The sequence below is a fragment of the Halanaerobium saccharolyticum genome (assembly GCF_003053565.1).
Taxonomy (GTDB): Bacteria; Bacillota; Halanaerobiia; order Halanaerobiales; family Halanaerobiaceae; genus Halanaerobium; species Halanaerobium saccharolyticum_B.
On sequence record NZ_QAXS01000001.1, the window covers coordinates 57,672 to 115,342 of the forward strand.

Annotated in this window: 51 protein-coding genes, 3 tRNA genes, 1 other RNA gene and 1 other annotated feature (2 of these 56 cut by a window edge); of the genes, 54 read left to right on the plus strand and 1 reads right to left on the minus strand. The window is 36.2% G+C overall.

Annotated elements, in window-relative coordinates; translation table 11 throughout:
• The 36 genes from C8C76_RS00250 to C8C76_RS00435 all read left to right on the plus strand — a co-directional run.
• Positions 1-581, plus strand: the 3' portion of a protein-coding gene (locus C8C76_RS00250) for a putative bifunctional diguanylate cyclase/phosphodiesterase (protein ID WP_108137514.1). The gene continues 214 nt to the left of window position 1, outside the view; 581 of the gene's 795 nt are visible here — the last part of the coding sequence; the start codon falls outside the window, past its left edge; the stop codon is at positions 579-581.
• Between the two features lie 184 nt (positions 582-765).
• Positions 766-1,641, plus strand: coding sequence for an AraC family transcriptional regulator (locus C8C76_RS00255; protein ID WP_108137516.1), 876 nt, complete (start codon positions 766-768; stop codon positions 1,639-1,641).
• A 785-nt stretch (positions 1,642-2,426) separates the two neighbouring features.
• Positions 2,427-3,374: a tyrosine-type recombinase/integrase gene (locus C8C76_RS00265; protein ID WP_108137518.1), complete on the plus strand. Its 948-nt coding sequence runs from the start codon at positions 2,427-2,429 to the stop codon at positions 3,372-3,374.
• Positions 3,375-3,552: 178 nt separating this feature from the next.
• Entirely contained in the window at positions 3,553-6,249 is a 2,697-nt protein-coding gene (locus tag C8C76_RS00270) for a hypothetical protein (protein ID WP_108137520.1), read from the plus strand.
• Positions 6,250-6,400: 151 nt separating this feature from the next.
• Positions 6,401-7,527 (plus strand): IS3 family transposase gene (locus C8C76_RS00275; RefSeq protein ID WP_108137522.1). Its coding sequence is split into 2 segments (ribosomal slippage): positions 6,401-6,653 and positions 6,653-7,527, totalling 1,128 coding nucleotides; the frame shifts between segments, so codons are not numbered across the junction.
• A gap of 39 nt (positions 7,528-7,566) precedes the next feature.
• Complete coding sequence (locus tag C8C76_RS00280; protein WP_108137524.1) at positions 7,567-8,445, plus strand: hypothetical protein; 879 nt, start codon at positions 7,567-7,569, stop codon at positions 8,443-8,445.
• 695 nt (positions 8,446-9,140) lie between these two features.
• Positions 9,141-9,878, plus strand: coding sequence for a hypothetical protein (locus C8C76_RS00290; RefSeq protein WP_108137528.1), 738 nt, complete (start codon positions 9,141-9,143; stop codon positions 9,876-9,878).
• Positions 9,879-10,046: 168 nt separating this feature from the next.
• Positions 10,047-11,984, plus strand: a complete 1,938-nt coding sequence (locus C8C76_RS00295) for an ATP-dependent nuclease (RefSeq protein WP_108137530.1) — start codon at positions 10,047-10,049, stop codon at positions 11,982-11,984.
• Positions 11,985-12,446: 462 nt separating this feature from the next.
• Positions 12,447-12,749, plus strand: coding sequence for a hypothetical protein (locus C8C76_RS00300; protein WP_108137532.1), 303 nt, complete (start codon positions 12,447-12,449; stop codon positions 12,747-12,749).
• 125 nt (positions 12,750-12,874) lie between these two features.
• Positions 12,875-14,971 carry a type I restriction-modification system subunit M gene (locus tag C8C76_RS00305; RefSeq protein WP_108137534.1) on the plus strand — a complete coding sequence of 699 codons (2,097 nt, stop codon included), beginning with the start codon at positions 12,875-12,877 and terminating at the stop codon, positions 14,969-14,971.
• A 5-nt stretch (positions 14,972-14,976) separates the two neighbouring features.
• A complete protein-coding gene (locus C8C76_RS00310; RefSeq protein ID WP_108137535.1) occupies positions 14,977-16,452 on the plus strand; it encodes a restriction endonuclease subunit S in 1,476 nt (491 codons plus the stop codon).
• The gene (locus tag C8C76_RS00315; RefSeq protein WP_108137537.1) at positions 16,394-19,378 is read left to right on the plus strand and encodes a type I restriction endonuclease subunit R; all 2,985 of its coding nucleotides are present in this window, start codon (positions 16,394-16,396) and stop codon (positions 19,376-19,378) included. The genes C8C76_RS00310 and C8C76_RS00315 overlap by 59 nt, the downstream gene beginning before the upstream one ends.
• An 84-nt stretch (positions 19,379-19,462) precedes the next feature.
• Positions 19,463-21,373 carry a DEAD/DEAH box helicase gene (locus tag C8C76_RS00320; RefSeq protein ID WP_108137539.1) on the plus strand — a complete coding sequence of 637 codons (1,911 nt, stop codon included), beginning with the start codon at positions 19,463-19,465 and terminating at the stop codon, positions 21,371-21,373.
• On the plus strand, positions 21,357-21,686 hold the full coding sequence (locus tag C8C76_RS00325) for a hypothetical protein (protein ID WP_108137541.1): 330 nt from the start codon (positions 21,357-21,359) through the stop codon (positions 21,684-21,686). Before C8C76_RS00320 ends, C8C76_RS00325 begins: the two co-directional genes overlap by 17 nt.
• Before the next feature lie 324 nt (positions 21,687-22,010).
• Positions 22,011-22,087: transfer RNA gene (locus C8C76_RS00330), tRNA-Arg, on the plus strand.
• Between the two features lie 40 nt (positions 22,088-22,127).
• The gene (gene tadA, locus C8C76_RS00335; RefSeq protein ID WP_108137543.1) at positions 22,128-22,592 is read left to right on the plus strand and encodes a tRNA adenosine(34) deaminase TadA; all 465 of its coding nucleotides are present in this window, start codon (positions 22,128-22,130) and stop codon (positions 22,590-22,592) included.
• Positions 22,579-22,671, plus strand: a tRNA-Ser gene (locus C8C76_RS00340). The genes tadA and C8C76_RS00340 overlap by 14 nt, the downstream gene beginning before the upstream one ends.
• 124 nt (positions 22,672-22,795) lie before the next feature.
• A tRNA-Ser gene (locus C8C76_RS00345) sits at positions 22,796-22,887 on the plus strand.
• A gap of 32 nt (positions 22,888-22,919) precedes the next feature.
• Positions 22,920-23,186, plus strand: an RNA gene (gene ffs / locus C8C76_RS00350) — signal recognition particle sRNA large type.
• Positions 23,187-23,252: 66 nt separating this feature from the next.
• Positions 23,253-25,337 (plus strand): DNA polymerase III subunit gamma/tau, encoded by a 2,085-nt coding sequence (dnaX, locus tag C8C76_RS00355; protein WP_108137545.1) that lies wholly within the window; start codon positions 23,253-23,255, stop codon positions 25,335-25,337.
• Between the two features lies 1 nt (position 25,338).
• Complete coding sequence (locus tag C8C76_RS00360) at positions 25,339-25,647, plus strand: YbaB/EbfC family nucleoid-associated protein (protein ID WP_108137547.1); 309 nt, start codon at positions 25,339-25,341, stop codon at positions 25,645-25,647.
• The gene (gene recR / locus C8C76_RS00365) at positions 25,647-26,246 is read left to right on the plus strand and encodes a recombination mediator RecR (RefSeq protein ID WP_108137549.1); all 600 of its coding nucleotides are present in this window, start codon (positions 25,647-25,649) and stop codon (positions 26,244-26,246) included. Before C8C76_RS00360 ends, recR begins: the two co-directional genes overlap by 1 nt.
• Positions 26,247-26,615: 369 nt before the next feature.
• The gene (gene guaB, locus C8C76_RS00370) at positions 26,616-28,079 is read left to right on the plus strand and encodes an IMP dehydrogenase (RefSeq protein ID WP_108137551.1); all 1,464 of its coding nucleotides are present in this window, start codon (positions 26,616-26,618) and stop codon (positions 28,077-28,079) included.
• A gap of 268 nt (positions 28,080-28,347) precedes the next feature.
• Positions 28,348-29,400 carry a thioredoxin-disulfide reductase gene (trxB, locus tag C8C76_RS00375; RefSeq protein ID WP_108137553.1) on the plus strand — a complete coding sequence of 351 codons (1,053 nt, stop codon included), beginning with the start codon at positions 28,348-28,350 and terminating at the stop codon, positions 29,398-29,400.
• 226 nt (positions 29,401-29,626) lie between these two features.
• A complete protein-coding gene (gene tmk, locus C8C76_RS00380; protein ID WP_108137555.1) occupies positions 29,627-30,253 on the plus strand; it encodes a dTMP kinase in 627 nt (208 codons plus the stop codon).
• Positions 30,253-30,612, plus strand: coding sequence for a cyclic-di-AMP receptor (locus C8C76_RS00385; protein WP_108137557.1), 360 nt, complete (start codon positions 30,253-30,255; stop codon positions 30,610-30,612). The genes tmk and C8C76_RS00385 overlap by 1 nt, the downstream gene beginning before the upstream one ends.
• Positions 30,613-30,711: 99 nt before the next feature.
• Complete coding sequence (holB, locus tag C8C76_RS00390; protein WP_108137559.1) at positions 30,712-31,701, plus strand: DNA polymerase III subunit delta'; 990 nt, start codon at positions 30,712-30,714, stop codon at positions 31,699-31,701.
• Positions 31,702-31,722: 21 nt separating this feature from the next.
• Positions 31,723-32,529, plus strand: coding sequence for a PSP1 domain-containing protein (locus tag C8C76_RS00395; protein WP_108137561.1), 807 nt, complete (start codon positions 31,723-31,725; stop codon positions 32,527-32,529).
• A 20-nt stretch (positions 32,530-32,549) separates the two neighbouring features.
• On the plus strand, positions 32,550-32,876 hold the full coding sequence (locus tag C8C76_RS00400) for an initiation-control protein YabA (RefSeq protein WP_076544139.1): 327 nt from the start codon (positions 32,550-32,552) through the stop codon (positions 32,874-32,876).
• 3 nt (positions 32,877-32,879) lie between these two features.
• Positions 32,880-33,602, plus strand: a complete 723-nt coding sequence (locus C8C76_RS00405; protein WP_108137563.1) for a tRNA1(Val) (adenine(37)-N6)-methyltransferase — start codon at positions 32,880-32,882, stop codon at positions 33,600-33,602.
• A gap of 34 nt (positions 33,603-33,636) precedes the next feature.
• On the plus strand, positions 33,637-34,506 hold the full coding sequence (rsmI, locus tag C8C76_RS00410) for a 16S rRNA (cytidine(1402)-2'-O)-methyltransferase (protein WP_108137565.1): 870 nt from the start codon (positions 33,637-33,639) through the stop codon (positions 34,504-34,506).
• A 70-nt stretch (positions 34,507-34,576) separates the two neighbouring features.
• The gene (metG, locus tag C8C76_RS00415; RefSeq protein WP_108137568.1) at positions 34,577-36,538 is read left to right on the plus strand and encodes a methionine--tRNA ligase; all 1,962 of its coding nucleotides are present in this window, start codon (positions 34,577-34,579) and stop codon (positions 36,536-36,538) included.
• A gap of 24 nt (positions 36,539-36,562) precedes the next feature.
• Positions 36,563-37,219 carry a redox-sensing transcriptional repressor Rex gene (locus C8C76_RS00420; protein ID WP_108137570.1) on the plus strand — a complete coding sequence of 219 codons (657 nt, stop codon included), beginning with the start codon at positions 36,563-36,565 and terminating at the stop codon, positions 37,217-37,219.
• 3 nt (positions 37,220-37,222) lie between these two features.
• Positions 37,223-38,041 carry an MBL fold metallo-hydrolase gene (locus C8C76_RS00425; RefSeq protein ID WP_108137572.1) on the plus strand — a complete coding sequence of 273 codons (819 nt, stop codon included), beginning with the start codon at positions 37,223-37,225 and terminating at the stop codon, positions 38,039-38,041.
• Positions 38,041-38,523 (plus strand): 23S rRNA (pseudouridine(1915)-N(3))-methyltransferase RlmH, encoded by a 483-nt coding sequence (rlmH, locus tag C8C76_RS00430; protein WP_108137574.1) that lies wholly within the window; start codon positions 38,041-38,043, stop codon positions 38,521-38,523. The genes C8C76_RS00425 and rlmH overlap by 1 nt, the downstream gene beginning before the upstream one ends.
• 92 nt (positions 38,524-38,615) lie before the next feature.
• Positions 38,616-39,374, plus strand: a complete 759-nt coding sequence (locus tag C8C76_RS00435; protein WP_108137576.1) for an SDR family oxidoreductase — start codon at positions 38,616-38,618, stop codon at positions 39,372-39,374.
• Positions 39,375-39,469: 95 nt separating this feature from the next.
• Here C8C76_RS00435 and rpsD read toward each other — a convergent pair whose 3' ends face one another.
• Positions 39,470-40,066 (minus strand): 30S ribosomal protein S4, encoded by a 597-nt coding sequence (rpsD, locus tag C8C76_RS00440; RefSeq protein ID WP_108137578.1) that lies wholly within the window; start codon positions 40,064-40,066, stop codon positions 39,470-39,472.
• 282 nt (positions 40,067-40,348) lie between these two features.
• Between rpsD and C8C76_RS00445 the strand changes: the two genes are divergently transcribed.
• The 18 genes from C8C76_RS00445 to C8C76_RS00525 form a co-directional block, all read left to right on the plus strand.
• Complete coding sequence (locus tag C8C76_RS00445; RefSeq protein WP_108137579.1) at positions 40,349-40,984, plus strand: class I SAM-dependent methyltransferase; 636 nt, start codon at positions 40,349-40,351, stop codon at positions 40,982-40,984.
• Between the two features lie 14 nt (positions 40,985-40,998).
• On the plus strand, positions 40,999-41,472 hold the full coding sequence (locus C8C76_RS00450; protein ID WP_258222388.1) for a hypothetical protein: 474 nt from the start codon (positions 40,999-41,001) through the stop codon (positions 41,470-41,472).
• 225 nt (positions 41,473-41,697) lie between these two features.
• Complete coding sequence (locus C8C76_RS00455; RefSeq protein WP_108137825.1) at positions 41,698-42,216, plus strand: transcription repressor NadR; 519 nt, start codon at positions 41,698-41,700, stop codon at positions 42,214-42,216.
• Positions 42,217-42,283: 67 nt separating this feature from the next.
• Positions 42,284-42,484 (plus strand): hypothetical protein, encoded by a 201-nt coding sequence (locus C8C76_RS00460; protein WP_108137581.1) that lies wholly within the window; start codon positions 42,284-42,286, stop codon positions 42,482-42,484.
• Positions 42,484-43,971, plus strand: coding sequence for a sodium:solute symporter family protein (locus tag C8C76_RS00465; RefSeq protein WP_108137583.1), 1,488 nt, complete (start codon positions 42,484-42,486; stop codon positions 43,969-43,971). The genes C8C76_RS00460 and C8C76_RS00465 overlap by 1 nt, the downstream gene beginning before the upstream one ends.
• A gap of 140 nt (positions 43,972-44,111) precedes the next feature.
• Positions 44,112-44,360, plus strand: a binding site (T-box leader).
• Positions 44,361-44,523: 163 nt separating this feature from the next.
• Complete coding sequence (gene pheA / locus C8C76_RS00470; RefSeq protein WP_108137585.1) at positions 44,524-45,390, plus strand: prephenate dehydratase; 867 nt, start codon at positions 44,524-44,526, stop codon at positions 45,388-45,390.
• 205 nt (positions 45,391-45,595) lie between these two features.
• Positions 45,596-45,841 (plus strand): hypothetical protein, encoded by a 246-nt coding sequence (locus C8C76_RS15015; protein ID WP_146161844.1) that lies wholly within the window; start codon positions 45,596-45,598, stop codon positions 45,839-45,841.
• Between the two features lie 35 nt (positions 45,842-45,876).
• Positions 45,877-46,926, plus strand: a complete 1,050-nt coding sequence (gene aroF / locus C8C76_RS00475; protein ID WP_108137587.1) for a 3-deoxy-7-phosphoheptulonate synthase — start codon at positions 45,877-45,879, stop codon at positions 46,924-46,926.
• Positions 46,919-47,935 (plus strand): prephenate dehydrogenase, encoded by a 1,017-nt coding sequence (locus C8C76_RS00480; protein ID WP_108137827.1) that lies wholly within the window; start codon positions 46,919-46,921, stop codon positions 47,933-47,935. Before aroF (C8C76_RS00475) ends, C8C76_RS00480 begins: the two co-directional genes overlap by 8 nt.
• A 96-nt stretch (positions 47,936-48,031) precedes the next feature.
• Positions 48,032-49,324 carry a 3-phosphoshikimate 1-carboxyvinyltransferase gene (gene aroA, locus C8C76_RS00485; protein WP_108137596.1) on the plus strand — a complete coding sequence of 431 codons (1,293 nt, stop codon included), beginning with the start codon at positions 48,032-48,034 and terminating at the stop codon, positions 49,322-49,324.
• On the plus strand, positions 49,321-50,433 hold the full coding sequence (gene hisC / locus C8C76_RS00490) for a histidinol-phosphate transaminase (RefSeq protein ID WP_108137598.1): 1,113 nt from the start codon (positions 49,321-49,323) through the stop codon (positions 50,431-50,433). The genes aroA and hisC overlap by 4 nt, the downstream gene beginning before the upstream one ends.
• Before the next feature lies 1 nt (position 50,434).
• A complete protein-coding gene (aroF, locus tag C8C76_RS00495) occupies positions 50,435-51,487 on the plus strand; it encodes a 3-deoxy-7-phosphoheptulonate synthase (protein ID WP_108137600.1) in 1,053 nt (350 codons plus the stop codon).
• Positions 51,488-51,567: 80 nt separating this feature from the next.
• Entirely contained in the window at positions 51,568-52,767 is a 1,200-nt protein-coding gene (gene aroC / locus C8C76_RS00500; protein ID WP_108137602.1) for a chorismate synthase, read from the plus strand.
• A gap of 140 nt (positions 52,768-52,907) precedes the next feature.
• A complete protein-coding gene (locus tag C8C76_RS00505; protein WP_108137603.1) occupies positions 52,908-53,666 on the plus strand; it encodes a SurA N-terminal domain-containing protein in 759 nt (252 codons plus the stop codon).
• Between the two features lie 225 nt (positions 53,667-53,891).
• The gene (locus tag C8C76_RS00510; RefSeq protein ID WP_108137605.1) at positions 53,892-54,641 is read left to right on the plus strand and encodes a SurA N-terminal domain-containing protein; all 750 of its coding nucleotides are present in this window, start codon (positions 53,892-53,894) and stop codon (positions 54,639-54,641) included.
• A gap of 188 nt (positions 54,642-54,829) precedes the next feature.
• Positions 54,830-55,519 (plus strand): response regulator transcription factor, encoded by a 690-nt coding sequence (locus tag C8C76_RS00515; protein WP_108137607.1) that lies wholly within the window; start codon positions 54,830-54,832, stop codon positions 55,517-55,519.
• Positions 55,494-57,275, plus strand: a complete 1,782-nt coding sequence (locus tag C8C76_RS00520; protein ID WP_108137609.1) for a HAMP domain-containing sensor histidine kinase — start codon at positions 55,494-55,496, stop codon at positions 57,273-57,275. The genes C8C76_RS00515 and C8C76_RS00520 overlap by 26 nt, the downstream gene beginning before the upstream one ends.
• 90 nt (positions 57,276-57,365) lie before the next feature.
• Positions 57,366-57,671, plus strand: the 5' portion of a protein-coding gene (locus C8C76_RS00525; RefSeq protein ID WP_108137611.1) for an aminopeptidase. 1,095 nt of this gene lie beyond the right edge of the window; the window shows 306 of its 1,401 coding nt (coding positions 1-306); it begins with the start codon at positions 57,366-57,368; its stop codon lies beyond the right edge, outside the window.

Consider the following 57,671-nt stretch of genomic DNA (forward strand, 5'->3'; position numbering starts at 1 on the left):
TAATTATATCACTGAGTCGACTAATTCTTAAAAAAGCAGCTAAATTTTCTGCTGATCTGGAAAAAGCTGGATTTGGAGAAGTTAAAATATCAGTTAATATGTCAGGACTGGATATTATACAGGAAGATTTCACAAATAAGGTTATAGAAATAATAAATAATGCTGGTATAAAAGCTGAGAATATTAAAATTGAAATTACGGAATCTGTTTTATTAAATAATTTTGAGATTATTAATTCGAAACTGGCAAAATTAAAAGAGGCAGGCATCACAACTGCTCTGGATGACTTTGGTACAGGCTATTCTTCTTTCTATAGATTAACAGAGTTAAATATTGACCTGATAAAAATTGATAAGTACTTTATTAACAAAATAACTAAAGGAACAGAAAATAATATTGTTGCTGCAGCGATTATTGATTTAAGCCACAGCCTGGGTTTGACTGTGGTTGCAGAAGGTGTGGAAACTGAATCTCAGAGAGATTATTTAATAGAAAAGAAATGTGATTATATACAGGGCTATTTATTCAGCAGACCACTGCCTGAAAAAGAGGCTGTTTCACTTTTGAAATCAGCGGATTGACTTGAGAACAAAGGAAGAATTAAAAAGAGAATAAGTGGCTAGATTAATGTTTGAGAAAATAATAATTGAAAAACTAAATAAATTTTTATTTAGCACCTCCCTACATAATTGTGCACAAAATGTAGGGTTTTTTTAAAAACAAACTGTTATAATATTGATATAAATTGATAAGGGAGGTTTTTTGATGGATTCGTTGACTAAGTTGAACGAAGCTTTAAATCATCTTGAAAAAAATTTAACAAATGAGATTGACTTTGAGAAGCTTGCTGAAATTGCTGTCTGTTCTGAATATCATTTTAAAAGGATGTTTTCTTATATAGCCGGGATTACTTTATCACAGTATATACGAAATCGAAGGCTGACCTTAGCAGCATTCGAGCTGCAGAGTAACAGACAGGTTAAAATAATTGATTTGGCTCTTAAATATGGATATAGCTCACCAGATTCGTTTACAAGAGCTTTTAAGGGCTTTCATGGTTTAACACCAACAGCAGCCAGGGATAAAAATCAATCATTAAAAGCTTTTCCACCAATGACCTTCCAGTTATCAATTAAAGGAGGAGATTTAATGAATTATCGAATAGTAGAAAAAGAAGAGTTCAATATTATTGGGATTATGAAAAGAGTTCCTATAGTTTTTGAAGGAGCAAATTCAGCAATTGATGCAATGTGGCAGAGTTTAGATCAGGAAACAATTAACAGATTAAAACAGCTTTCCGATATCGAGCCAGCAGGAATTATTAGTGCATCCACCAATTTTTCAGAAGGGAGGATGGAAGAAGAAGGGGAACTTGATCATTATATTGGAACAGCGACTACCCAAAATTGTCCAGATGATTTAGCAAAATTGGAGGTTTCAGCTGGAAGTTGGGCGGTTTTCGAAGCTATTGGTCCTTTTCCAGAGACTCTTCAGAATGTCTGGGGACGTATTTATTCTGAATGGTTTCCTGGTTCAGAATATGAGCTGGCAGAAGGTCCTGAAATATTATGGAATGAAAGTAAAGATACTGAAGCAGAGGAATTTAGAAGTGAAATTTGGATTCCAGTCAAAAAAAGATAGAATTTAATCTAACCGGTTGAGGTGATGTGCTTCAGCCGGCTTTATTTATAAGTAGAAAATGAAAGGTAAAAGCCAGTGAAATTAAAGGATAAAACGGAATATGCAGAAGAAATATTTGATCATTAATTTCTGAGTAAGATAACTATCAATAAATGCAAATTTAATAACTTAAGTTTTCGAAATATCAGATTAAAGTAATTAACATATTAATAGAGGACAAAAACTTGACTTTTCAACCAGAATAATATAGCTTAAAAAGTACGGAAGGTTTTGCAGGGTCAGAAGTGTTAATACCTAAAAGATCAGATGCTTTTCAAATTTTCATACTGGAAATTTCACTTAAATAACACTAGATATTTTCTATAAATGGTCTTTTTTACTGTCGTCAAGACAGCTTACTAACTAACTTAAATAGCTCACAAAGGCTGTCAGATCAATGAATATAATTTTTTCTCAAAAAATCCTTGACGATAATAAGAGTAACTGTTATAATATTTATTGTTGCTTAAGAAAAGTTTTAACTGTGCGCCCGTAGCTCAACTGGATAGAGCGTCTGACTACGGATCAGAAGGCTAGGGGTTCGACTCCTCTCGGGAGACCTTTTTGGGAATATAATTCTGAGAAAACCCCGATATGAAGGGGATAAGCCCGTGTAAAAACTTTATAATTATAAGCTAGTGAAAGGCTTGTATTGTTATTTTTTTATAACAATCAGTCGTTCACTTTTTTTGTTTATAATAGTATTTTTTATGCGGAATTATTTTCTTTAAAAGGGGGAGCAAACTATGATCAAAATTGATGTTAAGCAGCCTGATTTAGAAGAGATTTTAGCTGATTTTTTAGAAGAGAAGAGGTCTAAGAGATTATCGCCTGCGACTATTGATTATTATGAAAATAATATTCATAATTTTATCGTTTTTACAAAAACTAAGAATAAAAATATTAGCCATAAAGATGTAAATAAAAAGCTAATAAATGAATATTTAGTTTGGTTGGATAGAAAATATAATTATAATACCACCAGTGCTAATACTGCTTTGAGAGCTATCCGTGTTTTTGTTTATTATATGATTGAAAGAAATGATTTGAATATTGAACCTTTTAAGATATTATTATTACCAGATAATAAGCGAAAAAAGAAAGAAATTTACAGCACGAATGAACTTTCTAAGCTGCTGGAAAAGCCCAATATTAAAAAGACTAGATTTTCTACTTATAGAAATTGGGTTATAATTAACTTTTTTCTTACTGCTGGTGCTAGAATAAAAACTACAGTAAATATTCAGAATCAAGATATTGATTTGGCCAATCAGAAAATTACTCTTTTTAATTATAAAACCCATCATACTTATCAAGTAAGCTTTTATGGAAAATTCAAAAAGATCATAGAGGAATATATGGGCATAAGAAAAGGTGCTCCTGAAGACTATTTGTTTTCTACAGAGTACGGAGAAAAACTGTCTAGAGCAGGTCTCAGGTCCGCTATAGTGCGATATAATAATAGAAGAGGAGTAGATAGAAGCAATATTCATGCCTTCCGCCACACTTTTGCCAGCTTGTGGATTAAAAATGGTGGTGATCCCTATAGATTGATGGATTTATTAGATCATCAGAGTATGGAAATTACAAAGCAGTATGTTCACCAATTTTCCGATGATGAGTCTATGAAAAATTATAATCCGCTTGAAAGTTTGGTAGATGATGATAAAGAATATATCAATTTGAATAAATAAGTTCTGTCACTCACGAGAAATCTATCTTGATTTGTAAGTATTATTTAGGCTGCTTATGAATTAGGATAGGTTTTTAATTTTATTCATAATAAAGGAATATTAATTTGATTATGGAAATGTATAATTAGAAAATCAACTATTGTTAAGGTTTCAAAATTGATATATGGAAGTGATTAATATGATGGATTGGTTTATTTCTTTTATAAAACAACTAAATGTTAATTTAGCATATTTAACAACTGTTACAGCTTTATCAGGAACTATAGTGGCTATTGCAATTCCACTAAGTATTGATATAATTGCTAGAATTTCTGCTAGATTTGAGTCAAGTATAATTGCCAAAAAATTTAATAGTGAAAAATCAATAGTTTTTTTAAAGATTATAAGCTTTTTACTGCTATTTTCTTCTTCTGCTATTCTATTTTTATATGATGAAAATTTAAACTCATTTAATTGGAATTTAATAATTTTTATTCACTTCATTATTTCTATTATTTCAATAGTCTTTTTGCTGATATTTTTTAAAAAGATAGTATCTTATATTAAAGACAACAGGTATATATTGAATAAATTATTTAATAATGCAAATAAAGCTATAAATTATAAAGGAAACTATGATGAACAAAAAGATATTTTTATAGAATCTGTAGAAGGAATAGGAGATGTTTTGGTACATATTACACAATATAAGAAGAATAAGTTGATCAAAAATAATTTAAGAAAATTTAGTGATTTGATAATTAATTACACTGATTTGGTGCAAATAGATCAAAGTGTATTTGAGAAGATTACGTTTGAAAAGTGGTATTTAGAAAAATATTATTCTCAAGATGAAGAGAATAGAAATTCTTTAAATTTCATTTCTCCTCATAGAAGAATGATAAGTTTTAGAACGACAATAAATCAATTTCTTAGAATTTACAATGCCTCTTCAAATAAGGAAAATGAAGACATAATTGTCTTTGTAATTAATAATTTAAGCGATATTTTATTAAAATTAGTTACCAAAGAAAATACAGGTTTGTTAACAAAAAATATTTTAATTAAGTTTAATGATATTTTAAGAAAAAATATTAATAAAGATTATGAATCCACATATTTTTTAGCCACAAAATGGTATACTAAGTCAATTTATAGTGTTACTATTGAAGAAAGTGTTTTTAATTTTGACTACTTGGAATTATTTAATAAATATTTAAAAGCAAACCTGAGAATTATCATAAAGAATGAAAAATTTAAATTATTTAACTCTTTCATTAGTGATTTAGATTTAATCCATTTAAATCGTTATAGAAAGACAATAGCAAGCTATAGTAACATTTTACTATTAAATGATAAACAAATTTATGTCGATAAAAATATACAAATGTTAACAAAAAAATTAGATAAAAAATTAAATAAGCTTTATAATAACGAGTCGCTTGATGAGTGGATTAAAGAATTTGATAAATTGAAAAATATAATAGAAAAGAATCTTCCTGATGAAAAACTAAATGATTTGTGGGAAGAAGAAAAAAAAGTAATTAATTTTGTTTTGGACAAATATAAATATAATAATTTATTACAAATAACTTGTTACATAGGTGCTTACTGTATTTTTAAGAAAAAATATAATTATATTAAGTATATGTGGAATTATCATCAACCCCAAGATGCGAGTCATATAAATGCAGGACATGATTTTATTCCTAATTCTTTCACTGAGATTCTGGATTTAATCGTAAGAGGCAATTTGTTTTATAATAATTTTTGGGAGGGTAATCATGGTAGTAAGCATTATTATGAAATTTATCTAATACTATTATTTATGAAAACAATTCAAAAAAATGAAGATACTAAAATTTCATTATCAAATTACAATGCCAGAGAATTAAATAATTTAAAATATAGAATAACTGCTTTAAAAAATAAAAAAATAAAAGAAAAAGAGCTTATTAATAATATAGGATTTGATATTGAAGAAGCAAAATTTATAGCCAATAATGAATTATCAATTAAACTAGATATTATTATAGAAAAGTGTGAAATGAAAATAGAAAAAATACTTATGGGAAGTGAAAAAAGCCGTAAGAAATTAACTGAATTTAAAGAAAAATTTATAGAGTCATTTTATAAAAATTCAATTGTTAGGAATTGGTTAGAACAAATCAATGTTGTTAATTTTGAATATGGCGAATTCGATGATGAATATTTTGAATTCAATCCAGTCTTAGTAGATAGGTCAACATTTATAGATGACTGGTATATAGATTCCACGGCAGTTCCTGCTAATTGGGCTATTAATTTTTCTCAGTATGAAAATAATCATTTTATAAATAAAATTTTGTCTTTAGAAATAGAGACTAAGAATATTGATGAAAGCGAATATTTTAATCAAATTGAGAAATCAGTAAAGAAGCTTATTGATAAGTCTTCTGAAGATGTAATTTTGATTTCAATAGGTGGTAATAATATTCATAGACTTTTTAGTGAAAATGAAAAATTTATTAATATAGCTCAAGATAAAAATAAAGCTATGCTAACAGGTTATTATAAAATTGAAGATTATAAAATACCTATATATTACTATTCCCAAGGGGGATTTCATAAAAAAATTAATAAAACTATAATTATAAATAAAAATGAACTACCTAATATAAAACAAACTCTTTCTAGTCAGGAAACAATAAAAGATATATTTGAATTTTCTATATCAGAACTTGATCAAGATAGAATTGATGAGATAATTACAAAAGAACCAAAGTATTTAGATACTGTTAAAAATAAAACTAAGTATTTAAGTAAAAAAGTAGAATTGAGAATAAGAGAAAAATTTGAATTTAATGATACTCAAAATATTAATAATGGATATAAAATTATTTTAGATAAAGATTAAAAATATTTTAATACATTTTTGACCCGTTCTGGATTATAAGATAAAATGAACACCGAAGAGCTTATAACCATTTAAAAGAGGTGTGGATAGGGTATAATTAATTAAACAGTTTTTTCTCGGACATGATATAATAAGATAATAACAAACTAAAATGGAGGAAAATATCATGCCTACTAAATATCCTGAAGAAATCAAAAGAAAAGTTGTTGCTCTGGCCAATAATGGTAAAAATCAAACTGAAATACTCAATGAATATGGAATGGCAAGGTCCACACTTCATAAATGGATAAAAGACTATAATAACTCAGGTTCATTCAGCGCTAAAGATAATAGATCTGATAAAGAAATAGAAATAATTAAGCTACGTAAAGAAAATAAGCAGCTAAAAATGGAGAATGATATTTTAAAGCAAGCGGCGCTGATAATGGGACGAAAATAGCAGTTATCAAGGCAAACAGGGATAAATACAGTATCAGCGCCATGTGCAGAGCACTCAATATATCAAGGGGTATGGTTTACTATACCCCTAAGAAAAAACAGGTTAATATTGAACTGGAAAGTGAAATAATTTCTATTCACAAAAAAAGCAGAAATCACTATGGAACCAGAAAAATCAAAAGAAAATTAGCCAAAAAAGGCTATCAGGTATCCAGACGCAGAATTAGTAAAATTATGAAGAAATATGATTTGATTTCCACCTATACTAAAAAGCAATATAAAGTTCATTCTTCCAGCTATAATGAAGATAAAATAGCCAATGTTGTAAACAGAGAATTTGATAAAGAAGAAGCTCTGGATGTTGTTGTTAGTGATCTAACCTATGTTAATGTAAATGGCAAGTGGAACTATATCTGCCTGATAATCGACCTCTTTAACCGTGAGTTTGTAGGTTATGCAGCAGGTAAAAAGAAAAATGCTGAATTAGTAACTGAGGCCTTTAAAAGTATTAAAAGACCATTGGATCAGATTAATATTTTACATACTGACAGAGGTAATGAATTCAAAAATAAAGCTATCGATGATATTTTAGACAGCTTCGATATTGAGCGTTCTTTAAGCAATAAAGGCTGTCCTTATGACAATGCAGTGGCAGAAGCAGCCTTTAAAGTAGTTAAGACTGAATTCGCTTATGATAGAATCTTCAAAAGCTTTGAAGAGCTGGAATATGAGCTATTTGACTATGTTAACTGGTATAACAACCACAGAATCCACGGGTCGTTAGATTACCTAACACCTGTTGAATATAGATATTTAATGTTCGATAAAAAATTGTTGTAAAAAGGGTTGACAATCCAAAGCTTATTTGGAGGTTATAGAGTGAAACAAAATAGTGTGAAGCAAAGTAGTATAAATGCATTAAAAAGTTTAAAATCTACTTTTCAAGCTGCTTATAATTTAGTTCCTGCATTAATTATTTCAGCAATTTTTCTTACGTTTGGAGTAGTAACTGTAATAATTAAATTTGGTTTATACATGGCTTTTAGTTTACTAATCATGATATTAGTGTCAATTATAGTGTATTTAAAAACAAGAGATTATGGTGAAGCTGCTTTATCATTGGTTGTAGGTATGCTAACTGTTTTTACAGTTAATTGGAATACAACTAAACTTATTATTTTAGCTAGTAGTTGGGTTGGATTTTCATTAATTTCAGTTGTTATTTCAAGTATAAATATTGCATCAAAGAGTGAGTCGTTATATATATACAATGCTTCTTTTATGTCTTATTATTCTAAACATACATCAGATGAGTTATATGATTTATTACAGGAAGAAGCTAAAAAAGCAAATATTTCAACATTTGGACCAATAGAAATTGCAGAAATTATACAAATATTAGTTTATAAAAAAGTTAAGTTAGAAGATATCAAAGAAGCATTAGAAAAAATAAATATATTAACTAATATTATTCAAGTTCCATCAGATCAAACAACTAACTTTTATGTAGATTTTTGTGAAATGTTTGATATACCAATTGGTAATGTATCTGATACGTTTTTGGATTACATATACAATACTTTTCGAGATGTACCAGTTTCTCCAAAAGAATTTATTGATTATTTTAATAAAAGTAAAAGAATAGTCTTTATGAACAGTGTAGATTCTTATGAATATATAGATAGTTTAAAAAAGGGTATTGACTTAAAGATGAATTTGAAAGATATAAATGAGTTTATTAAAAATGATATTAATTAATAAGTGTATATTGTCTGTACTTCAGATAAAATGGGATTGACGTTAGGCTTAAGAGCAAGTCTACCCCTCGGGACATGATTTTTGTCAAAAAGCTTGCAATAATAGCAGCAAGAAATATAATGGCAAGATTTCGGACATGCCTAAGGTCACAGGTGCTTCGGAAATCCTAGTAACGTTATATTAAATTTAGAAAAATAAACTAAATCTTTTTTAGAATTTTAATTATCATTTTAACATAAATTTATGTCAAAATTAAAAAATATTTATGATCTGAAGCTGGCAAACAAAATTCCAGAGTTGGGTAGCAATACTGTTAATTTACTACATCCAATCAATGTAGATTTATTTAAGGTTTTTTTATTACTAGTCATTTTAAACTGGATGAAGTCAAATTTAATAGAGTTAAAAGTAAGGGAGAGGATAATGATAAGTGAAATAAGCTCTCTTTTTTATTTATTATTCAATACAGTATGGCAAATTGTTGTAGAAAAATTAACAGTTTGTCTGCCCGCTTGAGATTATAAGTAATTACTTGAAAATTTGAACTCCATATAACATGAGATTAAAGATTTCGCTCCATATAAATTCGTTTGGGAAGGGCAGACGCCCTAAGCCTCATAAATTTCTCAAACCCCAGTAACGTTAAGTGAAATTGCAAGCTAGATTTAGATTATAGGGATAGGGAGATGATAGTATTGAATAAAAATAAATTGAAGAATTATTTAAATCAAACTAAAGCATTAGAAGATTCTTTAAAGTTCATTTATGAAAAAGACAAAAATAATATGTGGAGCTTTGGTAGTTATAAAACATTTATGAGAAAATATAATACATTAGCTAAATTTGTAGCAAAAGAATTAACCGATGTTAGTTCACTTGACTACTTTGATACTGAAAATATAAAAAGTTCTGCTGATACTATTCCTATAGTACAAAAAAATTATTTTGATTCTATATTAGCAAATGTTACTATTTTAAAGTCTTTGCTAGAAAATGAATTAAATATTAGAAATGATGAAATAGAGGACTTAAAAAACTTTTTACAAAACAAACTTAGGAGAGCAATTTTTGATAAACCAGATAATGAATATCAAATACAGGATGCTGTTGAACAATTACTTATTGGAAGGGGACTTTCAAAAGGTTTAGATTATGATAGAGAAACTGGAAGAGTTAAAGTTTCAGTTAAAGAAGTGATACCTGACTTTATATTTTCTAGATTAAACTTAGCATTAGAATTAAAATTTTGTAAAAACAAAAACAAAAGCAAAAGATTGGTAGATGAGATAAATGCTGATATACAGTCATATAAAAAGAAATATAATAATCTGATATTTTTAATATATGATTTAGGGAATATAAGAGATGAAGTTGAGTTCAAGAATGATCTAGACAATAAAGATAATACATCAGTTATTATTGTTAAACACTAATAAATATTATATAAAACATTGTAACTTCGCCTAAAATGAGATTGTTGTCATGACTCCTGTCATAAAGCTTGTATGATAAACAATCACGGATACGAACCATGTCCTGAGGGAATCAGATACGAGAGCAAATCCCAGAAGAGTTATTTGCTATGCTAAGAGGAGGATATCATGAAAATAGAAAATATAATTATTAAAAATTATCGTTCTTTAAAGAGTATTGAAATTAATCCACAAGGTATATTGGCACTTGTTGGACAAAATAATAGTGGGAAATCTAATATTCTTAAAGCTTTACAATTGTTTTTTGAATCATCCACAAAATATGTTGATGATGAATGTTTCTATGATCATAAAACTTCAAATCCTATTAAAATATTAATTTCATTTTCTAATTTAACGCCTTGGGAAATTGATCAATTTAAACCATGGATGAATGATAAAAAACTAATTATTGAAAAAGAAGTAGTAAAACAAAGTGAAGGAAGTTACACTTTCAATAACTACGCAATATTAAAAGTTCCAGAAATTGAATGGTTGCAAAAGAATAAAATTAATGGTAAATCTATTACAAAATGGTGGAAAAATAAAGAAGAACTTAAAACTAATGAGTTAAATTTTATTGATTATATTGGTACGACTAAACCAAATGTTGGTGATTGGAAAGAAGCAGCAAAAGACTTTATAAAAGATCATGATGAAGAAATTAAGTGGAAAGAAGTTAAGGTAAGTAATCCTAAAGGTTACTCTGGAGTACTAAAAGGTTCATTGCCAGAATTTATATACATACCTGCAGTTAGAGATATAACTGATGAAACTAAGGTTGCAAAAACTAATCCGTTTGGACAATTAATAAATTCGGTTTTAGAAAAAATATCTGAAGAAAGAAAAAAATTAATATCTACCAAATTATCAGAAATTGAAAGTATATTAAATAGAGGCGAAAATGATGAAAGAATAGAAGAGATTAAAAGTATTGAAACTAAATTAAATAAACTTCTTGATGAAATAATGGATTGTGACGTTGAGATAGAAATGGATATGCCCAAAATAAATGATGTATTTGGTGGAGCAAAATTATATGCAAATGATGGTATTAGAACTGCCATCGAAACAAAAGGACACGGTCTACAAAGAGCAATGATCTTTACAATTTTAAGAGCATATTCTGAATTTGCGAACTTGCAAACGGCTGGTGAAAAAGCATCTGAAAAAAGTGTTTTATTTGCAATTGAAGAGCCAGAATTATATTTGCATCCACAAGCTCAAAGAACTCTTATGTCAGTAATCAGAGAAATTGCAAGTGGCAAAGATCAGGTTATATATACTACTCATTCAAGTTTATTTGTTAATATTAGTTTTTTTGATGAAATTTGTATAATGCGTAAAAAAACAAAACAAAGAAAAACTTTTAGTAATCCTACCCAACTTCTTATTAAACAATTAAAAGATGATTTAAAAGTAAGAAAAGGAGTTTCTGCTAGTGAAATAGGTATACGTGAACAATATTCTCATGTATTTAATCCTATGATCAATGAAGGATTTTTTGCTAATAAAGTAGTTATTGTTGAAGGTCCTTCAGAACAATATTTGTTACCAATTGTGGCAGATACTGTAGACTATAATTTAGATAAGAATAATGTCTCTGTAATTCATGCTGATGGTAAGGGACAAATGGATCGTCTTTTAAGAATATTTAATGGGTTTAAAATACCAACTTTTTTATGGTTTGATGGTGATAAGAATAATAATGATAGTGCAACAAAAGAAAAGACTCTAGAGTTATTAAAATTAGTAGATAATGAAAAAAGTAGTATTGATGAAGTTGAAACAGAAATTGAAGCAACCCATGCAGTTCTAGAAGATAATCTTGAAAAAACTATACAAAAAGAAATAACTTACTTTAATTATGACTCATTAATTGATGAAGCAACTGAATCATTAGGACCAACGGGAAAGCCTTTGAAAAATAGATTTATAGCAACAAAATTAAAAGAAGCTGTCGAATCAGGTCAATCACCTCATGACATTATACCAGATACTATTATTAACATTTTAGAAAGTATTAAAGAATTGAAATATGAAAACTCAATTTTAGAAGAACTATAGATTTGTGAATCCGCACAGAGTATAACATGTGATTTAAAATTTTGCTGACCTCCAATAAAAACCCAGGAATATTCGAGGAGATACATTTTTCAATACTATATAAGTTGGATGTATATTAGTTATGAATGATAATATTTCGTAGAAATCTTATGCTAAGAGACAGTTTCTTCTTCATCCCGAAAAAAAGCTTTTTATTGGCATATAAACTTATTCTAAGTAATAGTCTAGTATCTTATATTGGTTTTTTATAAAACAAGATAAAAGGTTTTTCTCGTGACTGAAGTAACTAGAAACCATTTCATGTTTGATGATCTGTAAAAAACCTGGGCACTATATTTAAAGAACTTAATTGCGGGCTTTGTTACAAATAATTTAATTTTATTGTTATGGTTGATTTTGAAAGTTATCAATGGGAATATACATACTATTATTATTAATAATCTTTACTAGGAGTTGAGATAAATGAGCATAAATTATCAAGTTGGAAATCATTATACAGCAAAGTCATATAGAGAAAGTGGCTTTAATTTCCCAGAAGATGAATATAAATTGAAGATAATTAGAGAAGGTTTTCCAAAAGATTTTGTTAATGATGAAGATGAGTTAGTTATTGCAGAAGAACAATGGCTGGAAGGATTAGAGGGCAGTGATCAATACAAGACAGACTTAGATGGTAACTGGTATTATTTTGAGTTTCCCATTAATGATGAGGGAATTGATTATATGTGGATTCCTGAATCAGTAGTCATAGAAGTTTTTGAGTGATTTAATTATCTATGACAATACGTTGTTAGTCCTTAAAGCTAGAATAATTATAGCAAACTAATCTAAAATGATTTAGTTATAGAAATAAATTAAATGTTAATTTTAAACGGGAGGCAATTAATATAATGAACAATTTTGGAGAAAAAGTAAATTTCATTTGGAATATAGCAAATTTATTAAGGGGTCCATACAAGCCAGAAAAATATGGAGACATAATATTACCTCTTTCAGTTCTAAGACGCTTTGACTGCATTTTAGAACCGACTAAAGACAAAGTTTTAGAGAAAGCAAAGGAAGTAGATATCCCTGAACTGTTGAATGCAGCAGCAGGATTTAAATTTCACAACAAAAGTAAATATGATTTTGAAAAACTGCTTGATGATCCAGATAATATAGCAGAAAATTTAAGAGCATATATCAGAGGTTTTAGTGCTAACATTAGAGAGATTATGGAAAACTTTGATTTTGATAAAGAGATAACTAAACTTAACTCAAATAATCTGCTCTTTCTCGTGGTTAAAGAGTTTAATAAATTAGATTTACATCCTGAGAAAGTATCCAATCAGGAAATGGGTTACATATTTGAAGAATTAATTAGAAGATTTTCTGAAAATGCTGAAGCTGGTGATCACTATACACCACGAGAAGTAATAGAATTAATGGTCAATATTATTTTTAATGGTGAAGAAGATGAGCTGACTAATCCAGGTAATATTTCTACTATAGGAGATTTTGCTTGCGGAACTGGTGGTATGCTTTCAGTAGCTGAGAACTACATTCACGAGATGAATCCTAATGCTGAGGTTGCCTTATATGGTCAGGAGATTAATGATCAGTCCTATGCTATCTGTAAAGCAGATATGTTGATTAAAGGTGAAGGAGAAAATGCTGATAACATTGCTTTAGGAAACTCTTTAACCAATGATTTACATAAAGGTTTACGGGTTAGATATGGTTTAATGAATCCTCCCTTCGGTGTCAGCTGGAGAAAAGACAGCAAGGAAGTAAAAAAAGAGCACAAGAATCAGGGCTTTGATGGTAGATTTGGTGCTGGTACACCAAGAACTTCTGATGGATCTCTTCTCTTCCTGCAGCACATGCTTTCTAAGATGAAGACTGATAAAAAAGGTAGTAGAATGGCTATTATCTTTAATGGTTCTCCTCTCTTTACTGGTGATGCCAATAGCGGTGAGAGTGAAATCAGACGCTGGATAATAGAGAATGATTTATTGGAGGGTATTATTGCTCTGCCAGAAGAATTATTTTACAACACTGGGATCGCTACTTATATCTGGGTTTTATCCAACAGAAAAAATGATGATTTAGAAAAAGGACCAGTTAGAAAAGATAAGATTCAGCTGGTTGATGCCACTAGTTTTTATAAAAAAATGAGAAAATCTTTGGGTGCCAAAAGAAACAAAATTTCTAAGCAGCAGATAAATAGAATAACTGAAATCTATGGTGCTTTCCAGGAAAATGAATACTCTAAAATATTTAATAAAGAGGAATTTGGTTATCTTAAAGTTCGAATTGAAAGACCACTTAAATTAAACTTCAAAATTACTGAAGAGAGAATTGAAAATATTTATGCTGAAAATACTTTCTCCAAATTATTTGATGAAGAAAAATATAAAAAGCTGAAGAAATTATCTGAAGCACCTGAGTTTAAGTCTAAGGATAAAAAGAAACTTGAAAAACTTGAAGAAGGAAAGAAATTACAGGAGAAAATTTTAAATAGATTGAGAGAACATACTGATCAGAAAAAAGTCTGGAAAAACAGAAAAGAATTTAAAGAAGTACTGAAAGATATTTTAGGTGATTTAGATTTAAAGCGGTCCTTAATGAAAGCTGTAAGAAATGGACTTGCCAAAAGAGATGAAAATGCTGATTACTGCAAAAAGCGAGGTAAGATAGAATCAGATACAGATCTTCGTGATTATGAGAGAATTCCCTTCAGTCATAAAGTAGAAGAATATAAACAGGATTATTCTGATTTTGTGGAGAAAGAAAAAGATAATATTACAGCTTATTTTGAAAATGAAGTTAAGCCACATGTGCCAGAAGCCTGGGTTGATTACTCTTATACCAGAGTTGGGTATGAGATTCCTTTTACCAGATATTTTTACGAGTTTGAAGAGTTAGAGCCTTCTCATGAGATTAAAGAAGATATAGAAAAGCTGGAAGCAGAAATCAATGAGATTATGCAGAAAGTTTTAGGGTAGTGGTTATGATGAGAGAATATAAGAGATATGATGAGTATAAGGATAGTGGTGTTGAATGGATAGGTACGATTCCTAATGAGTGGGATGTTGAAAGATTTAGAACCTTAACCAAGAATATTCAAAATGGAAAATGGGGAGAAGAAGCTCAAAACAATAGTGATGATATATATTGTGTAAGAGTTGCTGATTATAATAGAGAGAAAAATATAGTTGAAGATCAAGAATTCACCATTAGGAATTTAGATAAATCAAGTAGAGAAGAACTATTATTAGAAAAAGATGATTTATTACTTGAAAAATCTGGTGGTGGTGATAAACAACCTGTTGGATTTGTTGCACAATATAAATCTGAAAAACCAGCCATTTATGCTAATTTCATGGCTAAGATAGAACCAAGAAAAGAATATATAAAAACTGATTATTTAAAGTATGTGAATGTTTCTGTTTATCAAAAAAGAGAAATTTTAAAAGTTATTAATCAAACAACAGGAATTCAAAATTTAGATACAAAAAGATATTTAGAAATTGAATGTCCTTTACCTTCCAAAAGTGAACAACAAAAAATAGCATCATATCTCGACCAAAAAACAACTGAAATAGATAAGATAATAAATAAAAAAGAAAAGCTTATAGACAATCTTGAAAAATATAAAAAATCAGTTATAACTGAAGCTGTAACTAAAGGTAAATTAGGAGATAAATATCTTAGTGAGGATGGAGAATTAGTTGATGAGATTGAGATGAAAGATAGTGGAGTTGAATGGATTGGCGAGATACCTGAATATAGTGATGTAATACCATTTAAAAGAATCTCCATTATTACTTCAGCTAAGAGAATTCATGAAAAAGATTATAGAGATAAAGGAATTCCATTTTATCGCTCAAAAGAGGTCGCTAGGTTGAGTAAAAGATTAAAGGCTGAAGCAAGGAATTACATTTCTAAAGAACTTTTTAATAAAATAAAAAATAGATATGGTATTCCTGAAAAAGGAGATATTTTGATTACTTCTATTGGAACAATAGGGCAAGTTTGGGTTTGTGATGGTAGAGATTTTTATTATAAAGATGGAAATATTACTCAAATTATTTTAGAATCTAATAATTATATCAATTCTAAGTTTATAAAATATTGTTTTGATTCAAATTTAATAAAAAAGCAATATAAAAAAATGTCAGCAGGATCAACTTTGCAAGCATTAACAATTGAAAAAATAAAAGAATTAATTATCATTCAAAGTAATAAAAAAATAAAAACAAATATCGTAAATTATCTAGATAATAAAATTCAAGAAATAAACAACCTTATCAATAAAACAAAAGAATCAATAGAAAAGTATAAAGAATATAAAAAGTCTCTAATTTTTGAAGCTGTTACAGGTAAAATAGATTTAAGAGATTACGAATTAGAAGGGGGAGAAAAACTTGCTGAGCACAATAACTCCAGCGAAACTGAAAGAAAACGCCTTTCAGCAGTTGATTAAAGAATATCTGATTTATGAGAATGGTTATGTTGAGAGTAGCAATTTAAACTATGATAAATATCATGCTTTAGATACAGAAATGTTATTTGAATTTCTGGAAACAACTCAGGAAAAAATCATGCAGGAACTAAAAAATATTTATGGACCTGAGTATAAACAGAAAATAGTTAAAAGATTAAATGAAGAATTAGCCAGGAGAAGTATGATTGATGTAATCAAACATGGTATCAAAGATTATGGCAAGAAATTGGACTTAGCATATTTTAAGCCCCCGACAGATTTTAATGAAAAATTAAATAAACTGTATAATCAGAACATCTTCTCCGTGATCGATGAATTAAATTATAAGGATAAGAAAAGAATTGATGTTGTTCTTTTTCTAAATGGTTTACCTATCATAACAATGGAGCTAAAAAATCAAGATACAGGGCAGGATTATAAGAATGCTATTTACCAATATAAAAATGATAGATCACCTAATGAAAAATTATTTAGATTTAAGCAGCGTTCAATAGTAAACTTTGCTGTTGATAAAGATGAAGTCTATATGACAACTGAACTTAATGGAAAGGATACTTTCTTTCTCCCCTTTAATAAAGGAAAAGGCAGAGGTAAATCCAAAAAAGCTGGTAACCCTGAAGTTGAGGGCAAATTAAAAACACATTATCTCTGGGAGGATATTTTCAAGAAAGATCAGCTTTTAGAGATCCTGCAGAAATTTGTCTTTATTGATGTTGAAGAAGATATTGATGAGCAGGGAGATCTACATAAAGATGAAAAGTTAATATTCCCTCGTTACCATCAGTTGGATGTAGTATCTAAAATATTGAATGATGTTAAAGATAAGAAGGCTGGCCATAAGTATCTGATTCAGCATAGTGCAGGCTCAGGTAAGACCTATTCAATCACGTGGTTAGCCCATAGATTGTCCAGTTTACATGATAGAGATAATAATCCTATCTTTAGCAGTGTGATAGTTGTTACCGACAGAGTTTCTTTAGACCAGCAGCTGCAGGAGACTATTTATCAGATAGATCATAAGCTGGGTGTAGTAGCTCCCATCAAAAAAGATTCACATCAATTAGCTGATGAATTAAATTCAGGTACCAATATTATTATCAGTACAATCCAGAAGTTTCCTTTTATCCTGGACAAGGTATCAAATACTAAAGACAAAAACTTTGCAATTGTAATTGATGAGGCACACTCTTCTACCAGTGGTAAAAATATCTTAGCTTTAAAAGAATCCTTATCCTTAGAAGAGGCAGCTGAATTGGATAGACAAGCAGAAATGAATTCTGATGATGTTGAGGATAAGATCAACAAGGAATTAATGCGGGTTCAGAGTCTGGATTCCTTGAGCTTCTTTGGTTTTACAGCTACACCTAAATCTTCGACACTAGAACTCTTTGGTTCTACTAATAAGGTAGGTAAAAGGGAGCCGTTTCATGTCTATTCAATGCGGCAGGCAATAGAAGAAGGTTTTATTTTAGATGTTTTAGAAAACTATATGACCTACAAAACTTATTATCGGGTTAATAAAAAGATTAAAGATGATCCAGAGTTTGAAAAGTCAAGAACTTCAAAAGAGATTGCCAGGTTTGTAAGCCTTCACCCTCACAACATATCACAGAAAACTGAAATAATGATTGAACATTTCCGTGATAAGACAATGCATAAAATTGGTGGAGAAGCTAAAGCAATGCTTGTTACCTCTTCTCGTCTACATGCAGTCAGATATAAGAAGTCTTTCGATAAATACATTAGAGATAAGGGCTATAAAAACCTAAAAAGTTTAGTCGCTTTTTCAGGCACAGTCAAAGATGATGGTTTTGAATATACGGAACCCAAAATGAATGACGGCATACCAGAATCTGAAACAGCTAAAGAATTTGATAAAGATGAATATCAGATCCTTTTAGTTGCTAATAAATATCAGACTGGCTTTGACCAGCCAAAACTGCACACCATGTTTGTTGACAAGCGGTTGAGAGGTGTTAATGCTGTCCAGACTTTATCCCGTTTAAATAGGACATATAAGGGAATTAAAGAGGATACATTTGTCCTTGATTTTGTCAATGAAGCTGATGATATCAAGAATGCTTTTGAACCTTATTATGATGTAACAAGACTGGATTCAGATAATATAAATCCAAATGAGATGTACACTCTTTATGATGAGATAATGAATTCCATGCTTATCAATAAAGATGATATTTATGATTTTGCTCAATGCTATTATGAGAATGACTCTACAGAAGAGATAATAGCCGCTGGAGATAATGCTCTATCTCACAGTGCAGATAGAATAAGAAATTTATCGAAAGAAGATAAATTAGAATTCAGATCTAAAATGAAACGATTTATTAACCTCTATAATCTAGTGCTGCAGGTTCATCCTATTAAAGATGCTGATCTGCACAAGATGAATATTTATTTAAGATTCCTGCTTAAAAGAATTGATATTGAGACTCCAGGTAATGTAGATATTTCTGATAAAGTTGTATTGGAATACTATCAGCTTGAGAATAAAGGTCAGCAGAGTATCGGATTAATTGGTGAAGAAGAGCTTACTGGACCATCTCTTGGCAGTGGCAGCTATCACGAGGAAGAAAAAGAGTATTTGAGTGTTATTATTGAGAGATTGAATGAAAAGTTCCAAACTGACTTCTCAGAGGCAGCTAAAGTTGCCACCGAGCAAATGACTAATAAGTTAAAGAATGATGATGACTTAAAGAAAAGAGCTCAGGCTAATAGCTTGGAAGATTTCAAGATTGCTGTTAAGAAGAAGTTTACCGACACAGTTGTTGAGTCGTATAATGAAAATACTGAGTTCTATGGTAAGATTCTTAATGATAAAGACTTTAAGGAGCAGCTGATGGAGTTGATTATTATTGATCTTTATCGGAGTTTGAATGATAACTAGCTATTATTTTGCAGGATAAAATTATTTGCCATAGAAGTAATATAATATGCTCATTAATTCAAGATTAATGCAGGAGGTTTGCTAATGGCTGATATCTATTTTGATGAAAAACACTTTTTAACATCTGATCCTAATTTAACAGAAAATGAGGATTTAAGGGAACCTCAGATTGAAGCCTATTACAAGGCATTTAATCATTTTATAAAATATAATAAAACTTCTCATGCAATTATAGTTCTTCCTACAGGTGTAGGCAAAACAGGCTTGATGGGTATTTTGCCTTACCATATTTCTGAAGGTAGAGTTTTAATTATTACGCCTGGAACCACAATTAGAGATTCTGTTGTTGACTCTTTAAATCCTAAAAACCCTGAAAACTTTTGGCTAAAAAGAAAAGTGTTTAATCAAGTTGATGAGTTACCAACTCTAATCGAATATGAGGGAGATAAAACACCTAATGAGATACTTGAAAATGCTAATATAGTGGTTTTAAATATCCATAAACTTCAAGAAAGACTTGAATCTTCACTTATAAATAGACTTAATGCCGATTTTTTCGATATGATTTTAATAGATGAAGCTCATCATTCTACAGCAGATACCTGGGTTGAGGCAACTAATTATTTTTTAGCTGAAAAGGTTGTCAAATTAACAGGCACACCTTTCAGAAGTGATGGTAAACCTATAGTTGGTGATGAAATATTTAGGTATAAATTAAGTGCTGCTATGGCAAATGGTTATGTCAAGAGTCTGGAAGATCTTGTACATATACCAGAAGAATTGCATCTAACTGTTGATAATGATTCTTCTGAAGTGTATACTGTAGAGGAAATATATGAAATGGGAATAAAAGATGAAAACTGGGTAAGCCGCTCTGTTGCATATTCTAAAGAATGTTCACAAAAAGTGGTGAATAGAAGTATAGAACAGTTGGAGGAAAAAGCTAAGTATAGTGATTTGCCACATAAAATCATAGCTGTTGCCTGTAGTATTGAACATGCTGAGCAAATTAAAGCTTTATACGAGCAGATGGAATATACAGCAACAATTATTCATAGTAAATTGAAAGAAGAAGAATTACAGATGGCATATAAAAATATTGAAAATGATAGAACACAGGTAGTTGTTAATGTTGCAATGCTTGGTGAAGGATATGATCACAAATATTTGTCTGTAGCTGCATTGTTTAGGCCCTTTAGAAGCAGATTGCCTTATGCTCAGTTTGTAGGTAGAATTTTAAGAAGAATACCAGATTCTGAAGCTCAAAGCGCTCAAGACAATGTTGGAGTTATAGTTTCTCATGAACATTTATATTTAAGAGATTTATGGAATTATTATAAAAAAGAGATTCAAGAGAGTAATACAATTCGTTTATTGGATGAATTGGAGAAATCAGAAATAGATCTTGGGTTTGAAGGTGAGTCCAATCGTGATTACTCAATTGGTAAAGCAACTGAAAAGGGTGAAGGGGAAACCATTATAGATTCTTATATCACCACAGAATTGATAGAAAAACAAAGAGAAGAGAAAGCTAAAAGGAAACAGGCCATTATAGAATTACAAAATTTATTAGAAATCAAAAAAGAGGAAGCTGTAAAAATTTATGATCAAAACCAAAGTAAAAAGTCTAAAATTAAAAGGCCAGATCAATATTTTAAGGATCAAAAAAACAAAATAGATAATTTAATCAGATATGAAATAGTACCAGAAATAATTAGTGATTTTAAATTAGATGCTTCGGATAATGACATTAAGAACTCTAAACTTTTCGAGGGGGAATTTTCGTGGATCAAAAAAATTAATTCTAATGCAGGGATGCTGGCAACTTATTTTAATAATGCTTTAAAAATGAAAATTGATAAAAAGAGAAAAGACTGGAAGTTAGCTGATTATGAACATGCTTTTGAAAAGGTAAAGCCAATAAGGGAATATGTTGAAAATGTATTGAAAAATTATTTAAGTCCAGGAGATGAAAAGAATGAGAAAAGATATTGAAAAATTGTACGACTTGTTTTATTCATCTATTTTAACTCCGCACAATTTATTAGATAATATTGAGTTAGGTAATTACCGCTATATTAAGTATTATCAAGAGAACAATAAAACAATAGCAGAGATAGAATGTGAAGTTGAGGGTGAATTTGTAGTTTTTTATTATAAATTTGATCAAAAAAATAGGTTGGACAGTGTTTTTATGGGAGAAAACAAAAAATTAGTTTATGATAGAGAGCTGGAAAAACAGTATCAACTTGCTGAAGTTGTTCAAAATCAAATAGAAATAAAAAATAGTTTGAATAAAGCACAGTAGATTAGGAATTTATTGAAGTTGCAAACTCTTGATTTTTCCATTATAATATAACCTAGAAACTACGGAAGGTTTGCAGGGTCAAAAGTGTTAATACCCAAAAAGTCAAACGCTTTTCAAATTTTTATACTGGAAATCTTATTTAAATAACTCTAAATATTTTCTGAAAATGGTCTTTTTTATTGTCGTCAAGACACTTAAATCAACATTAAAAACAGCTCACAAAGGCTGTTAGTTCAATGAATATAATTTTTTCTCAAAAATCACTTGACGATAATAAGAGTAACTGTTATAATATTTATTGTTGCTTAAGAAAAGTTTTAGCGTGCGCCTGTAGCTCAACTGGATAGAGCGTCTGACTACGGATCAGAAGGCTAGGGGTTCGACTCCTCTCAGGTGCGCCATTTTAAATTTTTAATTTTTTGTTTTATCAGGAGATATTCTATGGAAAATGATATAAAATATATGAAGATGGCCCTGGCAGAAGCCAGGAAAGCTTATCAAAGAGCTGAAGTACCAATCGGTGCAGTTGTTGTCTGTGATGACCAGGTTGTTGGCCGTGGGTTTAATCTCCGGGAGCAAACTCAGGATCCAACTTCTCATGCCGAAATGATTGCTCTAAGAGAAGCAGCCAAAAATGAGGCTAGCTGGCGCTTGGAAGATTGCCAGCTTTATGTGACTTTAGAGCCCTGCCCAATGTGTGCAGGTGCAATTCTACAGTCTAGGATTAAACGCCTTGTTTATGGAGCCAGTGATCCCAAAGCCGGAGCTGTCAAGAGCCTCTATCAGCTTTTAGATGATGACCGTTTTAATCATCAGGTAGAAGTTGAAGCAGGAGTAATGGAAGCAGAATCAGCTCAGCTTTTAAAAGATTTTTTCCGTGAGTTAAGACAACGGAAGGATGGGTGAGTCTGGCTGAAACCGCTCGACTCGAAATCGAGTAGACAGTTTTGCTGTCTCGGGGGTTCAAATCCCTCTCCTTCCGCCATTATATTTTATCATCCATAGTTTATATATAAATTTTCAAAGTAGAGACTGAGAAGAGAAGTGTTATTAAATTTGAGTATTCGAATTTAATCCTACTTCTGACTTCTTACATCCTACTTCTTTACGGAGAGGTGTCCGAGTCTGGCTTAAGGGGCCCGCCTGGAAAGCGGGTGTAGGCTCAAACCTACCGAGGGTTCGAATCCCTCCCTCTCCGCCATTAAAACTTTATAATTTTTGAATAAGATTTGGCCGCACTAGATGGGGTGGTAGCGGTACCCTGTAACCTGCAAACCGCTATAGCAGGATTGACGCCGTGGCTGAGGATTTTTTCTTTCAGGGTCTGGCCCTGATAAGTAGTGTTGACAATTGGGTCTCGCGCAATGGAGTCTTGTGAACCCCGTCAGGTCCGGGAGGAAGCAGCGGTAAGCAAGTCGCTCCATGTGCCGCGAGGGTGCCTGGTTCGAGCCAACTGTCAGGGTAACGCCTGGGAGAAGATCTTCGAAGCTCGGTGTGCGGCCACTATTTTAAAACACCCGGAATAGGGTGTTTTTGTTATATAATACTATTTTTGAGGTGAAAAAAATGTCCTTTCTCTCTCTTTATCGAAAATACAGGCCAGAAAATTTCAATGATCTGATTGGTCAGGATCAGGTTAAAATAACTTTAAAAAATGCTCTAAAAAATGATAGAGTGGCTCATGCCTACCTATTTGCCGGTCCCCGCGGAACAGGGAAAACTTCAACTGCGAAGGTTTTTGCTAAGTCGCTTAACTGTGCTAATCCGTCTGCTGACTTTGAACCCTGTGGCGAGTGTAATTCCTGCCAGCGGATTGAAAAAGGAAATTCACTTGATGTAATCGAAATTGATGCCGCTTCAAATCGCGGTATTGATGAGATTAGAGAATTGAGAGAAAAGGTTAAATTCTATCCCGGTGAAGGCCAGTACAAGGTGTATATCATTGACGAAGTACACATGCTGACCAAGGGAGCTTTTAATGCCCTCTTAAAAACTTTAGAAGAACCGCCGGAGAGTGTAGTTTTTATCCTGGCAACTACCGAACCTCACGAAGTTATTACAACTATTATGTCCCGCTGTCAGCGCTTTGATTTCACCCTATTAACTTTAACCAACTTAAAAAAGCGGTTAAAATATATAGCGGAAGCTGAAGGTTATGAGATTGACAGAGAAGCTCTGGATATTTTAGCCCGCAGTGCCCGGGGTGGAATGAGAGATGCAATCAGCCTTTTGGATCAGGCCATTTCTTTTAGTGATGGTCAGCTCAGTGTTGATGAGATTTCGCGGATGCTGGGCAGAATTGATAAATCGGATTTAAAAGACTTTTTACTTCATCTAAGCAGCGAACAAAGCCAGCCGGCCTTAGAATTATTAGATAAACAGCTGGAATCTGGCCTGGGAATTGAAAGATTTAGTGATGAATTGATAGAATACTGCCGTGAACTACTTCTAGTTAAGGAATGCGGAATTGATTCCGGGATTTTAGAGTATTCCCGCAGCTATTTAGAAGAAATTGCTTCTGTGGCTGCAAATTTGAGTACTAAAAAGATAACTCGAATCATTGATGAATTTGCTTCTTTAAAACAAAAGCTGCGCTCAAGTGCCAGACCCCGTTTACAATTGGAGATAAGTGTTATAAAATTAAGTAGTAGGGGAAGCAGTGGAAGTTCCCTGGAGGCACGTCTTTCTGAACTAGAATTTAAACTGGATAATTTCTTAACCAGCAGCGGAGATTCTGCAGGAAATAGTAGTTCTGATTTCAAGCAGAAAATTGAAGCACAAAAGACTGCTGCTGAAAAAGAAAAAACCAGTCAGAATAATGAGCAGAACAATCAAAGTAAGAGAAGCAGTAAAGAAGAAAATACAGATAAAGATAAAAATAAAATTCAAAAAAATAATAGAGAAACCGCTCCAACTCAGCCAGCGGGTAGAAAGCCGCAGCAGGAGAAAGAGAAAAAAGCTAAGTCGGAAACAGAGCCGGCAGCAGAGAAAACTGCTTCAGCTGAAAAATCAGCTGCCGCAGCTTCTTCAAAAGAGAGTCCCCAAAAACCAGCAGCTGCTGGTGGGGCTGTCAGCCTAAATCAGGTTAAAGAAAATTGGGCTCGAGTTTTAAAAGAAACCCGTCAGCTCGATATTTCTGTTCAGGCACTCTTGCGAGAGGGAGAACCGGCGGCAGTGGAAGGAAAAACAGTTATTATTGCTTTTCCAGAATCTAAAAAGTTTCATTATAAAGGAGCATCTTCCAACAAGGCGCTGGTGGCCAGAGTTTTAAGAAATGTCTTAAATGAGGCTGTAGAGATAGAATTTCAGCTTGGTGCTAAAAAAAAACTAGCTGACGAGCCGGAAACTTCTGCTCCAGATAGGAGCGAAGGAGTTGAGGTTGTTGAAGATTCTAAACCTGCTGCTGACCGCGGACAGAACAGCGGTGCAGAGATTGATCCGGCAGTAGAAGAGGTTGATAATCCTTCAAATAAAGCTGAGGAATCTTCAAAAAATAGTGATCAAAATTTAGAAGCTGAAGAACCTGCTTCTCAGTCAGCTGAAGTGGCTGAGCAGGCCGGTGATTTGGATATAGAAAGTTTAGCCAGAATTTTTTCTGGTGAGATTATTGAAGTGGACAAATCAATTTTAGAAAATAGAGGAGGAAATTAAAATGAATATGCAAAAAATGATGAAACAGGCACAGAAGATGCAGGCTAAGATGGCTAAGATGCAGGAAGAACTGGAAGAAAAGACACTTGAGGCAACTGCCGGTGGTGGAGCTGTTAAGGTAGTAGTTAATGGTAAGCAGGAAGTTGTTGATCTGCAGATTGATCCTGAAGTAGTTGATCCTGAAGATGTAGAAATGCTGGAAGACCTTGTACTGGCAGCAGTCAATCAGGGTATGCGCGAAATTCAGGAAATGGTAAATGACGAAATGGGTAAAGTGACTGGTGGTATGAATCTACCAGGGATGCCCTAATGAATCCATATCCTAAACCTATGGGGAAATTGATCGGCGAGCTCAGTAAACTGCCCGGTATCGGGCCTAAAACTGCTCGCCGTCTTTCTTTTTATATACTCGGTCAGCCGAAAAGTGAGGTAAAAAACCTCTCAGAGGCGCTGATTGAGGCCCGCGAAAAAATCAATTACTGTTCTAACTGTAATCACCTGACTGAAGGGGAGACCTGTACTTTCTGCCAGTCTGAAGATCGTGATAGAACTTCAATCTGTGTTGTCGAAAGCCCGCGTGATGTAGTGGCAATGGAAAAGACCGGTGAGTATAATGGACTTTACCATGTGCTGCACGGAGCTATCTCTCCTATGGATGGAATTGGCCCTGATGAGATAAGAATCCGAAATTTGATTCCCCGCCTGGAAAAAGATGAGGTTAAAGAGATTATTGTAGCGACTGATCCTAACGCTGAGGGTGATGCGACTGCGATGTATCTTGCTAAACTGATTAAGCCGCTGGGAGTTAAGGTGACCCGGATAGCTCACGGAATCCCTGTTGGTGGAGATCTAGAGTACGCAGATGAGGTAACCCTCTCTAAAGCTCTGGAGGGAAGAAGAGAGTTATAAGTATTTTCGTTTATGTTTGTTTATGAGCGTTTATGTACACGCACCGTGAACCTGTCGGATTTTGTCGCCGCCAGTAGCAGAGAAAGTAAATACAGCAGAGAAGTCCCTTTCTGAGGGGCTTTTTTCTTTATCAGCAGCAGTAATTTAAGCAGATATTTCGACATAAATCGGGTGGTTCACGGTGCATGTACGTTTTATTTACTTGACATTACCCTTAAGCTTTGTTAAAATACTTAAAATATTAGATTCCTAAAAAGCTAAACTATTATCCTTTTATCTCAAATTATTACATATTTATTAGGGCTAATTTAATGGCTTACAGTTCATAATTTTTAGCATTAATTTTTAAAAAATCCAAGGAGGTTGGTTATGGAAAAAATAATTAAAGAAGGCTTGACTTTTGATGATGTTCTGCTGGTACCGGCAGAATCAAATGTAGTACCCAAAGAAGTAAGTACAAGATCTAAACTGACTGATGAAATTTATCTCAACACTCCGATTATCTCTGCTGGAATGGACACTGTTACTGAAGGTGATATGGCAATTGCAATGGCCAGAGAGGGTGGTCTGGGTGTTATTCACAAAAATATGCCGATTGCAGATCAGGCAGCAGAAGTTGATCGAGTAAAGCGCTCTGAAAGTGGAGTCATTGTTGATCCCTTTTTCTTAACTCCGGATGCCTTGATTGAAGAGGCTGAAGCCCTGATGTCTAAATATCATATTTCTGGGGTGCCGATTGTTGATAAAGATGAAAAACTGCTCGGAATTTTAACCAATAGAGATCTCCGTTTTGTCGAGGATTATAAACGTCCTGTTTCGGAAGTAATGACAGACGAAGAACTGGTTACTGCTCCAGTTGGAACCGATTTAGAGGGTGCCAAGGACCAGTTAAGAAAACATAAAATTGAAAAATTACCAATTGTTGATGATGAAGGAATTTTAAGAGGTTTAATTACTATTAAAGATATAGAAAAGGCAAAACAGTATCCGCTGGCCTCCAAGGATAAGCAGGGAAGACTGCTGGCAGCTGCAGCTGTAGGAACCGGTAATGATACAGATGAGCGGGTAGCTGCTTTAGTAGAAGCAGGGGTTGATATCCTGGTTATTGATACAGCTCACGGCCATTCGCAAAATGTATTAAATGTGGTTAAAAATATCAAAGCTAAGTACCCGGAATTACCTGTAGTTGCAGGTAATGTGGCAACTGCTGAAGCGACAGAAGCACTGATTAAAGCTGGAGCAGATGTGGTTAAAGTTGGAATCGGACCTGGCTCGATCTGTACGACCAGAGTTGTAGCTGGTGTTGGTGTTCCTCAGATTACTGCTATTAATGATTCTGCAGAGGTAGCCAAAAAATATGGTAAGACAATTATTGCAGATGGCGGCATTAAATATTCCGGAGATATTGTGAAGGCAATTTCTGCCGGAGCCAATACAGTAATGATTGGAAGCCTGCTGGCCGGAACAGAAGAAAGCCCGGGAGAGTTAGAAATTTATAAAGGAAGAAGTTATAAAGTTTACCGCGGCATGGGCTCAGTTGGTGCGATGAAGAAGGGGAGTAAGGACCGCTACTTCCAGGAAGATGAAACTGAAGCAGAAAAATTTGTGCCTGAGGGAATTGAAGGTCGAGTGCCCTATAAAGGTACATTAGGTGAAACAATTTATCAGCTGCTCGGAGGTTTGAAATCGGGTATGGGATACTGTGGAACCCCGGATATTGATTCACTGATCAATGATTCTAAGATGATCAGAATTTCTGCAGCCGGTCTCCGCGAAAGCCATCCTCATGATGTAAAGGTTACTAAAGAAGCTCCAAATTACAGTGTTGATTAAAATTGTAGTTGAGGCAGCTAAATAGATATTATAAGCTCTCTGCTTTTTTAGGCAGAGAGTTTTTGTTTTAGACTGGCTTAAATAGTTTGGACCAGTCTAAGCTTAGTTTTTGCGGGCTGTCACTATCATATCTTTGTTGCTAGTTTTACAGACATAAGCTCAAAATAGTATTAAGATTATATCTGTAAGTTAAAAAGTTTTTAAACTAAATTGAATTTAAAATGATGAAAATCATAATCCTATTAAAGTAATAACAGGGGGAATTGAAATGAGCGAAAAAAATAGACAGGAAGAAAACTTGATTATTATTGGTGGTGGACCTGGTGGTCTTTCTGCTTCCATTTATGCAGCAAGAAATGGTGTGGCACCACTGGTTTTAAATGGTCCTGAGCCAGGTGGCCAGATTACAACAACTTCCGAGCTTGAAAACTATCCTGGTTTTCCAGAGCCAGTTGGAGGTTTTGAGCTGACTCAGAAGATGACAGAGCAGGCCGAAAATTTTGGTGTGCGGCTGGAATATGAAAGTGCTGAAGAAGTTGATTTTTCTGGAGATAAATTTATTGTAAAAACTGAAGCTGGAGAATACATTGCAGATTCGATTATTATCGCAACCGGTGCTGAGCCCAAGACTTTAGGTCTTGACAAGGAGGACAGCCTGCGTGGTAATGGAGTTTCTTACTGTGCAACCTGTGATGCAGCCTTTTTCAGAAACAAAGAGGTGGCAATTGTAGGTGGTGGTGACACAGCTTTATGGGAATCAACTTTCCTGGCTAAATTTGCAGAGAAGGTATATATTCTGCACCGCCGTGATAAATTCAGAGGAGCCAAAATCCTTGGTGACAGAGTAAAAGCCAAAGAAAATATCGAAATTCTCTGGGATACAGAGGTAAAAAGTATCAAAGGTGAAAAGAAATTAGAAGGACTGCGCATTTTCAATAATAAAACAAATGAAGAGCGGGACCTTGATGTAGATGGATTGTTTGTTGCTATCGGTCATCATCCCCGCACCGAATGTCTTAACGGTCAGATTGAGCTGGATGACTATGGTTATATTGTAACAGACAAAAAACAGCACACAAATGTGCCTGGAGTTTTCGCCTGTGGTGATGTACAGGATCCTGACTACAGACAGGTTGTAATTGCAGCTGGATCTGGCGCAAAAGCAGCAATCGAAGCTTCAGAATACATTGAGGAAAAGGAAAATGCTTTTCCTGCTAAAGAAGTTAAGATGAAAAACATGGATCAAGAGTCAGATTCAGAAGAAAAAGCAGCAGGAGAAAAAGAAGAAGGAAGTTTAAATTTAAGTCTTAGTCTTGATTAAGTCAGATAAAAATCAAAATCAGCTAAAGATATATTAATTATCTAACCGACGGGCGTTCTGTCTTATTGAAGAATGTTCGGTCGGTTTTTTTCTTTAAAGCAGAAAAAATTCCCGGCTAAAAAAATTAAATAGAGTTTTGAGCTTGATTGCATTAGCCGGGTGATTATTATATAATTATAATATAAATAAGATTATTTTAACAAAGTTTAGAGAGGGGCTGGCGGTTTTGGCAGAAGGTTTTTTTATTACATTCGAAGGTATTGAGGGATCAGGAAAGACAACCCAGATCAACTTACTTGCAGGTTACCTGGAGGAAAAGGGTTATGAGGTTTTAGTCAGCAGGGAGCCGGGTGGAACTCCTCTTGGAGAAAAAATCAGGCAGCTGCTTTTAGATCCTCAGTATGATTCGATGGATTACAGAACAGAAATTCTTCTTTATGCTGCCGATAGAGCTCAGCATGTTAAGGAAAAAATCAAACCTGCTTTAGAGCAGGGAAAAATTGTTATTTCAGATAGATTTGCAGACTCAAATTTGGCCTATCAGGCTGCAGGTAGAGGTCTCGATTATGAGATGGTTTATCAGATTAATGACTGGGTAATCGATTCAACCTGGCCTGATCTAACTTTGATACTGGATATAGATATTAAAGAAGGCTTAAAAAGAGCCAGAGCTTTAAGCCTTGATGAAGCAGGTGACAGACTGGAAAGAGAAGTTGACGATTTTCATCAGCGGGTTAGAGATGCTTATCTTGAAATGGCAGAGTCTGAAAGGTTTGCCCTGGTAGATGCGGGCGGAACTAAAGAAGAAGTCCAGAAAGATATAAAAAAAATTATCGCCAGGAGGTTATTCTAATGGAAAAAAGAGCAGAAACAGGTAAAACAGTTAAGATGGTAGTTGCTGTAGTTCATGACCATGATGCGGCTGATCTGCTGGAAGCACTGACAACAGCTGGTTTTCAGGCAACTAAAATGGCATCTACAGGTGGTTTTTTAAGAGAAGGGAATACTACTTTTATGATTGGCTCAGATGAGGAGCATGTGGAGGAAGTCCTGGATATCATCAAAGAAAATTGCGAGTCGCGCAACAAAACTGTAGCACCAATGTCACCTGTGGCAAATTCATTAGAGGGATATTACTCCTTTCCCATGGAGATTAAAATTGGGGGAGCAACTGTTTTTATTATTGATGTAGAGCAGTTTATCAAGATGTAGAGATTAAGCTGCAGTCCCTGTAGACTATTTTTCTAATTTATCTTTTTAATTATAGAGCAGATTCTTAGCCAGTCAGAAGAAGTTTAAAGGAGTTTTTAAATGAGTTTTAACTCAGTTATTGGACAAAAGGAAGCGGTAGAAATACTGCAGGATGAAATTAAAAAGGATCGAATCAGCCATGCCTACCTTATTTCTGCAAAAAAAGGCAGCGGCAAGTCAAAACTGGCTTTTGAATTTGCAAAGGCCAGTTTTTGTGAGGAAGCTGAAGCTGACAGCTGCGGCAGCTGTATTAACTGCCGTAAAATGGATCACCAGAATCATCCCGATTATAAGGTGATTTCTGTGCTGGAAGGTAAAAGCGCAATTTCAATTGATCAGATCAGGGAGTTAAAAAAGGAAATAGCCTATAAGCCCTATGACAGTGATCACAAGATATATATTATTGAAGCAGCCGAGAAAATGACGAAAGAGGCGGCCAATTCACTTTTAAAAACCTTAGAAGAACCACCCTCTTTTGCTACGATCATCCTGCTGGTTGAAGACAGCGGCAAACTGCTGCCGACAATTGTCTCCCGCTGTCAGCAGATCAAGCTGCGGAATGTAGATCGAGCAGAGATCAAAAAAATGCTGCTTGCAGAAGGCTTGACTGAAGAAAGAGCAGAAATTATCAGCCTGGCTGCTGCTGGAAGTCCGGGCAGGGCTTTGGATATTATAGAAATTGAAGACTATTTTAAAGAAAGACAGCAGATTTATGATTTTCTGAAAGATATAAAATCCAAAAATACAATAGAAATTTTCAAAATTACTGAAAAAATCACATCACTGCTTAAAGCTGATTTTCCCTGTTTTAATTTGCTATCAGACTGGTATCGCGATATAATGATGATTAAACAGGATTATCTGGAAGCAGTGATCAATAAAGACTATTTTGAGGAATTAAAAGAGCTTGCTGCAGAGCTGAGCCTGCAGGGGTTGATTAGTGATTTGGAGTTAATAGCTCAGACTGAAGAATATATAGAGCGCAACATTCGAGAAGAACTTAGTCTGGAAGTCTTATTTTTCAAACTGCGCCAGCCTGATCAAGAATAGATAAATGAGGTGTGTATTTTAATGAAGACGGTAGTTGGAGTAAGTTTTAAAAAAGCCGGAAAAATCTATTATTTTGATCCTGATGATTTAGAGATAAAAACCGGAGATTATGTAATAGTAGAGACTGCCCGGGGTATAGAATATGCCGAAGTAGTTGTTGGTAAAAAAGAAGTCTCAGATGACGAAATAGTGGCGCCTTTAAAGGATGTTATCAGAAAGGCGACTTTAAAAGATAGAGATAGACATGAACGCAATCTTGAACTGGAAGAAGAAGCATTTGATATTTGTCTTAAAAAAATTGATAAACACGGACTGCCGATGAAGCTGATAGATGTAGAATATACTTTTGACCACAATAAAATTATATTTTACTTTACAGCTGACGGCAGGGTAGATTTTAGAGAACTCGTTAAGGATCTGGCATCTGTTTTTAAAACCAGAATTGAACTGCGTCAGATTGGTGTTCGGGATGAGGCCAAAATGCTTGGCGGCCTTGGACCCTGTGGACTGCCGGTCTGCTGTGCTACTTTCCTGCGGGATTTTCAACCAATTTCGATTAAAATGGCTAAAAAACAGGATTTATCATTAAATCCTTCCAAAATATCAGGTCTCTGCGGCCGCTTGATGTGCTGTCTGCGCTACGAATCCCAGACCTATAAAACTCTAAAAAGGTTAATGCCCAATGTTGGCGAAAAAATTGAGCTGGAGATGGGTAAAGGAAAAGTTGTAGACCGTAATCTGGTTAAACATACGGTAGAAGTTGATATTGGCACAGAGGAAAATATCGAAGTTGATGTAGATGATCTGGACGAATATGACTTAGATTAAATGGAAAGGAAGGAAATTTAATGGATCAGGAAATATTGAGCAGCCTTGCCCATTTTCAGGAACAGATCGAGGCACTTTCCCTCCGTTTTCATAAACTTAAAGATATTACCTACAAATTATATCAGGAAAATGAAGAGCTGCAGCGGGAAAACGAAGAATTAAGGTCACTTCTTTTTAAAGATCAGGAAGAGGCCGAAGAAGCTGTGGTCGAAAAAGAAGGATACAGTAATTTGATTCATATTTATGATGAAGGTTATCATGTCTGTCCTTTAAGTTTTGGAGAAAAAAGAAAAGGAGACTGTCTTTTTTGTTTAAATCTGCTGGAAAATCAGGGTAAGGAGAAATAATTGATGGAAGAGATTCATTATTTAATTAAAGATGAGCTCGAAATTATACAGGACGATCGTTTTTTTAAATTTGGAACTGATTCTGTACTTTTAGCAAATTTTGTGAAACTCCGCCAGGGAGATAAAGTGATTGATCTTGGTACAGGCAGTGGTGTAATCCCACTGCTTTTAGCATATAAAAATAAGGGTGTAGAAGTAACCGGGGTAGAAATTCAGCCTGAGGCAGCTGAGCTGGCCAGGCGAAATGTAGAATATAACCACCTGCAGGATCAGATTAAAATTATTAATCAGGATCTCTGTCAGCTGGATTCTGAACTGGAAGCCGGCTCATTTGAGGCTGTTGTTTCCAATCCTCCCTATCTGCCGGTTGAAGGCGGCAAAATGAAGGAAAACGATTTTGTGGCAGCTGCCCGGCATGAAATTCATGCAGAACTTGAGGATGTTGTGGCTGAGGCTGCCCGGCTTTTAAAATACGGAGGCCACTTTTTTCTTGTCCACCGCGCGGAAAGACTGACCGAGGTGATAGAAGCACTGGCCAGATATAACTGTCAGGCAAAGGAGCTGCGCCTGGTCCAGGCACGCCGTGACAGCGAAGCTGATATTTTTTTGCTCAAAGCCAAAAAGGGAGCCAATCCCGGCCTCAGAGTCAAACCGGTTTTAATAATTTATCAGGATCAGAGCAGTGAATATACCCGGGAGCTGAAGGAAATTTATGGTCAGGAATAAATTAGAGGATTAATTTTTACTAGGAGGAATTTTTTTGCAAGCAGCAAAGCTTTATTTATGTGGGACTCCAATCGGCAATTTAGATGATGTCAGTCAGCGGCTGCTGGCCACCCTAAAAAATGTTGATTTAATCGCCTGTGAGGATACCCGCAGAAGCCAGAAACTTTTAAACTATTTTTCAATCAAAAAGAAGATGCTCAGCTATCATGAGCACAACGAAAAAGAAAGAAGCAGAGAGCTGATTGAGCTTTTAATAGAGGGTAAAGATATTGCTTTAGTTAGTGATGCCGGGATGCCCGGTGTTTCAGATCCAGGAGAAATTCTGGTAAAAAAGGCAGTAGCAGCCGGAATAGAAGTTGTTCCGATCCCCGGACCGAGTGCTTTTTTAGCTGCTCTGGTGGTTTCGGGACTTGACATTTCTACTTTTTCCTTTAAAGCTTTTATTCCCCGCTTCGGCAAAAAACGTCAGCAGTTTTTGGAGGAGCTGGCTTTAGCAAAAGATACTACAGCCTTTTATGAGTCTCCCTATCGACTTAATGATACACTTAAAGATTTAAGTCAATTCAGTAGTGAGCTGGCCTCACGCCAGGCAGTTGTTGCCCGCGAAATAACCAAAATGCACGAAGAAAAATATTATGGAACAGTGGCTGAGCTTAAAGAGCGCCTGCAGAGTCAGGAAATAAAAGGGGAAATAGTTGTAGTTGTTGCCGGCCGCAGCGAAGTGGAAGAGGAAAGTGAAGGCTGGGAAGATTTAAGCATTCTGGAACATCTTAAACTTTTAATTGAGAGTGGAATGACCAAAAAGCAGGCAATTAAAAAGGTTGCCAGCCTGAGGGAACTGCCAAAGAGTGATGTTTATAAAGAAGCAGTGGTTATTTCAGTTGATAAAGATAAATTTGAATAGTTTTGAACACAATTTTTATAAATAATTAGATCAAAATATTGATGATTAAATTTGGAAAGGATGATCAATTTTGAGCAGAGATACCTATTATGTAACAACACCAATCTACTATCCAAGTGATAAATTACATATCGGCCATGCTTATACAACAGTGGCTGCCGACACAATTGCCCGCTATAAGAAGATGCAGGGTTATGACACCATGTTTTTAACCGGTTCTGATGAGCACGGGCAGAAGATTGAGCGCAAGGCTCAGGAAGCAGGTAAAGAACCCAAAGAATATGTGGATCAGATCGTAGCAACTTTTAAAGATCTCTGGGATAAGCTGGATATTGATTATGATTACTTTATCCGTACTACAGAAGAGCGCCATGAAAAAGTTGTGCAGAAAATTTTCAAAAAGCTCTATGATAAGGGTGATATTTACAAAGGTAAATATGAGGGCTGGTACTGTACTCCCTGTGAGGCTTTCTGGACCGAAAGACAGCTGGAAGAGGAAAATGGCGAGAAGGTCTGTCCTGACTGTCACCGCCCGGTAGAATGGGTAGAAGAAGAAAGTTATTTCTTTAAAATGGGGAAATATGCAGATCGTCTATTAGAACATATTAAAAGTCATCCGGAGTTTATTGAGCCGGAATCACGCCGCAATGAGATGATTAATTTTATTGAAAATGGACTTGATGATTTAAGTGTCTCAAGAACTACCTTTGACTGGGGAGTTCCGGTGCCTATTGATGAGGATCATGTTATTTATGTCTGGATTGATGCTTTAAGCAACTATATTACAGCCATCGGTTATGAGACAGACCAGGAGAACTTTGAGCGCTACTGGCCTGCTGATTTACATCTGGTTGGCAAGGATATTCTCCGCTTCCATACAGTTATCTGGCCGATTATTTTGATGGCCCTGGATCTGGAATTACCGGATCAGGTATTTGGTCACGGCTGGCTCTTAAGTGAGACAGGTAAGATGTCAAAGTCGAAGGGGAATGTAGTTGATCCCGTAGTTTTAATCAATGACTTTGGTAAGGATGCAATTCGCTACTACCTGCTGCGGGAAGTTGCCTTTGGTACTGACGGCAAATATTCTACAGAGGCACTGATTCAGCGGATTAACTCTGACCTGGCAAATGACCTGGGTAATCTTCTGAACAGAACTGTTTCCATGGTGGAGCAGTATTTTGATAGTGAGATTCCGGAGCCGGGAGAAAAAGAGGCAGTGGATAAGGAATTGATTGACCTGGCCGCTGAGACAAAAAAAGAAGTAGAAGTTGAAATGGAAGAGCTTAAATATACTGCAGCACTCGAAAAAATATGGAATTTTGTGCGCAGGACTAATAAATATATTGATCAGACAACACCCTGGATTTTAGCCAGAGAAGAAGAGAGTCGCGAAAGATTAAAAACTGTGCTCTACAATCTACTGGAATCATTGAGGATTACTGCAGTAATGTTAAAGCCTTTTCTGACAGAGGCGCCTTATAAAATGGGTGAACAGCTCGGCCAGCTTGAAGAAATTAAAAATGCCGACTGGGAGGCTGCCAACTGGGGTGCTTTAAAAACAGGTGTTAAGGTTTATAATGGGGAACCAATGTTCCCAAGAATAGATATAGAGGAGTATTTTGAAAAGGTTGAGGCCCGTAAAGAAGAGGCTGAAGCTGAAAAGAATGAGGAGGAAAATGATTTGGATTTAGTGGATATCAAGGATAGAATTACTTTTGAAGAATTTATGGATGCAGATATTAGAGTTGCTGAAATTTTAGAGGCAGAAAAAATTGAAGGCAGCAATAAACTTCTCAAGTTAAAAGTTGATATTGGCCTGGAAGAAAGACAACTGGTGGCAGGTATTGCCAAGCATTTTAGTGCTGAAGATGTAATTGGCCGTAAGATTTTGATTGTAGCCAATTTAGAGCCAGCCACAATTTTTGGAGTTAAGTCAGAGGGTATGATCTTAGCTGCCTCTGATCCAGAAGGTAAGATGGTTTTATCAACAGTAAGTTCTGATATTGCAAATGGAAGTCAGGTAAAATAATAATTAAAGCGGGAGGAATTCACAGTGAAAAATAGAGAGAATATACCCAAGGCCACAATTGAGAGGCTGCCCTTATATTACAGATGTCTCGATAAGATGGACACTTTTGAAGAAGTTGAGGTAGTTTCTTCTAAGGATCTGGGAGGAAAACTGGATATACCTTCAACTCAGGTGCGCAAGGACCTCTCTTACTACGGAGAGTTTGGGCGCCGCGGAGTTGGCTATAATGTCAGTGAACTTAAAAAATCAGTAGGTAAAATTCTGGGGGTTGACCGGGTTTGGCCGGCAATTTTAGTTGGTGCCGGTAACCTGGGAAGGGCTCTGGTTAATTATAAAAGTTTTGCTATGATGGGATTTGAAATTTCACATGTGCTGGACAATGATCTGGATAAGATCGGGAATTTAATCAATGAGCGTGAGGTTCAGAGTGCTCAGGATATGGAAAAGATAGTTGAAGAAAATGATATAAAACTGGGAGTAATTGCTGTTCCGACTGATGCGGCTCAGGAAGTTGCTGATCAGATGATTGAAGCTGGAATTAAGGCAATCTGGAACTTTGCTCCTACCAGACTTTATGTTCCTGATGAAATTGAAGTTAAAAATGAAGACCTGGCAGTAGGAATTGTTTCCTTAATCTATCATTTAAGCTGGCAGGAAGAAATGGAAGCAAAGGGTGAATAGATAGTGAGGATCGAAACAGCGGTTTTATCCAGTGGCAGCAAAGGTAATTCCACCTATATTAGAGCCGGCAAATATTCTGTTTTAATTGATGCCGGTTTAAGCGGTAAAGGTCTGGAAGAACGGATGGCTGCTCTGGATCTTGATCCAGCTGAGCTGGATGCTTTATTGATTACTCACGAACATAAAGATCATATTAAAGGAGTAGGAATCCTCTCCCGCCGCTACGATCTCCCAATCTATGCTAATGATGGGACCTGGGCTGGAGCAGAATCTGACCTGGGTAAGATTGCACCGAAAAATAAGAGAATCTTTACTGGAGATTTTATGATTGGTGAGCTCAGTTTTTCACCTTATGCAATTTCTCATGATGCTTCTCAGCCGGTGGGTTATGTCTGCCGGACTGGCAGCAAAAAAATTGTACTGGCTACTGATACAGGGGTAATGAACGAGGAAATTATTAAAAAAATTAAAGGTGCAGATTTTTTTGTGCTGGAATCCAATCATGATCTGGAGATGCTGATGACAGGTAAATATCCTTATTTTTTAAAAAATAGAATTAAGGGTATTGAAGGACATCTCTCTAATGATGACACAGCAGCTTTACTGCCCGGCTTAATTAAGGATAATTTTCCGACAGTAGTGCTGGCTCATTTGAGTGAAGAAAATAATAATCCAAAGGTTGCCTATATTACAGTAAACAATGCTTTGAAAGAAGCGGGATTAAAAGTTGGAAAAGACTTACGAATGGGCTGTGCTGCTCAGGATAAGACAACACCTCTTTTCCGGCTTGACAAAAAAGATAGAGAAAAGGAATTGTTTTAATGCTTGATATTAATATTATTACAGTCGGCAGTTTAAAATCATCTTTTTTAGAGCCGGGAATAGAAGAATTTAAAAAACGTTTAAGCCGCTACTGCAGTTTAAATATTATTGAACTTAAAGATGAAGTGGTTCCGAAAAACCCTTCCTCTAAAGATCTTGAAGCCCTGCAGGCTCTCGAAGGGGAGCGGATAGTAAAAAACATTCCCGAAAGAACATATACTTTTGCCCTTGATGTTAAGGGGAAACCGATGACATCTACCGGTTTTGCTAAATCACTAAATAATCTGCAGGTAAGAGGCTACAGCTCTTTTACCTTTATAATCGGGGGCGCAACCGGCTTGAGTGAGTTTGTACTGCAGCAGGCAGATTACAGATTTTCGCTCTCCCATATGACATTTACCCACCAGATGATTCGCTTAATTTTACTGGAGCAGATCTACCGTGCCTTTAAAATTAATAATAACGAGCCCTACCATTTGTGATGATATATACTTGTACCGGGTCCAAAACAATTGTTTTGGACCCGGTACAAGTGATAAAAAGAACAAAATATTTTATATAAAGGATGATCAAAATGGATTTGTTTGATTTAACAGGGAAGAAGGCCTTAGTTACCGGCGGCAGCAGAGGGCTGGGACGAGCGATGGCTGAAGCGCTCTTAGAGGCTGGAGCAGAGGTTATTATAACAGGAGTTTCTGACAGAGTTTTAAAAACAGCAGCTGAGCTGCAGGAAAATGGTTATCCTGTTTCAGGACTCAGTTTTGATTTGACAAAGCGAGAGGAAATTAAAAATTCATTTCAGCAAGTTATGGCTGAGTTTGAAGGCCAGCTTGATATTCTGGTCAATAACGCTGGTATTCAGCGGAGAAATAAAGCGGAAGAGTTTTCAGAAAAAGACTGGGATGATGTAATTGAAGTTAATTTGAATTCAGTTTTTATTTTATCTCAGCTGGCAGCAAAAGAAATGCTTAAAAATGATGGTGGAAAAATAATTAATATTGCTTCTTTACTTAGTTTTTTTGGCGGCTATACCGTTCCTGCTTATGCGGCCAGCAAAGGTGGAGTTGCTCAGTTAACGAAGGCTCTTGCTAATGAGTGGGCTGCAAAAGGAATTAATGTTAATGCAGTTGCCCCTGGTTATATGGACACAGATATGAATACAGCTTTAGTAAATAATCCCGAAAGAAATGAACTTATTATGTCCAGAATTCCCGCCGGCAGGTGGGGAAAGCCGGAAGATATGAAGGGGATAGTGATTTTTCTTGCTTCGAGAGCTTCTAATTACCTAAACGGAACAGTAATTCCGGTTGATGGCGGCTATCTCGGTAGGTAAATTTTTTTAAATTTTATAAAGTTTAATAAAAAAGGTGCCTTAAGACTCTCAAATTTAGGAGAGGCTTCGGCACCTTTGCTTGATTTATTGTCAATTTATTTTCTGGAATAAAATTCTATTACCAGCTGATCATTAATTTCAATTGGGATTTCCTCTATTTCAATTTCTGAAACCAGTTTTGCCTCAAAATTGTCAAAATCTCTTTCCAGATAGCTGATCGGACTTAAGTGTCTGTCCAGAAAATTTTCTCTAAACAAATTATTTTTTCTATATTTTTCTCTCAAAGTAATCTGATCACCAATCTGAAGTTGATAGGAAGGTATATCAATTTTCCTGCCGTTGACTAAAATATGACCGTGAACAACCATCTGTCTGGCCTGCCTAATTGAGCGGGCAAAGCCTGATCGATAAACAAGATTATCCAGTCTTTTTTCCAATTTTTTAATCAGATTATCACCTGTCACACCATCTTCACTGGCAGCATCTTCTACATAGCGGCTGAATTTCTTCTCCATCAGTCCGTAATATGCGCGCAGACGCTGTTTTTCCAGCAGCTGTTGTCCGTAATTAGATAACTTTCTATTTGCTCTATTAAATGTTCCATCTGCTCTTTTCATTGCCTTGGGATGTCCATAAATATTAACACCCAGTCTTCTTGATTCTTTAAATCTTGGACCACGTTTTCTGGCCAATTTAAATTTCCTCCTTATTAATAACTATTAGCCGCGGTTATTAATCCATAGTAATCTTATCAAGTTTGAAGGAGTAATTATAGTTCCTGTTTAACAATTTAACAATTTTCTGGATAATAAATATTTTTAGAGCAAATTGATTTACAAAAGCAGAGCTGATGTAATATAATAGAATATAGGATATTAAATATAAATTTAACTCGTTTAGTTTTGCCAGTTAGATGCAAGAAGTTGTTTATGAGCGGGTAAAAATCAAGTTAAAGAGAAAGAGGAGTGTAAGTTTTGGAGTGTAAGATTTGTGGAAGCAGTGATTTAGAAGTCTTAAATATTCAGAATAAGTATTACCACTGTCAGCAGTGTGAGGTAATTTTTATAGATCCAGCAGAAATTGTTGAGCAGAGTGAGGAAAAAGAGCGCTATGAGGGGCATGATAATAACCATCAAAATGAAGGTTATGTCAGGATGTTCAAAGATTTTATAGCTGAGGTTATAAAACCCCATATTAATTTAGATGAGCTAAATAATGGTCTGGAATTTGGCTGTGGTCCGGGGCCGGTACTGGCTGACCTTCTGCAGTCGCAGGGACTTAAAGTTGACCGCTATGACCCTTATTTTTTCCCAGAAAAAGTATTTTCAAATAAAAATTATGATTTAATTACTTCAACTGAGGTTTTCGAACATTTTTCAGATCCAGTTAAAGAAATGGAGCTTTTGACTTCTCACCTTAAGGAAGGTTCTTATCTGGCGGTGATGACTTCGTTTCATCCTGGTCCGGAAGACTTCGAAGACTGGTGGTATAAATGGGATCCTACCCATATAGTTTTTTATAATCAAAAAACATTTAATAAAATTGCTTCAGATTTTGATTTAGATATTGTTTATTCTGATCAAGAAAAATATATTCTTTTTAAAGCTTAGAGGGGGAGAGACTCTTGAAAAAAATTGTAGTGCTGGTGAGTGTTTTGGCAGCTATGTTTATGTTTTTGGCAGCAGTTCAGGCTGAGGAAATTGATGTCTGGGAACAGGCAAGAGAAGAAGGGGTTCAGTTCCGGGCAGTAGGAAATGAGCCTGGCTGGCTGGTTGAAGTGAAAGATGATCAGAGAATAAAATTTGTTAATGATTATGGTAATTTAGAGATTAAGGCACCTGTTGATGATCTCTGGCTGGGTCCTGCTGGTGAGGACAAGATTTATTATATAGAAAATGATGTGGTTCAGTTTCAGGTAATAATTATGAAAAAATCATATCAGGATCCAATGAGCGGAGAAGTGTTTCCCTATCAGGTGAGAGTAGTTTTCCCTAATAAAAGTTATGTCGGTGGGGGAAGGTTATTAATTGAGGCTGAAGATAATACTCGCGGAGTCGAAGAGGAAAATAGTCAGCCCGAAGGAAATACTGAAAATTAACGCTAAATTTAATAAATTTGATAGAGTAAGCCCCCTTGATTGGACAGAGCTGCAGCAAAATATCTGTCCTAATTGAGGGGGTTTATTTTTTAGTCATTTAAATGACAGCTACCAGGATAATCTCTTGAATTTATCTTTATTTTTATTCTAAAAAAATAATGTCTTTACAGCTGTCAATTCAGATGATATAATAGTCAGCAAGACAATTAAAATGAGGTGATAAAAATTAAAACTCAGGAGCGAAGACATAAACTTTTGCAGCGGTTAAAAGCTTCAAATGAGGCATTGATAGGTTCTCAACTTGCCGAAGAATTTGGGGTCAGCCGCCAGGTTATTGTTCAGGATATCGCCCTGCTTAGAGCTCAGGGAGAAAAAATTGTTGCCACCTCTCAGGGATACTTTTATGAAGATAATCTGGGGATGACAACTGTTAAAGCTTCTATTGCCTGCCGCCACGGTGATCAGGAAGAACTCAGAGATGAGCTTTCAACTGTAGTTAATTATGGGGGAAGAGTTATTGATGTTAAGGTTGAGCACCCAATCTACGGTGAGCTGAGCGGAAATTTGATGATTAGTACCCTTGCTGATGTAGATAATTTCATTAAAAATTATCAGGATAATGAGGCAGCACTGCTTTCAAAATTGACTGATGGGATCCATCTGCATACAATTGAAGCGGTTAATGAGCAGGTTTTAGAAAAAATCAAGGCAGAATTAAGAGAAAAGGGTTATTTGCTGGAATAATAATTTTTTGTTTTTGCTGTAAAGACAGCTGTAAACTTATACTGTAATTATTGGGAGGTTTAAATTCATGGAAAATGATAAGCTAAAAAAACTGCGTTACATTTATTTAATATTAATTTCTCTGCTGGTGATTTCAGCCTTTGCTGTGCCCTATACTCTGCTAACTTCAATTAATTTATTTTACGGGGCCTTTTTGTTCTGGAGTCTTTTTGCTGCAGCAGTTATCTTTTTGACTATTAAAATTACAACTTACTGGAGGAATAATTAATGCCTACTACATACTTATATATCGCGGTAATTTTATACATAATAGCTGGTTCTGCTGTTGCGTTAATGGCCAGAAGAGAGATGAATGAAGGAATTGTGGAATATTTTTTAAGTGGCAGAAATACTGGTGGTTTTGTGGCTGCTCTATCTTACAGCGCAACGACTTACAGTGCTTTTATGATGATTGGTCTGGCCGGTTTTACTTATTCAGGTGGGGTGGGTGCCCTGGGATTTGAACTGGTCTATCTTTCCGGACTCTCCCTTGTTGCCTTTTTTGGTCCCCGCTTCTGGCTGATTGGTAAAAAGAATAATTATGTATCTCCTTATGAGATGCTTGGTGACCGTTATCAGAATCAGTGGATTGCCTTTGCTGCTTCTCTTTCTGCCTGTGTTTTTTTAATTCCCTATCTGGCTGTTCAGCTGATGGGAGTTGGCTATCTGTTGAGTGGACTTTCTGGGGGAGAGATTCCTTTCTTTTTTGGAGTAGTTATTGCAGTTGTGCTGGCCATCGCCTGGGCTCTAATTGCCGGGATGAAGTCTGTAACCTGGACTGATTCTCTGCAGTCTTTAATCATGATTGTGGTCAGTATAATCATTTTATTTTATGTAATTTATCAGCATCTGGGAGGATTTGCAGAGTTTTTTGGCTCTCTGGCTGCTCTAGAAGGAGATGTGCTGAGTGTGCCGGGGCCGGGATTCTTTAGTTTCAAGACATTTCTTGGCTTAAGTCTGCCCTGGTTTTTCTTTTCAATCTCTAATCCTCAGGTCAGCCAGCGGCTTTTTATTCCCCGTGATCTGAAGGCGATGAAGACGATGATCAAGGGATTTTTAATCTTTGGTTTTATTTATACAATGGTTTCTGTTATCTGGGGCTTTTCGGCGCGACTTTTAATTCCCGGGCTGAGCAATGCTGACCTGGCAACTCCGGAACTGCTGGCATCAGAGTATGTGCCGACTGTCCTGGCGCTGGTAGCGATGATAGGAATTACAGCTGCAGCAATTTCGACCATTGATTCAATTATGCTGACCCTATCGTCACTTGTAGTTAGAGATATTTTCAAAAATATGGAGGACAATTTAGATCGGGATCAGAATTTAAGACAGCTGAGAACTGCCAAGATTGCTATTTTGCTTATTGCTCTTTTGGGCTTTTTCTTTGCAATTCAGGAGCTTGATTTAATTGCCACTCTCTCAGTCGCGGCTTCAGTTGGACTGCTGGTAGTAGTTCCTTCAATGTTTGGTGCCTTTTTCTGGAAAAAAGCTACAGCTGCGGGCTCACTAAGCAGTATAATTTTTGGCTCTTTGACCGCCCTTTATCTTCAGTTCAGCGGCTGGAGGCCTCTGGGACACTGGGCAGGAGTCTGGACTTTAATTGTGACAGCAGCAGTTTTTGTTGGAGTCAGCTTCTTTACTCAGGCACCAGCTGATAAAGCAGAAGAGTTTATCGGTTATTTAAATCGGGAATGTAAAGAGAGGAATATTATTTAAGTTAGTAGATCTGGTTCAGTAAAGCTCATTAATCCGAAAAATATAAAATTACTGACCAAATTAAATGAGAGAATAAGCTTGACAAAGTGATTTTTATAAGGTAAAATTAAAAAAACTTGAATTAGAATAAAATATTAAATTTAAAAACTGTGATCAGGGAAAGTAATTAAAAATATTTATCTCAGCGAAGCGGGGTTAGTGAGAGCCCGTTGGTAGATATTTTAATGAAGTTCCCCTGTGAGTTGTCAGCTGAACAAAAAAGTAAGCCTGTACCGGCCGTCTACCGTTATCCCGACAGATTATAGGAGTTATTACTAATTCCCGTAATTAATGAGTGGGCTTTTTAGCCAAAAAGACTGGTACCACGAGTATACAACCCTCGTTCTTTAATTAGAACGGGGGTTTTTTGCATTTTGACAGGGTTTTACAAAAACTGACAAGCACCGTGAACCTGTCGGTTTATGTCATAATAAATCGAAATAATTATTTTAATCAAGTTGTCTGACATAATTCGGGTGGTACACGGCGCTGTGCATTTAAAGGAGTGAGTAGATGAGTAATTTAGAATATGGATATTTAGGACCACCAGGAACATTTAGTGAGCAGGCGATCTCTAACTACTGTGCCCGTTATGGTGGCAGTACAACTGCCTGTGGCTCAATTAGAGACATTGTAGAGGCGGTAACAGCAGATCGGGTTGACCTCGGACTGCTGCCGCTTGAGAATTCACTGGAGGGATCGGTAAATTTAAGTCTTGACCTTTTATATCAGCATCCAGAACTTAAGCTTTACCGGGAGATAGTCCTTCCAATCGAGCAGTACCTGCTGGCCCGGCCGGGGGTTAAAAAAGAAGAGATTAAGGAAATTTACAGCCACCCTCAGGCAATTGCGCAGTCAGGTGATTACCTGGCCAATGAATTTAAAGATGCAAAAATCATTTACACAGATAGTACTGCGGCAGCAGCAAAAAAAGCGCTTGCAGACAGAAACCGAGCTGCTGTGGGCTCAATCAGACTGGCTGAGATTTATGAACTGGAAATTATGGCAGAAAATCTGCAGGGAGATTTGCCGAATGCGACCCGCTTTGTCCTGGCAGCAAAAAAGGATAAGGATTTGGGTCCGAATAACCATCTGGGAGAAGCGGCAGCAAGTGACTTTAAAACTTCTATTATCTGCGCACCAAAAGTCAATGAAGCTGGAGTTCTGCACCGGATACTGGGGAAATTTGCTGAAGAAAATATTGATCTGACAAGAATTGAATCCCGCCCGAGCAGACAGCGGCTGGGAGAATATATTTTCTATATTGACTTAAAAGGCTGCAGCAGTGATCAGCATCTGAGTTCAGCCCTGGAGGAGGTAAAAAAGATATCATCATATTTTAGACTTTTGGGTTCCTATCCGAAGACAGTAATCGAGTAAAAATTAACTGTGATTGGCTAGAAATCTGGTGAAAAGTTATTCAAAAGCGAGCTGAAAGTTAGAATTAAAATTGAATATTTGGGCGAAAAAGCGGAAATTTTATTTGACAGAACTAAAATTGCCTGCTATAATACTCATTAAATAAATAATGTCACCCAAAAACTTTGAAAGAGGACCCAGTAAGCCACAGGCTGAAATACACCTCTTGAGTTGCCAGCTGAAAGTTAAACGAGTAAGCTTAAATGGCCGTCAGCCGTCGTTACCCGGTGCGGAAGTGTTGGCTTCCAGTAGAGATAATCTGTTATTTAATGAGATTAAAACAGGTGGTACCGCGATTTCAATCGCCCTGACTAAGGGGCGATTTTTTGTATTTTTAGAGAAAAAATATTTATTTCGACAAAAAATGACAGGTTCACGGTGCGTGCACATGAACAATCACAAACGAACATAAACAAAAAAGCATTTTAGTAGAGAGGAGAATTAATTATGATAGCAGTATTAAAAAGAGATGCAAGTCAGGAAGATAAGGATCAGGTAATAGAGGTAATTCGAGGTGAAAATTTTGAGGTTCACCCAATTCAGGGAGTAGAAAAAACTGTAGTAGGTGTTCTGGGTGATCCGGCAAGAAAGTCAAATTTGAAGGAAAAGTTAGAGACCATGGGGGCCGTAGAAAAAGTTGTGCTGATTTCCGATCCCTATAAATTAACCAGCTGGAATTTTAAGCAGGAAAAAACGGTCATTGACCTCGGTGATGGAGTTAAGGTCGGTGGTGATGAGATGACGGTGATGGCCGGTCCCTGTTCGGTGGAAAGCAGAGAACAGATTATTGAGACAGCCAAAATAGTGAAGGCCGGAGGAGCTCAGATACTGCGTGGTGGAGCCTTTAAGCCGCGGACATCCCCATATTCTTTCCAGGGGCTGGGAGAAGAGGGCCTGAAGCTGATGGCAGAGGCCAGAGAAGAAACTGGACTGAAGATAGTAACTGAACTGATGGATATTGAACATATTGATGTGGTCTGCAAATACACTGATATTATCCAGATCGGGGCCCGCAATATGCAGAACTATTCTCTTTTAAAGGAGATCGGAAAACTTGATAAGCCAGTAATGCTCAAGCGGGGGATGGCAGCGACAATCAAGGAATGGCTGCTGGCGGCTGAATATGTAATGAATAACGGTAACCATAATGTAATTTTATGTGAAAGAGGGGTTAGAACCTTTGGTGAAGAAACTCGCAATACAATGGATTTAAGTTCAATTCCTTTAGTTCAGCAGTTAAGTCACCTGCCGGTTATTGCAGACCCAAGTCATGGAACCGGCCGCTGGGAGTTAGTAATTCCGGTTGCCAGAGCAGCAGTCGCTGTGGGTGCAGATGGAATTATGGTTGAGGTTCACCCTGATCCCCAGAATGCTCTTTCTGATGGTCCCCAGTCATTGAAGCCTAAAAACTTTAATTTAATGATGGATGAACTTAAAGCAATTAATAATTCTCTGCACACATTTGAATCCAGAGAAAGAAAAATTGCTTATGCCTAAATTCGAAAAAATTGCTGTTGTCGGGATTGGCCTGATTGGGGCCTCCCTGGCAGCAGCTTTAAAAAAATCCGAATCGAAGCTGGAGCTTACAGGAGTTGACAGCTGTGCAGAGACTATCAGCAAAGCAGAAAAGATGGGGATTATTGATCAGGGATTTACAGAAATAGCAGCTAACTTAGAAGATCAGGATCTGATTTTTATTGCTGTTCCGGTAGCAGCCATCCCGGCTGTAATGAGAGAGATTAAAGCTGGAGGCAGCAGTCAGCAGCTGCTGGTTGATGCAGGCAGCACTAAAAAGGAAGTAATGCTGGAGGCGGAAGAAATTTTAAAGGACAGCCCGAAAATTTTTATCGGCGGTCATCCGATGGCAGGCTCACATAAATCAGGGATTGACTGGCATGATCCGGAGCTCTTTAAAGGTGCCCCTTTTATTTTAACACCCTGGCTGGATCAGAGCCAGCAGGAAGAGGAAGAAAAGATCTTGAAAGATAGCTCACTATTTGATCTTTTAGAAACTTTTTCAAAATCAAGAATTGATTCGGCCGAAGATCTAGATCAGGATGAGGCTGAGCTGAAAAACTTAGTTCAAAAAAAAGAACTGCTGCAGCAGCTAAAAGAACTGATAGGAAAAATTGGAGCCAGAGTCCATATTATTTCGGCAGCAGAGCACGACCACTGCACAGCCTACTTAAGCCACCTGCCGCATCTATTATCATCAGCACTGGTAAATTTAAGCCAGCAGCAGGATTTTAAAGGTGAATTTTTTGAACTTTCAGGAAGCGGCTACCGGGATATGACCAGAATTGCAGGCAGCTCAGCTGAACTCTGGCAGGATATTATACTCTCTAACCGGGAAAACCTGGCAGAATTGATTGGAAATTACATAGAGGAACTGCAGGAACTGCAGCATGATCTGGAAGCCAATGAGCAGGATAAAATTTATAATTTTTTAGCAAAAGCAGCAGAGATTAAAACTGGGGCAGAAAATAAAAGTGATACTGAAAAATAGCTTATAATTGAAACTATATTAATGGAGAAAATTAATGCAGAAACTAAAATCAAGCTAAGCTAGAAGCAAAAAAGAAGAGAGAAATGAGGAGGAAATATATTGTTTAAAGTTAATCCAGCAGATAAAATCAGTGGTGAAATTAGGGTGCCGGGAGATAAGTCGATTTCCCACCGCTCCCTGATTTTAGCATCAATAGCAGCAGGAGAAAGTAAGATAGAGGGGCTTTTAGAGGCGGAAGACTGCCTGAGCACAATGGGGATTATGCGCGATTTAGGAATTGAGATTACCAAAGGAGGGGCGGGTAAATACACCGTTCAGGGCAAAGGTCTTGACGGACTTGAAGAGGCAGATGATGTTTTAGACTGTGGTAATTCAGGGACATCAATGCGGCTTCTGGCCGGACTTTTAGCCTCTCAGGATTTTTATTCAGTGCTGACAGGAGACCACTCGCTGCGCAAAAGACCGATGCAGCGGATTATTGGACCACTTTCCAAAATGGGAGCTAAAATATGGTCCCGCCGGGACGGACTAGCCCCACTGAGTATTAAGGGCCAACAACTGGAGGCGATGGAATACAAACTTCCTGTTGCCAGTGCCCAGCTTAAGTCTTCAATTTTACTGGCAGCTTTAAAAACTGAAGCCGAAACGGTAATCATTGAACCGGCAGTTTCCAGGGATCACACCGAGCGGATGCTCAAAGGTGCCGGGATCGATCTGGAGATTTTAGAGGATAGGATTATTCTAAAGCAGGCAGCAGAGAGAAAACTTAATCCATTTGAGATAAATGTTCCGGGAGATATTTCTTCGGCCGCCTTTTTTATTGCAGCTGGACTTTTGGCAGCCGAGGGTGAGCTCTTAATTAAAAATGTCGGCATCAACCAGACCCGCAGTGGCTTTTTAGAAGTAGTTGAGGCCATGAATGGTAAAATTGAACTTTTAAATAAGAGAGATCAGGGAGGAGAACCAACTGCAGATATTCTGGTTAAACCCTCAGACTTAAAAGGGACAGAAGTCAGTGGTGAAGTAATTCCCCGCCTAATTGATGAGATCCCCATAATCTCTGTGCTGGCAGTTTTTGCTGAAGGTAAAACAGTGATCAAAGATGCAGAAGAATTGAGAGTTAAGGAAACAGACCGGATCAAAGCAGTGGTCACAGAATTTGAAAGACTGGGAATAGAAATTACAGAAAATGAGGACGGGATGGAAATCAGCGGCCCCCAGCCAGTAGAGGGTGGAATTGAAGTTGAAAGCTATCATGACCACCGGATTGCAATGTCGCTGGCGGTACTGGCTTTAAATTCTAAAAGAGGAATTACAATTAACGGCAGTGAAATTATAGCTACATCTTTTCCTAATTTTAAAGAATTACTAAAAGAGGTGATTGGATGAAAAAGATAATTGATGATATTTCAGCCGGTGTTAAAGAGATGAACCGCTATCAGGCCGGCAAAAGCATAGAAGAGGTACAGGAAGAATACGGACTGGAAAAAATAGTTAAACTTGCTTCTAATGAAAATCCACTGGGACCAGCAATTCAGGTGATTGATACAATACAGTCAGAGGCTAAAAATGTCTGTCTCTATCCAGATTCAGACAGCAGGGAGCTTAAGACAGCTCTGGCGGAAAAGTATCAGCTGGCAGAGGAAAAAATATTTCTGGGCAATGGCTCCGATGAAATTTTAGACCTATTAATGACTTTGATTTTAAAGCCAGGGGACGAGGTTATTCAGGCAGATCCAGCTTTTATCAAATATGAGCTGGCAGTAAAGTCCAGGGGCGGCAGCAGTGTCAAGGTTCCACTTGATCAAAATCACAGACATGATCTGCAGGCGATGGAAGCTGAAATCAGCGATCAGACAAAGGCAGTTTTTATCTGTAACCCTAATAATCCAACCGGAACCATGCTCGAGCGGGAAGAGATAGAAGACTTTTTGGAAAAGGTGTCAGAGGAAGTACTGGTAATAGTCGACCAGGCTTATCAGGAGTATATCACAGCCGAAGATCCCTTTGATGGAGTTGAGCTGCTGGAAAAATATCCAAACCTAATGCTGATGCGGACATTTTCTAAGGCCTACGGTCTGGCCGGAATGCGGATAGGTTATGCCCTGGCTGATCCAGAACTAATTGATTATTTAAATAGAATTAGAGGCCCCTTTAATGTCAACCGCCTGGCGCAGAAGGCTGCAGTGACAGCTTTAGAGTCAGAATCACATCTGGAAATCTGTCAGAATTTAAATAACAAAGAAAAAGAATTTCTCTATCAGAAGTTTGAAGAACTGGGACTTGATTATATAGAAACTGAGGCCAATTTTATGATGGTTGACACCGGGATGCCGGCCGCTGAAGTCTTTAAAGAGCTGCAGCAGCGGGGAGTAATTATTAGACCGGGCCATCAATTTGGGATGGAAAGCTGGATCAGAGTAACCATCGGGACCAGAGCTGACAATGAATATTTTATCAGGAACTTAAAAAAAGTATTAGCAGAGGGGAATGAGTAATATGATAGCGGTATTAAAAAGAGGGGCAACTAAAGATGATGAACAGAAGGTAATTGAGTTAATTGAAGAAGCTGGTTTCTCAGCCCATCCGGATACCGGGGCGGAAACTACGATTGTCGGAGTTGTTGGAGTTGCACCTGAAAAAAAGGTTAACCTAAAAGAGAAACTGCAGGTTATGAGCTGTGTGGAAAAGGTAGTAGTGATTTCTGACCCCTATAAGCTGACCAGCTGGAACTTTAAACAGGATAAAACAGTAATTGACCTCGGCGATGGCGTTAAGGTCGGTGGAGATGAGCTGACAGTGATGGCCGGCCCCTGCTCGGTAGAAAATGAAGAGCAGATGCTGGAGACTGCCAGGGTGGTCAAGGAAGCGGGAGCTAAAATACTTCGCGGTGGTGCCTTTAAGCCGAGAACTTCTCCCTATTCTTTTCAGGGGCTGGGTGAAGAAGGTCTTAAGTTATTAGCCAAGGCCAGAGAAGAAACCGGGCTCAAGGTAATTACAGAATTGATGGATATTGAGCATATAGATGTTGTCTGCAAATATACTGATATTATCCAGATTGGAGCCCGCAACATGCAAAACTATGCTCTTTTAAAGGCAATTGGGAAGCTCGATAAACCGGTAATGCTTAAAAGAGGGATGTCCGCTACCATCAAAGAGTGGCTGCTGTCAGCAGAGTACGTGATGAACGAGGGCAACCATCAGGTTATTTTATGTGAAAGAGGAGTTAGAACTTTCGGTGAAGAAACCAGAAATACAATGGACTTAAGTTCAATTCCTTTAGTTCAGCAGTTAAGTCACCTGCCTGTGATTGCTGATCCGAGCCACGGAACCGGACGCTGGGAGTTAGTAATCCCGGTTGCCAGAGCGGCAGCCGCAGTTGGCGCAGATGGAATTATGGTTGAAGTCCACCCGCATCCGGAAAATGCACTTTCTGATGGACCACAGTCTCTAAAGCCTGATAACTTTAGGCTGCTGATGGAAGAATTGAATGCAATTACAACTTCTCTCAAATCATTTAAAGCAAGAGAAAAGAAAATTGACTATAAATAATGTAGGTTAAATTTCATCAAACACATTAGATTAAAGCAGCAAATATAAATTGAGAAGTAGAGTATAAAGGAGGAAAAATTTTGTTTGAATATATAACAGCTGGAGAATCACACGGGCCGCGGCTGACAGCAATAATTAAGAGTCTGCCCGCTGGCCTTAAAGTAGAAGTTGAGCAGATAAATGAACAGTTATTTAGAAGGCAGCAGGGTTATGGACGCGGTGGTCGAATGAAAATAGAGAGTGACCGGGCAATAATCAATTCCGGGTTGAGGCATCAGGAAACTCTTGGGACCCCCTTAAGTATGACAATTGAAAATAAGGACTGGCAGAACTGGGTTGAGGCAATGGCTCCTGATAAAGAGCGGGGAGATGATGTGGAAGCCCTGACAAATCCCAGACCCGGCCATGCTGACCTTCCCGGAGCTTTAAAATACAACCACCGGGATCTGCGCAATGTCCTGGAGCGGGCAAGTGCTCGCGAAACTGCAGCCAGAACTGCAGTCGGAGCAGTGGCCAGGCAGTTTTTAAATGAATTTAATGTCAATATTTACAGTCATGTTGTCCAGATTGGTAACTTAAAAAGCGAGACCTGGACAGATCTAAAAGCAAGAGATCCGGAGCGTTTCAAAAATGAGGCTGAAATCAAAAAATATTTTGCCGAGCTTGACAAAACAGCCCTCCGCTGCGGAGACGAGGCTAAAACAGAAGCGATGAAAAATTTAATTGATTCCTGGCGGGCCAATGGAGATTCTGTGGGAGGAGTTTTCGAAATCGTGGTTACCGGTCTGCCGGTCGGACTGGGCAGCCATGTTCACTGGGATTTAAAACTGGAAAGTAAACTGGCAGCTCAGCTGATGGGCATCCAGGCGATCAAAGGGGTAGAAATCGGCTCCGGATTTAAGGGTGCAGGTTTACCGGGTTCCAAGGCTCATGATGAAATATACTATGATCTTGACCGCGGTTTTTACCGGAGTTCCAACCAGGCAGGTGGAATAGAAGGTGGAATGAGCAATGGCGAAGAACTGATTATCCGTCTGGCCATGAAACCTATTCCTACTCTGGCCAAGGCGCTGCATTCTGCTGATATAATCTCTAAAAAGGAAACTACAGCTGCCAAAGAGCGTTCTGATGTCTGTGCTGTTCCAGCAGCCAGTATAGTTGGGGAAGCGGTTACTGCTTCAGTGCTGGCAAAAAGTACAGCTGAGAAATTCGGCGGCGACAGCATCAGAGAAATCAAACGCAATTATGACGGTTATTTAGAGCAGTTAAGAAAGTTTTAATCTGATTAATATCTTATTTTAAACTTTCTCTCACATTTTTAACACATTCCTTTTCTATACTATTAATTGAGAAATGAGAAAAAAACAGAAATCATTACAGTAAATTTCAAAAAATTAATTTTCAAAGGAGTGTTTTAGAAATGAAAAAAGTTCTCGTTTCACTTTTATTAATCACAGTGCTGATGGTTCCGACGACAGTTATGGCTCAGGAGATGGAATTAAATGGTGAGCAGCCGGCCGATCCCTCTCTGGAAGAGAATATTAACAGTAATTCTGCAGTAGCCGAAGTTAACGGAGAAGAAATTACACAGGCAGAACTAAATCAGCAGGCAAATGTTAACCAGCTCCTGCAGCAGCTAAGTCAGATAGACCAGCAGCTGGTTCAAATTTTAGCTCAGTCTGAAGCCGGGTCTGAAGTTATCAAGGAATACCAAAAGCAGAAGCTTGATTCTATTATAGATAATGTACTGCTCAAACAGCAGGCTAAAGAAAAAGGTATTAGCCTCAGTCAGCAGGAAAAGGAAGAAATTTACAAAGAGCAGAAAGCAGCAATTTTGGAACAAAATCAGATGGATGAAGAAGAGTTCTTATCTGTCTTAGAAAAACAGGGCTTTGAAAATGAAGAGGCTTATAAAAAAGAATTTCTAAGTAATCCTCAAATTAAAATCAATAAGTTAATTGAAGAGGAAGTAGCAGCTGAGATTGAAATTAGCGAAGAAGAACTTAAAAAGGCTTATGAGAAAAACAAAGATGCCTTTGCTCAAAGTGGTAAAGATACTGATTTTGAAGATTTAAAGCCACAGCTGGAGAAGATGCTCAGACAGCAGAAGCGAAATAAAAAGATAAGTCAGTATCTAAGTAATTTACGTGAAGAAGCAGAGATTGAAAAGATGATTTAATCCTCCTGAATAGATAAATTTGTTATGGGCCCCTTAGAGGGCCCATATTTAACTTAACTTGATTTAAAATTATTTTAAAAAGCAGATTTTAGATTAATTTAATCTTTCTCTCACATTTTTCTCACATTTCTAACCTATACTTATAATCAGATAAATAAAAAAATGCTTAACTAAATTATTTTAATAGTTAAGTCAATAGTAATTTAAGGGGAGTGCTTATATTTAATGAAAAAGATTTTAGTTTCACTTTTATTGATAACTGTTCTGATGGTTCCGACAGCTGCTCTGGCTCAGGATACGGAGTCTAACAGCGAAAAACCTGCCGCCCAGTCTTTAAATCAGGGTAATCAGGTTGTAGCTACTGTAAATGGAGAAGAAATTTCTTCCCAGCAGCTGGCACAGCAGGCAAATGTTAATCAGATCTTACAGCAGGTAAGTCAGGTAGATCAGCAGCTGGCACAGCTTTTGGCAAGTTCTGAAGCTGGAAAGACTGTACTGGAAGAACTGCAGAAGGCTAAATTAGACAGCCTGATTGACAATGTATTATTAGAACAGGCAGCAGCAGAGTCAGATATTACTTTAACTCAGGAAGAAAAGAACGAGATTTATGAACAGCAGAAATCAGCAATTTTACAGCAGAACCAGATGGACGAAGAACAGTTCCTTTCAATTTTAGAACAGCGTGGTTATGAAAATGAAGAGGCTTATAAAGAAGAATTTTCTAATAACCCTCAGATTAAAATCAATAAGTTAATTGAAGAGGAAGTGCTGGCTGATATTGAAGTTAGCGAAGAAGAATTAAAATCAGCTTATGAGGAAAATAAAGAGGCCTTTGAGCAGAGCGGTCAGGATGCTTCTTTTGAGAAGCTGAAGCCGCAGCTGGAGCAGATGCTCAAACAGCAGCAGCAGAGTCAGGCAATCAATCAGTATTTAGATAAATTAAGAGAAGATGCTGAAATTGAGAAAAATATTTAATTTAACCTTCCTTATATAGAAATTATATACAGCAGAGTCCTGCCCTAAAAAGCAGGACTTTTTTCTTTATGGTATAATTAATTTAATTGAAAAGGAATATAAGCAGAGCCTGTTGTGAGGCTGTTTCAGATTTTATTTTTTTAACATTGATTAGATTTTTTACAATTATCTTTTAAGGAAGTGACAGAATGAGCGGCAAAAATGTTTTGATAATTGACGACGATCCTCATATTAGAGAAATACTGGAAGATTACCTTAAATTTGAGGGCTTCAGTGTTTCGGCAGCTGAAGATACGGAAAAGGGATATCAGCTTTTAAAAACCCAGTCTGTAGATGTCTTGATTCTGGATATAATGCTGCCAGATGAAAACGGCTGGGAATTCTGTCAGCGGATCAGGCCGGAGTTTGAGCTGCCGATTATTTTTCTCAGTGCCAAGGACGAATCTACAGATAAGATTACCGGTCTTGAGCTGGGAGCAGATGATTATATCAGCAAACCCTTTAGTCCACGGGAGGTTGTTGCCAGAATTAAAGCTGTCTTAAGAAGATATCAGCAGGGAGAGGAAGAATCAAAACTGCTTCAGTTTGGTGATCTGATAATTAATAAGGAAGAACATTATATTAAATATCAGGAAGAACTTATTGAAGTTACTCCCAAAGAGTTTTCTCTACTCTGGCATCTGGCTCAAAATCCAAAAAAAGTTTTTAGGCGGGAAAATTTACTGAAGGCTGTCTGGGGTTATGATTATTTTGGTGATGTGCGAACAGTAGATACTCATATTAAATCACTGCGGAAAAAGCTGGGTGATGCTGCAGCTGCAGTTGAGACAGTCTGGGGGGTTGGATATAAATTTGAAGCTGAAAAACTTAAAGACTAACAGTTTATTTGGTAAATTATTTTTTCGATTTATAGTGCTCTCGCTGATCATTATAGTGATTTTTGGTTTAATAGTTATCTATTATTTAGAAGATTTTCTTTATAACCGCCGCGAAAATGAGGTCCTTTATAATTTAAATCAGTTAAAAAACGATATAGACCAATATCTGGCAGCCGGAGAAGATGAGGAAATCAATAAAATTTTGAGCTTAACCGCCCGGCAAAATCGGGGGCAGATCTGGTTAACTGACCGAGAAGGAGATATTATTTACAGTTATCCCGGCCGGATAGATGAGCGGGTAGATTTTGAAGGTTTTGAGCAGATTTTCGACAATAAAATGCTTTCCAGCCGGGTTGATTCAGAGCAGTTTGATCGGCCGATGCTCTTAAATGCAGCTTCAATAGAAGTTGAAGGAGAAAAATATGGACTGCTGTTTTTCACTTCGGTCCAGGGAATTAATTCAACGGTTGGCCAGATTCAAAAAATTATGCTTTATTTGATTCTTTTTTCAGCCCTGCCGGCACTACTGCTTGCCTATTTCTGGGCTAAAAGCATTTCTGAACCTCTAAAAAATATTAGTAAGACCGCTGAAGAAATAAGCCGCGGTAACTTTATAGAAATCAGTAATGCTCAGAATACAAAAGAATTAAAAAATCTGGCAGAAAGCATCAATGAAATGTCAAAAACTCTGGCTCAAAACATGAATAATTTAAAGGAAGAAAAAAATAAGTTGAACTACATTCTTTCGGGAATGGAAGAAGGGGTGCTGGCTTTAAATTCAGCTCAGGAAATCATTCTGCTTAACCAGTCCTTTGCAGATCTTTTTATTTCCGAGGAGCAAGTTGAATTGAATAAGCAGCAGAGCCTTTCTGAGCTGATCGATAATCAGGAAGTAATTGATTTTATAAATGAGAGCATTCAAAAAAGGGAAAATAGAAGTCTGGAAGTTAAGGTAGAGGAAGCTGATAAATATCTACTGCTGCACAGTACAGCTATTTTTAGAGAGAGTAAGTTCTGGGGAATTGTTGTAATTTTTCAGGATATTTCAGAGAGGTGGCGGTTTGAGAAGCTGCAGAATGATTTTGTGGCTAATGTTTCTCACGAATTAAAAACCCCACTTTCTTCAATCAGAGGTGCGGCTGAGATTGTCTATGATGGTGCTGTCAGTCAAAAAAAGGCCAGGGAAAAATACTTAAATATGATTATTGAAGAGAGCAACAGGCTGGAAACAATGGTCAACAATATTTTGAGTATTTCGGAACTTAAATCTGATATTCTGCGGTGTACAGAAGTCAATTTTTCAGAATTTGTCTATAATATGCTGCAGGATTATAAGAGTGTGAATGAAATAGAGCAGGATTTTAACTATCAGCTGCAAGAAAAGATAACGCTCAGGCTGGATGCCGATAAAATCAAAAGGGTAATTATCAATCTGCTCGATAATGCGGTCAAATATTCGCCTGCTGCTGGAGAAATAAAAATTATTCTAACTAAAACTGATTCAGCAGTAAAATTTGCAGTCCGGGATCAGGGACCGGGTGTGCCGCCAGAAGAACAAAAAAATATCTGGGAAAGGTTTTATAAGGTCAATAAAAAAGGTTTTCAGAGCAAAAAACGGGGCAGTGGACTGGGGCTGGCTATTGTCAAAGATATTATAAAGCTTCACGGCGGCAGAGTTTATCAAAAAAATTTGGAGACAGGTTCGGAATTCGCCTTTGTACTTCCTGAAGCTAATAATCTGCCGGCTGCAGAGTGATAATCAGACTATTGTAAAAGATTTACTTACAATTTTGCTCTGCAGCTGGTATAATTAATAAGAATAAAATTTATTAAGGGGGCATTATAGATGAGTGAAGAAAAAAAGAACGAAAATGCGTATCAGGCCAAAAATGCCTGGGCGGAAATGGGCAAAGAAGAGAGAGAAGAAGTTTTTGCCTTTAATGAAGGTTATGCTAAATTTTTAAGTGAAAATAAAACCGAAAGAGAATTTGCTTCTGCAGCAATTGCTGAACTGGAAGCAGCCGGTTTTAAAAATATTAATCAGTTTGAAAGTCTCAAAAAGGGAGATAAGGTTTATGTAGAAAATCGCTCCCGGGCTCTGATGGCGGCTGTGATTGGAGAAAAAGATTTAAAAGAAGGTCTCAAAATAGTC

What these genes read in the sequence shown, in the direction of transcription:
- C8C76_RS00505 (WP_108137603.1), top strand. Translation starts at nt 52,908, where the DNA reads ATGAAAAAAGTTCTCGTTTCACTTTTATTAATCACAGTGCTGATGGTT.
- C8C76_RS00300 (WP_108137532.1), top strand. Translation starts at nt 12,447, where the DNA reads ATGAGCATAAATTATCAAGTTGGAAATCATTATACAGCAAAGTCATAT.
- C8C76_RS00400 (WP_076544139.1), top strand. Translation starts at nt 32,550, where the DNA reads ATGGATCAGGAAATATTGAGCAGCCTTGCCCATTTTCAGGAACAGATC.
- C8C76_RS00480 (WP_108137827.1), top strand. Translation starts at nt 46,919, where the DNA reads ATGCCTAAATTCGAAAAAATTGCTGTTGTCGGGATTGGCCTGATTGGG.
- C8C76_RS00515 (WP_108137607.1), top strand. Translation starts at nt 54,830, where the DNA reads ATGAGCGGCAAAAATGTTTTGATAATTGACGACGATCCTCATATTAGA.
- dnaX (WP_108137545.1), top strand. Translation starts at nt 23,253, where the DNA reads ATGTCCTTTCTCTCTCTTTATCGAAAATACAGGCCAGAAAATTTCAAT.
- C8C76_RS00295 (WP_108137530.1), top strand. Translation starts at nt 10,047, where the DNA reads ATGAAAATAGAAAATATAATTATTAAAAATTATCGTTCTTTAAAGAGT.
- rlmH (WP_108137574.1), top strand. Translation starts at nt 38,041, where the DNA reads ATGCTTGATATTAATATTATTACAGTCGGCAGTTTAAAATCATCTTTT.
- C8C76_RS00305 (WP_108137534.1), top strand. Translation starts at nt 12,875, where the DNA reads ATGAACAATTTTGGAGAAAAAGTAAATTTCATTTGGAATATAGCAAAT.
- C8C76_RS00435 (WP_108137576.1), top strand. Translation starts at nt 38,616, where the DNA reads ATGGATTTGTTTGATTTAACAGGGAAGAAGGCCTTAGTTACCGGCGGC.
- pheA (WP_108137585.1), top strand. Translation starts at nt 44,524, where the DNA reads ATGAGTAATTTAGAATATGGATATTTAGGACCACCAGGAACATTTAGT.
- recR (WP_108137549.1), top strand. Translation starts at nt 25,647, where the DNA reads ATGAATCCATATCCTAAACCTATGGGGAAATTGATCGGCGAGCTCAGT.
- trxB (WP_108137553.1), top strand. Translation starts at nt 28,348, where the DNA reads ATGAGCGAAAAAAATAGACAGGAAGAAAACTTGATTATTATTGGTGGT.
- tadA (WP_108137543.1), top strand. Translation starts at nt 22,128, where the DNA reads ATGGAAAATGATATAAAATATATGAAGATGGCCCTGGCAGAAGCCAGG.
- C8C76_RS00310 (WP_108137535.1), top strand. Translation starts at nt 14,977, where the DNA reads ATGATGAGAGAATATAAGAGATATGATGAGTATAAGGATAGTGGTGTT.
- aroF (WP_108137600.1), top strand. Translation starts at nt 50,435, where the DNA reads ATGATAGCGGTATTAAAAAGAGGGGCAACTAAAGATGATGAACAGAAG.
- C8C76_RS00270 (WP_108137520.1), top strand. Translation starts at nt 3,553, where the DNA reads ATGATGGATTGGTTTATTTCTTTTATAAAACAACTAAATGTTAATTTA.
- C8C76_RS00510 (WP_108137605.1), top strand. Translation starts at nt 53,892, where the DNA reads ATGAAAAAGATTTTAGTTTCACTTTTATTGATAACTGTTCTGATGGTT.
- aroF (WP_108137587.1), top strand. Translation starts at nt 45,877, where the DNA reads ATGATAGCAGTATTAAAAAGAGATGCAAGTCAGGAAGATAAGGATCAG.
- C8C76_RS00385 (WP_108137557.1), top strand. Translation starts at nt 30,253, where the DNA reads ATGGAAAAAAGAGCAGAAACAGGTAAAACAGTTAAGATGGTAGTTGCT.
- C8C76_RS00320 (WP_108137539.1), top strand. Translation starts at nt 19,463, where the DNA reads ATGGCTGATATCTATTTTGATGAAAAACACTTTTTAACATCTGATCCT.
- C8C76_RS00255 (WP_108137516.1), top strand. Translation starts at nt 766, where the DNA reads ATGGATTCGTTGACTAAGTTGAACGAAGCTTTAAATCATCTTGAAAAA.
- hisC (WP_108137598.1), top strand. Translation starts at nt 49,321, where the DNA reads ATGAAAAAGATAATTGATGATATTTCAGCCGGTGTTAAAGAGATGAAC.
- C8C76_RS00325 (WP_108137541.1), top strand. Translation starts at nt 21,357, where the DNA reads ATGAGAAAAGATATTGAAAAATTGTACGACTTGTTTTATTCATCTATT.
- C8C76_RS00360 (WP_108137547.1), top strand. Translation starts at nt 25,339, where the DNA reads ATGAATATGCAAAAAATGATGAAACAGGCACAGAAGATGCAGGCTAAG.
- holB (WP_108137559.1), top strand. Translation starts at nt 30,712, where the DNA reads ATGAGTTTTAACTCAGTTATTGGACAAAAGGAAGCGGTAGAAATACTG.
- C8C76_RS00405 (WP_108137563.1), top strand. Translation starts at nt 32,880, where the DNA reads ATGGAAGAGATTCATTATTTAATTAAAGATGAGCTCGAAATTATACAG.
- guaB (WP_108137551.1), top strand. Translation starts at nt 26,616, where the DNA reads ATGGAAAAAATAATTAAAGAAGGCTTGACTTTTGATGATGTTCTGCTG.
- C8C76_RS00395 (WP_108137561.1), top strand. Translation starts at nt 31,723, where the DNA reads ATGAAGACGGTAGTTGGAGTAAGTTTTAAAAAAGCCGGAAAAATCTAT.
- C8C76_RS00465 (WP_108137583.1), top strand. Translation starts at nt 42,484, where the DNA reads ATGCCTACTACATACTTATATATCGCGGTAATTTTATACATAATAGCT.
- C8C76_RS00460 (WP_108137581.1), top strand. Translation starts at nt 42,284, where the DNA reads ATGGAAAATGATAAGCTAAAAAAACTGCGTTACATTTATTTAATATTA.
- C8C76_RS00265 (WP_108137518.1), top strand. Translation starts at nt 2,427, where the DNA reads ATGATCAAAATTGATGTTAAGCAGCCTGATTTAGAAGAGATTTTAGCT.